The following is a 57,671-nucleotide window of genomic DNA, read 5'->3' on the forward strand; positions in this document are numbered from 1 at the left end:
AAACCGGGCGAGGCTTGGTATGTACCCGTTCCAGCCACTGAGCAGGAAGCAAAAGCCATAGCAGCCGAATTTAAAGAGGTTTTGGAAGATGAAAACATTGGCAAAACGGGTCAAAACCTGAAGTTCGATATTTTGATGCTGAAATGGTACGATATTGAAGTAAAGGGCAACCTGTTTGATACCATGCTGGCGCATTACGTGATCGACCCGGATACCCGCCATAATATGGATATCCTGTCGGAAAATTATTTGAACTATTCTCCTGTTTCTATCACCACACTTATTGGTCCTAAAGGCAAAAACCAGGGCAATATGCGCGATGTGGAGATAGAAAAGATAAAAGACTACGCCGCCGAAGATGCCGACGTTACACTACAACTGCGCGGTGTTTTTGAACCGCAGATAAAGCAGGTAGAAAGCGAAAAGCTGATCAACGAAATTGAGCACCCGCTGGTGTATGTACTGGCTGATATGGAATACGAAGGTGTACGCATAGATCATGATACCCTGCGCGATTTCTCCAAACTACTGGAAACCGATATTGCCCAATTGGAAAAAACCGTATTTGAAAAAGCCGGTGTAAAGTTCAACATCGCGTCGCCAAAGCAATTGGGCGAGGTGCTGTTTGAGAAACTATTGCTGGACCCTAAAGCTAAAAAAACAAAAACGGGCCAATACCAAACCGGTGAGGATGTACTGCTTGCACTTGCCGCCAAAAGCGATATTGTAAGGGATATACTGGATTTTCGCCAGCTGCAAAAGCTGAAATCAACTTATGTGGATGCGTTGCCGCAAATGGTGAATCCTAAAACGGGTCGTGTACATACATCGTACAACCAGGCCATTGCGGCTACCGGGCGCTTAAGCTCCAATAACCCCAACCTGCAAAATATCCCTATCCGTACCGAACGTGGCCGCGAGGTGCGTAAGGCCTTTATTCCGAGGGATAGCGGGCATACCATTATCTCTGCCGATTATTCGCAGATAGAACTGCGCATTATAGCCGAGATCAGCAAGGATGCCAATATGATGGACGCTTTCATCAAGAACATCGATATCCACACCGCTACCGCGGCCAATGTTTATGGCGTAGCGGTTGAAGAAGTTACAAGCACGCAAAGGCGCAATGCTAAGGCGGTTAACTTCGGTATTATTTATGGCCAGTCGGCATTTGGTTTATCACAAAACCTGGGTATTCCGCGTAAAGAGGCTGCCGATATTATCGAGCAATACTTCGCGCAGTTTCCGGGTATAAAAACCTACATGAGCGATACCATGAACTTTGCCCGCGAAAACGGCTTTGTAACCACGCTGATGGGCCGCAGGCGTTACCTGCGCGATATTAATTCGGCCAATGCTACCGTACGTGGCTTTGCCGAACGAAATGCCATTAACGCCCCCATACAAGGTTCGGCGGCAGATATGATCAAGATAGCCATGATCAACATTCACCGCGAGCTGAAAGCGCAAAAGCTGGATGCCCGCATGACCATGCAGGTACATGATGAGTTAGTGTTTGATGTACCGCACCACGAAATTGAAATTGTAAAACCGATCATCATGCACAACATGAAAACCGCCATTAAAACCGAAGTCCCTATTATGGTAGAGATAGGCTCGGGCAATAACTGGCTGGAAGCGCATTGATAAAATAACTTTCAGAGGAAAGAGATTCTCCTCTCTTTCCTCTCCAGCCTTACGAAGTTTTCAAAACTTCGTAAGGCTTTCTTATCAAACTATCGTCATTGCGAGGCACGAAGCAATCTCTAAGCTATAAAGAGCGGCTCTGCAAATCGGTGATTGCTTCGTTCCTCGCAATGACGCGAGTTTTTGAGCGCCTGTTTTTGAACAATCTTATCATTATTACATCAACCCTTGTAGATAAAGATTTCGCAATTATACGCTCGTTATCTTGAGCTTTTATTTACGATGCAGCCCTTCTTTTACCATTCCAATATTTACTTTATTTTAAACCCCGGTTACCAAATCGCACCCTAAATTATTTTACAAAAATCAACACATTTTATTATTCGGGTGGTTGTTAATTAAGGCTAAATGTTACTAACTTATGCCGAATTATAACCTGAAATGAGAATATTCCATTTAAGTGCCGAGTGTTATCCTGTCGCCAAGGTTGGCGGCCTTGCCGATGTTGTAGGCGCCTTACCTAAATACCAGGTACTGGCCGGCTTACAGGCTGCTGTTGTTTTACCGTACTACGATCGTAAGTTTACACAGCAACACGAATTTGATATTGTTTTTCAGGGGCTTACCTTATTGGGCGATCGTCGCCTGTATTTTGAGATACTGAAAGAGAAAACCAATGTACTGGGTTTCGAACTGTTTTTGGTACGTATACCCGGCTTGCTCGACAGGCAGGAGGTGTACTGCTACCCTGATGAAACAGATCAGTTCATCGCCTACCAAATTGCCTTTCTCGATTGGATAAACTGGAGCGGCCAAACGCCCGACATCATCCATTGCCATGATCACCACTCGGGTTTGGTGCCGTTTTTAATGCAAAACTCCAATTCGTATAAACGATTGGCCAATATCCCTACCGTATTCACCATTCATAACGGGCAATACCATGGTTCGTTCAGCTGGGAAAAATTGAATTACCTGCCCGAACTCGACCTAACCAAAACAGGCTTGCTTGATTGGGCGGGCGGACTTAACCCTTTAGCCGCAGCTGTTAAATGCTGCGCACGCTACACCACGGTATCGCCGAGTTATTTGAACGAGCTTACCATACAATCGAACGGGCTCGAATACCTGTTTTATATAGAAGGGCACAAAGGCCAGGGCATACTCAACGGTATTGATACCGAAGTATGGAACCCCGCTGCCGACGCCATGATAGCCGGAAAGTATAACGCAACACGTGTTGCCGCCGGTAAAAAGAAAAACAAAGAAGCGCTTTGCACACGCTTCGGCCTGTCGCCCGAGTTGCCGCTGATCACCTTTATTGGTAGGCTGGTAGGAGAAAAAGGTGCCGATCTGCTGGCTGCCGCTTTTGAGCGCAGCCTGTACGAACACCCCGGCAAGGTTAACTTTTTAATGCTGGGCGCGGGCGATAAGGATATGGAACTTGCACTGGCCGCGCTTAAAGATAAATTCCCGGATAATTACGCGGTGTTTATTGGTTACGATGAAGCATTGGCGCATTTAATATATGCCGGGGCCAATTTCCTGCTGATGCCATCGCGCGTGGAGCCTTGCGGCCTTAACCAAATGTACTCGTTACGATACGGCACATTGCCAATGGTACGCAGCACCGGCGGTTTAAAAGATACCGTGATAGATTTTGGCGACGAAGGCGGTTATGGCATTCGCTTTAATAATGCCAGTGTTGATGATATTTGCTATTCGATAGGCCGTGCGCTCGAACTGTACCAAAATACACCTCACTTATTACAATTGCGTAAAAGAATGATGTCACTCGATTTTTCGTGGGACCGATCAGCTAAAGAATATAAAAACCTGTATGACCAATTAACAGCTTCTGTATGACATCAAGAGTAATTTCCATTGTACTTGGCGGCGGCCAGGGCAGCCGATTATCACCACTAACCGCTACGCGTTCAAAACCGGCTGTACCTATTGCTGGTAAATACCGGTTGGTTGACATCCCTATTTCAAACTGCCTGCACTCGGGTATCAACCGTATCTACGTGCTTACGCAGTTTAACTCGGCATCGCTCAACAAACACATCAAAAACACCTACCACTTCAGTAGCTTTGATGAGGCCTTTGTTGACATTTTAGCGGCCGAGCAAACGCCGTCCAGCGTATCGTGGTTCCAGGGAACTGCTGATGCGGTGAGGCAGAGCCTGCACCATTTGGCCGTGCATGAGTTTGATTATGTGCTCATCCTCTCCGGCGATCAGCTGTACCAGATGGATTTTCAGGCGATGATAGATCAGCACATTGAAAAAGAGGCTGATATTTCTATCGCTACCATCCCCGTACATGCCAATGATGTACCGGGCTTCGGTATCCTGAAAACCAATGAGGACAACCTCATCACTTCCTTTATCGAAAAACCTAAGAAGGATTTTGAAAGCTGGGCATCAGAGGTAAGCGATGAGATGGCCGCGCAAGGCCGTTATTATCTGGCATCGATGGGTATCTACATCTTCAGCCGCAAGCTGTTGTTTGATATCCTGCAAAATACTGATCACCCCGATTTTGGTAAAGAGATCATCCCGCAATCAATTACCGACCATAAAGTAGTAAGCTACCAGTACGAAGGCTATTGGACAGATATCGGTACCATCCCATCGTTCTTTGATGCCAACCTGGGCTTAACCGACGATATTCCGCAGTTTAACCTGTTTGATAAGAACAGCATATTTACCCGCGCGCGCATGTTGCCGCCGTCGAAAATATCAGGTACGCTGATGGAGAAAGCCATTGTGGCCGATGGTTGTATTATTAACGCCAAGCATATCAAGCGCTCTATCATCGGTATCCGTACCCGCATAGGTTTCGATACCGAAGTTGAGAATTGCTATGTTATGGGTAGCGATAACTACCAAACCCTGGAGCAAATCGAGGCTTCGCGCATTGCCGATTCACCTATTATGGGTATCGGCGACGGATGCTGCATCAAAAACTCCATCATCGATAAAAATGCCTACATAGGCAACAATGTAACCATTAACTGCGCCGGCATACTACCCGACGGCGACTTTGGCACCTACACTGTGCAAGATGGTATTGTAGTAGTTAAAAAGAATGCTATTATACCTAATGGCACTGTGATATAAGGCCATCCATTTAAATAATTAAAACGGTGAGGTATTTAATACTTCGCCGTTTTTTGTTTCAAAACTCTACTACAATAGGGTTGTATGTTTTAAGATGGCCGGGTTCGAGGTTTCTGGGTCGAGGTTCGGGGCTTTGAGCTCGGATTATAGGTGAAAATGCACCATAATCAATAAACTGATTCTACGCCCGATTCCGGAACCCCGACCCCGAAACCTCGAACCTCATTATTAGTTCCCCGATTTCACCCTGCTGCTTTCTTCGTCGGCGCCGGTGCTGCGGTTTCTTTGTTTTATTTTGCTGTTGCCAAAGTTGTAGGTTACTGTTATTCGGCCTACTCGGGTATCATTATTCTGCCTTATGGCAAGATCTACCGCGCGGTAGTTGCTGTTAATATTGTTACGGCGGATGTTGAAAATGTCGGTTAAGGCAGCTTTTACATTCAGCTTTTTATCCAGGAATGAACGGCTTATCCCGGCATCAATAGCATACTGCGGTTTTATATCATAAATGCCAAATACCTGTTTAGAACGGTAAAACGCGAAGATCTCGCCCTTAAATCCTTTCAGGAACAGGAATGTTTGCGTTAACCTTAACTGGAAGGCCGCTTGTCCTTTATCTACATTGCCGCCTAAAACCGAGTCGGTTTTAAATGTGTTGTAAAAGCCATTGAAGTTAACATCACCGCTCCACCACTTATTAATAGTGAACGGCGAACTTATATTCAATGAGTATGAGTCTTGCGTTTTAAAGTTCAATGTGGTTTGAAACGTTGCCTTTTTAATGGTGTCGGTAAGTATAATTTCAGTAATAGCGTCGGTAGTGTGGCTATAGCCAATGCCTACGTTGATGGTTTTGTTATAAGTATAGTTTAATTCAAATGAGTTGGTGTATTGCGGTTTCAGGAAGGGGTTACCTTGTGAATAGGTGTACGGATCAAGATAATAAACAAACGGGTTAAGGTTGTCATAGCTTGGCCTGTCAATACGGCGACTATAGCTAAAGCCCAGTTCATTTTTCTCAGATAATTTTTGATTGATAAATAAGGTAGGGAAGAAGTTAAGATAGCTACGCTTTACCACATTGTGGGTGGTAACCAAATCGCCGGTTGATGACGTGTGCTCAGCACGTAAGCCGGCTTGTATCGATAGCTTTTTAAACTCCTGGCTCAGGTTAATATAACCGGCTTTAATCTTTTCGTCGTAAACAAACAGGTTTGACCGTGTGGTATCATTTATAAAGGTATCGCCTTGTTTTATCTCTGCCTGTAGATCGTTGGTGGTTTTTACCGCGCTGAATTTAGCGCCGGTTTCCAGTTTCAGGGTTTTGGTGAGTGGCTTTACATAATCAACCTTTTGGGTATTAATGGTAATGGTTGATGGCGATAGGTTGCGGATAACTAACGAGCCATCGGGTTTGCCGGGTACAAAAAAGCGGGTGTCGTATAAAGCATAAGAATTGTTCTTGAATTTTGAGTATACCACATCAAAGGTTAATTCCTGCCCTAAAGTGTCTATCTGAAACTTATCGTTCAGGTTAAGGGCGATGTTGCGGTAAGTAGGATCAACCTTAGATGAGGTAGTTTGGGTAGAATCGCTGCCGCCGAAAGTGTGGCCAATTTTTACCGCGCTTATATTGTCGCCGTACTCGTTGGTATAGTCGCCGTTTACCAAAAAGCTCAACACGTTTTTGGCCGATGTATTATAGTCGACCCCAAAACGGTAGTTATTATAGTGTACGCTTTCTAAAAAGGTAGTTTCCTGGTCGAAAAAGGTTTGTTCCTGCGAGTTGGTAACCACGCGTTTTATATTCATCAGTTTTTCGCGGGTTTGATCGCCGCGGCTCAGGTTGGTAAAAAAGTTCCAGTCGCCGCTTTTATAATTAAGCGAGAGGCTGGTATTATCCCTGAAATGTTTACCCATGCCTGCGCCGGCTGTAAGGCTACCGTTTGAACCTGATAGCTTATTCTTTTTAAGTTTTATGTTGATAATGCCCGAATTTCCGGCGGCATCATATTTTGATGATGGATTGGTAATGATCTCGATGGATTGTATGGTAGAGCCATCAGTTGATTTAAGCAAGGCTGCCAGCTGGTTTGCCGAGAGGTAGGTAAGTTTATCGTTGATCATTACGGTTACGCCCTGTTTTCCACGCAAGCTGATATTATCATCCTTATCTATAGAAACACCCGGTGCACGTTCCAAAATTTCGAGCGCGTTATTGCCTGCTGCCAGTACGCTGTTCTCCACATTCATTACCGTACGGTCGAGCTTGCGTTCAACAAGCGGCTTGCTGGCCGTTACGTTTACTGCCTTTAGCGTGCGACTGGTTGATTGCATGTTTAGTGCCGGTACCGTAACGTTTGGCGACGCTGCGCTTATGCTAAACGCCTTGCTGGCTGTTTTGCTGTAGCCCACCACGGTTGCTACAATAATATAGTCGCCGGGTTTTACATTATCAAACGTGTATAAACCGGCCTCGTTACTTAGCGTACCCTTAACCACGGCCGAATCCTGGGCTTTTAGCAAGCTCACGGTAGCGTAATCAACAACTTTTCCGGTTTCGTTAAGCACCTTTCCTGATATTTTACCTTGTGTTGCCGCGTTAGGTTGGGCGTATATATTGGTGATGCCGGCAAAAAACACAAGCAGTGCAAAGCAAACTTTACTGATAGTAAGGCGTATGGGCAAGGTGTTTTTAGGGCAATAGGTATCCTGTAAAAGCATTTTCATGTTTTTTAAATCAGTGTATGAAATTTAAGCTTGCCGGCTACAAACCGTATTCAAGGTAGAATGATAGGCAAGGGCAAACGTTTTGTTATCTATATATAAGATGCACAAACACTGCCTTTGGTTACATCTATTTTGAAATTTTTAATGAGGGGATAAGGGTAGATGCTGCTAATTCTATTATCGAGAAGCTTTTTTCGGGCGTTATTTCAGCGTTTTTAGTTCGTTGCACAGCGGCTTTTATCTTTTTTGATACAGGCGCGTTTTTGCCAGGTGTGTGATAATAGTAAAAAGGTATAATAAGCCCGCTGAATAGCAGCAGGCTTATATATTTTATTAATGCGTTCATGGTCTTTTGGTTATAACAGTGTCGTGTTTAATAACAATGGTATCCCTTTTTATAATAGTGTCGGCTACGGCTTCCCTTTTAGGCAGTACCAGTGTATCAACTTTGCATTGTATACCATCGGCCGTCATGATAAAGGTTGCGGCAGGAGCATCGTCTTGTTTGTTCACTGTGTTGCAATCATAAATTCCTACATCGTCAAGGTAGCGGCTGAGATCGGTATCTATAACCAGTTTAGTATTCATCGGCACCCTTAGCGTTAAACGCACACGTTGGTTGCGCCATAACCTGTCTGTCGGTTTTTCCAGGCGTGATGAAAACTTCAACACCGAATCTTGCTGGGTGAACTGATAGGTTACATTACGTGCATTTAGTAAAGCTTCTTCATAATCGCGGCCACGGGCGCTGAATGATTCTACCAGTATAGGCCTGTCAACATCGCTTTTTTCTATTTCTATCCTGATATTGCTGCCCGGTGAATCAAAATCGTCGCCGTTATCGTCGCTGTCGATAATGATCATGCCATTAAAGCGCTCTTTTACCTTGTAGCGGATGCTGTCTTCGCCGCTCAGGTATTTAATGTCGTTCAGCTTTAAATAATAAGTGCCCGATTTTGACGGTACTATATTAATGTTTTTGCGGAAGCTTGCAGATGAGCGGAAATCGGCAGTTGCTTTAGCCGTATAGTATATTACAGTACAAAGCGATACTATCCATATAATTAAAAAGCTGTAGCCTGTAGTGCGGTTAAACGAGTCGCTTTTAAATACTGCTGATATGGTAAGGAGTGTAACGGTTAATAAAGGCATTGCCAGTATCAGGAAACCGCATACCAGGAAAGCTGTATTGGCTTCGTGATTTACGATATTAAACGGAAACAGATTGTATATGCCGCTGTTGCCATAAACCAGGAACGCGATCACCGAAACAATCAAACCAACCAGGCCGGCAAGGGCGCTCAGGATAATGATCATACCGAAAATTTTGGCCAAAAGCATGCCGCTGCCACTAAAAAAGGCACGTAAGTGTTGAAAAAAATCGCTGAAAAAATCCCGTGTTTTATATACGAACGGACGAGCCTCGTGCTGGAAATTCTTTAAATTTTCTTTTACAGAGCCCATTTCTTCCTCGAAATTCTTTTTAAAGCCTTGCAAATTGAGTTTTTCGCCTTTCATGGCCATCCTGTCGGCACGTGAAATCGCCTTTGGCACCACAATCCATAAAATCACATATATAATAAAGCCCGCGCCGCCAAAAAGTGTGGCTATGGCGAACAATAAGCGCACCCAAACCGATTGTATATCGAAATAATTAGCGATTCCGGCGCAAACACCCGCAATTAAGTGGTCATCCGGGTCGCGGAAGAGCTTGCGTGCGGTGTAGTTATTATAGGCATAGTTTTGGCCGGTTGCTGCCTGCTCATCCTCCTCGGCAGTTTCAAAATCCTGCACGGTGCCCATTTGTTCAACCACCAGTTTTACATCCTGCTCAACAATAACGGGCTTGCTTTCGCGGGCCAGTATCTCGCTGAACATTTCGGCAATGCGGTTTTCAATGTCGGTAGTTATCTCCAGGCTATCTGCCGAGTGCATAAAATGACGCTTTACATCCGTCATGTATGCTTTAAGTATTTCGTAGGCATCCTCTTCGATATGAAAGACGGTGCCGTTTATGTTGATGATAATTGTTTTATTCATGATAATAATTTTGAGGATGTGGTTATTTGTTTCTGTCGCCCACGGCAGTATGTACCGCATATTCCAATTCTTTCCAGGTTTTATCCAGTTGTTCAAGCACTGCTTTGCCTTCGGGAGCCAGCACATAATACTTTCGCGGCGGGCCCGAGGTTGACTCTACCCAGTTGTAGGTAAGCAGTCCGTTGTTCTTTAACCGGGTAAGTAAAGGGTATAAAGTACCCTCAACTACAAGCAGTTGGGCTTTTTTCAACTCAGCAATAATATCAGATGCATAAGTTTCGCCCTTAGCTATGATGGAAAGTATACAGTACTCCAGTATACCTTTCCGCATTTGGGTTTGGGTGTTTTCTACAATCATAATACAAAGATATATGTTTAAGAATGTATTATGCAATACATAGTACTAAGAATTATCATATTTTTTTTATTTGGGCTTTTTTTTAAAAAAAATGCACGTTTTTGCAGATTTTATTTGACTTTTTGCCAGCGTAACATTACTTTTATGTTTAATTAACTATTAACTGATCTTATTTATTAACGAAATGAAAAAACTTCTACTAGTAAGTTTGTGTTTTCTGATGTTATGCGTAACTCAGACATTCGCACAAAATCGTACTGTAACGGGTACGGTTACGGCCAAAGAGGATGGTTTACCTGTCCCGGGAGTGTCAGTAAAGGTAAAAGGTACTAATGTGGGTACCCAAACCGGAGCAAACGGAAAATTTACGCTGAGCGTGCCTGCTTCAGCAAAAACCCTTCAAATTTCTTTTATCGGTTTTAACACTGCGGAGAGTGATATCTCTACAAGTAGTGATGTATCGGTAGTTTTAACAACCAACACCCAGCAATTGAACGAGGTGGTGGTAGCTGCAGCTGGTTTGCAGGTTAAAAAGAGTACACAAGGTTATGCCACAACTCAATTAAAAAACCAGGCTATCACCCAGGGTAAAACCCCGAGTGTTGCCGCTGCATTATCTGGTAAAGTTGCCGGTTTGCAGGTAAACGTTGTAAGTAGCGGTGTTAACCCTCAGGTTCGTTTGGTATTACGCGGTAACCGTTCGTTACTTGGTAATAACCAGGCACTGGTTGTTTTGGATAACATTATTGTACCGAATGCTGTGCTTTCAAACTTAAACCCTGAAGATGTTGACGACATTCAGGTATTGAACGGTGCTGCCGGTGCTGCTCTTTATGGTTCTGATGCATCAAACGGTGCGTTATTGATCACTACCAAAAAAGGTAAAAACGGTGTAACTTCGGTTCGTTTCTCAAATACAACCAGCTTAGAGCAGGTTAGCTTTTTCCCTAAAGTGCAAAACCTGTTTGGTTCGGGTTCAACTTCTGGTATTCAGGAGTACATCCCTTATGAGAATCAACAATACGGTCCTGCATTTGACGGCGTGATCAGGCCTGTAGGTCGTGTGCTTGAAGATGGTTCTCAGCAATTGTTGCCTTATGCTGCAACTGATTCAAAAAATGATTTCTGGAAAACCGGTGTTATGAACCAGTCAGATTTCAGCTTGCAAACAGGTAATGAAAAATCAACAGTTTATTTGTCAGGTCAGTACGTAACACAAAATGGTACTACACCGGGCGATAAGTATAACAGGGTTTCATTACGTTTGAACGGTACACGCGAAGTACTTAATACTGTTAGTTTAGATTACACCGCCAACTACGTTCAAAATCGTTTTGATGTTACATCGGCAACTGGTACTATCTATGATAACCTGCTTAACCAGCCGGATAACATCAGGATTACTGATTACAAAGACTGGCAGAACAATAAATTTGCTAACCCTAATGGTTTTTATAATGATTATTATGATAACCCTTACTACGCGGCAGCAAATAACCGTTCTAACGTAAGAAACGATTACTTTATCGGTAAGGTAGAGTTGAAATGGAAACCGATTGATGTATTAACATTCACCGGTCGTGTGGGTGTGTCAACGTATAACACTTCTTACAAAAATACCTCGAATAAATTCGTGTTTACCCCATATACTTTAGGTAGCGGTAAATTTAACGGTAGCAGTAACAAAGCTGGTAGCGTTGAAGACGGAAGTTCATACACTACTCAGTTATTAACAGAGTTGCAAGGTACTTTCGCTAAAAAATATGGTGATATAAACGTTTCATTTACAGCGGGCTCTCAAATACGCGGTAACAATGATAACGCGCAAACAGTAAACGCAAACGGTCTTGTTGTTCAGGATTTGTTTAACGTTGCGCAACGTTACACACCAAACGTTGGTGGCGGTCAAAGCTCAGGTGTTAGAAGGCAAGTAGGTGTATACGGAGATTTAAGGTTAACTTATAAAGATTATTTAACTTTAGAAGGTACTGCCCGTAACGACTGGACCTCAGTTTTAGCGAAAGATAACCGTTCTTTCTTCTACCCTTCATTAAGTGCTGCTTTCATCCCAACTTCAGCGTTTGAAGCTTTGAAAGATAATTCAGTTATCAACAGCTTAAAGATCCGTGCTTCGGTTTCTAAAGTTGGTCAGGCTAATATCGGTGCATATGCAACCCTTCCTACTTACGGCCAGGCTGCAGGATATCCTTTCAGCACCGGTCCTGGTTACAGAATCAGCGGTCAGTTAGTATCGCCAAGCTTACGTCCGGAGATCACTAAAGGCTTCGAAGGTGGTTTTGATATCAGTTTATTAAATGATCGTATAAGTTCAAGTGTAACTTATTACAGAACTAATACTACCGACCAAACTGTACCTACAGGCGTATCTAACGCTACTGGTTATACTTCATTCTTAACCAACACCGGTAACATGAAGAACGAAGGTATAGAAACTCAGTTAAGCGTTACTGCATACAAAGCAAACAGCTGGGAGTTAACAGTAGGTGGTAACTACACTTATAACGATAACAAAGTAGTATCAATAAGCAGTGACCTTACCCAACTGGCGTTAAGCTCAGGTGCAAGCGCGCAGGCTTATGCTATTACCGGTTTGCCTTACCCTGTATTACGCGGTACTGATTATCTGCGTGACCCACAAGGCCGTGTTGTAATTGACAAAACTACAGGTTACCCAATTGCTAACTCAAACCCAACCCTTTTAGGTAATACCAACCCTAAACATCGTTTAGGTCTTAACTTTGAGGTTAAATACAAAAGCTTAAGATTATTTGCTTTAGCTGAGTATCGTGGTGGGTTCGTAGTGTATAACAGTGGTGCAGGTACTTATGATTTCTCAGGTTCTGCTTTGAGAACTGTATTCTACAACCGTGAGCGTTTCGTATACCCTAACTCATCATACTTTGATGATGCTACAAACAGCTACGTAGCAAATACAAACATTACAGTTGCTGATGGTGGCGCCGGTTTCTTTGCCGATGCTAATAACAACCTGAATATTGCTTCAAATTATATTTACAGTGGTGCATCATGGAAATTGCGTGAGGTATCTTTATCTTATGACTTGCCTAAATCTTTATTATCAGGCCAGAAATACATTAAAGGTGCTTCTATCAGTTTACAAGGTCGTAACCTGTTCTTATGGGTTCCGAAATCTAACTTGTACACCGACCCAGAGTACAACTTTACTGATGGAAACGCTATTGGTATCCAATCATTAAGCCAAACTCCTCCAACACGTTACTTCGGTGCAACCCTATCTGTAACCTTATAATATTTAAAAGAAAAACGATGAAAAGGATAAAAATATTAAGTACTATACTTTTGGGGGGCCTTTTAATAGCGGCAACCTCATGTAATAAGTATCTGGACGTTAACACTAACCCGAACGCGCCTACTGATGTTACACCCGATCTTATTTTACCGGCAGCTTTAGCTCAAACAGCAGCCAACAACGTAACATTTAACAGTTACGGCGCATGGACCGGTGGTTACCAAACAAGTGCCGGTGGTTACGGTGGTTTCGGTTCTGTTTTAACTTATAACTATGCAACCAGTGATAATACCGGTTTATGGTCATCAAGTTTCAACAACCTTAACGATTACCAAACTATTATTAACAAAACTGAAACAACAGGCCCGTACAAAAACTACAACGCTATAGCTAAGATTATGAAAGCTTATTGCTACCTGCGTTTAATTGATGTATACAATGATGTGCCTTATACCGATGCTTTAAAAGGCTTAGCTAATTTAAGCCCTAAATATGATAAAGCTGAGGATGTTTATCGTGGTTTATTTACTGAGCTTAACGAAGCTATCGCTTCTTTAGCTATTGCAAATGATGCTAACTCAACTATTAAAACATCTACCAGTGCAAACAGTTCAAGGATTGATATCGTAGAAGCAGCCGGTTATGATGAAGCCGGTACAACTAAATTCTTCAGCTCTGGTGGTTATCCGGACAGCAGATGGACTGAGTTTGCCAATACTTTAAAATTAAAAATGCTTGTACGCACAAGGTTAGTATCTTCTTTCGCTGCTACCTTTAACGCAGAAAAAGCTAAAATACAAGCAGCTACATTTGCTAATTATGATGTAAAAGTACAACCGGGTTACGCGGCGCAAGATGGTAAACAAAACCCATCATGGAATGCATACGCATTTAATGCTACCGGTGGTAACTCACAGCTTACTACTATCCCAACCTGGTTTGCAGTAGGTTTTTACGACGGTGCCAAAATTGGCGACGACGTAAGGGGCCAGGGTAACCACGATCCTTTTGTAGTATACAAAAGCTATACTGTAGCCAGCCAACTGGGTGTTACTGATGCATTCGTGCCAAAAGCAAGCACAACTGGCGGTCAGTGGTTTACTGGTAGCGGTTCAGGTACAGCAGGTGATGGTTTAGGCACTTTAAAAGGCCCAACTATGGCGCAACCATTAGAAACAGGTGCTGAAGCATACTTCCTTGAGGCAGAAGCCGCATTGTTCGGTATAATCCCGGGTAATGTTGAGAATCTTTACAATCTTGGTATCCAGGCATCACAACGTTACTTGTATACACAACAAAACGAGCAAATCAGCTCATTCCGTGTACCGGGTACTGACGCTGATTCGGATTTCCAATACTACATTGATCAAAATGAAGGTAATCCACTTGTTGATTTTACGGCTGCAGGTACTACAGCTCAAAAACTGGAAGCAATTATCACTCAAAAATGGATAGCTTTGAATTATATTCACAGCAACGAAGGTTGGTCTGACTACAGAAGAACAGGTTACCCTGTTACCAACTCAGGCGGTGATAAATACCATAATTTCGCCTCTGTTACATCTGTGTCAACCCGTGTTGATAAATTACCTGTAAGGGTTCTTTATCCGGCATCAGAGTATGCATTGAATACAGCTAATGTGCCTCAAAATATAAATGCATTTACATCTCGTGTGTTTTACGATTTAGATTAATTTTTAATTGATAGGAAAGATGAAAAAGTTTTTTAACATTATTTTATTTACGGCAACTGTAACAAGTCTTACAGCGTGCCTAAAAGATGATAAATCCAATTTACAGCCGAACAATTCGCCTGCTGTTGTTGAGTTCTCATCTTCGGAAATAGAACTTCCGACTTCTCCTTCAGGCAGTACGTATGCTTTATATACACGTGCTTATGAAGTAGGTACAGCTATTGATGTAGCGTATGATATTAACTATACCGGTGGTACTACTCCATCAAAAGATGTTAAGTTGACCATAGGTATAAAAGCAGATGCTATTGCCCAATATATCAAGGAAAGACTGGACAGAGACCGCCAAACGGTTAACCTGGTAATTATGCCGAGCAATTTCTATACATTGCCTACGGATGTAGTTTTGCCTGCAGGTCAAAGAAAAGTACGTATCCACGTTAAATTTAACTCAAGCCTGGTTACTGATTTTACCGCTCCTTATGTATTACCTATCAGCATTACTGCTGCTGATGGTGCTACAGTAAGCGGAAACTATGGTACAGTATTAACTAAAATAAGCGTTAAAAACTCTTATGACGGTAACTACAAAGTATCAGGTACAATTACCAGGAATAGCGCAAGCGGCCCGGATCTTAGCTTAGGTGGTACCTACAAAGATGGTATCATTACTAAACTGATCACTAATAGCCCAACCAATAACTCTTTCCTTACTTATTGGAAAGATGGTAGCGGTGTTGCCGGTATCGATGGTTTGAACTTAACAGTTGACCCTGTAACTAACAAGGTGACTGTTACATCAACAGCTAATCCTTTGTTGAAGAATACGCCAGGAAAAGATAACTCTTACGACCCGGCTACCAAAACCTTCCACTTAGCATTTGATTGGGGTAGTGGTGCAAGTACTCGTTTAACAGAGCAAACATTAGTTTACGATAGCCCAAGATAATTGGCAATCGTATAAATAGAAAAGCCGCCTCAATTTTGAGGCGGCTTTTTTTGTAAAATAACTTTTCCCTATTGGGGCTTACACTAAAAGGTGATAAATAACTATCGCTTGTCAACGCTATACTTACCCGGGCCAATAAATATCATACCGGCAAATACAAATGCCAGCTCAATAGCGTGTGCCGCGCCTTGCAAGCCATCACCTTTGCCCAGGTGGGTTGCAGAGGCGAATATCATGTTGATGAGCAGCAAAATAGATACGGGCCTGAACGCGAAACCGATCAGGAAAAGCAAGCCGCCAACTGTTTCGGTTAAAGCGGCCAATAAGCCCCATACCACCGGTAAAAAGCTAAAGCCCATGTATTTGGTTGATGTGCCTATCTGCGCCCACATTTCGGGGCCGCCAATTAGTTTAGGGTAGCCATGGTAGATCATGAGTGCGCCCAAGCCTGCACGAAGCACCAATAAGCCGAAATTTTTGTAATTGCCTAAGCCGCTTAATAAAGCCATAATTGTTTTATTTAAGATGGATGAATATGAGAGGTTGACTAATTACCTATTAACGTATTTGGCGCTAACTTGTTGGCCATCTACCGAAAGGTTTACTTCGGCACCTAATATAATGCTGTAATTGTTGGCGATGTGTCCCGCCGGAAAATCAAAACAAACAGGGTAATTGTATTCCGCTACAACCTCCATTACAATTTCGGCTATGGTAAAACCAAAGGGGATATCATTATCCTTAATATCAGTAAAGCCGCCTACGATAAGCCCGGCCAGGCTTTTAAGTTTACCGGCACGTTTAAGCGCGCGGATGAGGCGGTCGACAGAGTAAAAATATTCGCCTACATCTTCAATAAAGAGGATTTTGCCACTATAATCAAAATCGGAAGGGGAATTTAATATAGCTACCAGCAAACTCAAATTGCCGCCGATCAGTTCGCCGGAGGCATTGCCGCTACGGTTGATGCCATGCGAGGTGAACTCGTAGCTTAACTCTTCGCCAAATAAAGCCTTATGGAGCGTTATAATGGAGGCAGAAGAAGCGTCGGGTATATTGATGGGCATTTGCCCGTGGATGCTTTTAAGCCGGTAATTGCTGTACAGGTGCGCGTGCAAAATGGTAATATCGCTAAAGCCTACTATCCATTTCGGGTTATCAATAAGGTTATCAAAATTAATATCGTCGATAATACGGATGGTGCCGTACCCTCCGCGGGCCGCTATAATGGCCTTAACGCTGTCGTCGTTAACAAAGCGCTGCAAATCTTGCGCGCGCAGTTTATCGTCGCCCGCAAACTGGTGAAATGAGGCCTCAACGGTATCGCCCAAAACTACCTCTAAGCCCCATGATTGCAGCAGGTTGATGGCATCCGTCATGGGGATGGGTAACTTTTTTGCAGGGCAGGTGATCGCTATCTTGTCACCTTTTTTAAGATATGGAGGAGTTATGCTCATATTGAATTATCTTTGCAAATTATTAATAACGCCGCAAATTAATGTCACAACTTAACAATTTTAAAAGATATACTATTACATCGGCTTTGCCGTATGCTAACGGGCCGCTTCATATTGGCCATTTGGCGGGCGCTTATATCCCGGCCGATATATTTGTGCGTTACCTGCGCCTCAAGAAAAAAGACGTGGTGTACATCTGCGGATCTGACGAGCACGGCGCCGCTATCACTATAAAGGCGAAAAAAGAAGGCACTACGCCGCAGGCCATCATTGATAAATACCACAACCAAATAAAAGACAGTTTTGAGCAATTCGGCATATCGTTCGATATATATCACCGTACTTCATCGGCCATACATCACGATCTTTCGCAGGAATTCTTTTTGAACCTGTATGAAAAAGGTGAATTTGTAGAGAAATACTCGGAACAATATTTCGACGAAGATTATCAGCAGTTTTTGGCCGACCGCTACATTATTGGTACCTGCCCTAATTGCCATAACGAAAACGCTTACGGCGATCAGTGCGAAAAATGTGGAACTTCGTTGAGTCCTACGGATCTGATCAACCCGGTATCAACTCTGAGCGGCAAAACGCCCATATTGAAGCCAACCAAACACTGGTACCTGCCATTAGATAAGTATCAGCCGTGGCTGGAGCAGTGGATCGACGAAAAGGAGGGAAGCTGGAAGGTGAATGTATTCGGCCAGTGTAAATCGTGGCTGAAATCGGGCCTTCAGCCGCGCTCTATGACACGCGACCTTGATTGGGGCATAGATGTGCCATTGGCCGAAGCTAAGGGCAAGAAGCTGTACGTATGGCTCGATGCGCCGATAGGTTATATATCTGCCACCAAACAATGGGCAATTGATAAGGGTAAAGACTGGCAATTGTACTGGAAGAAACAGGCCAATGCCGAGGATGATACCTGTCTGCTGCACTTCATCGGTAAGGATAATATCGTTTTCCATTGCATTATTTTTCCATCGGTATTGCATGCCCATGGCGAATATGTGCTGCCGCAGAACGTACCGGCAAACGAGTTTTTAAATTTAGAGGGAGATAAACTATCAACCTCACGTAACCATGCCGTTTGGCTGCACGAATACCTTGAAGAGTTTCCGGGGAAACAGGATGAATTGCGCTACGTACTTACCTCTATACTGCCCGAAACCAGCGACAGTGAGTTCACCTGGAAAGATTACCAGGCACGCGTTAACAACGAGCTGGTGGCCATTTTAGGCAACTACGTGAACCGCGTGATGATACTGATGCATAAATTTTATGGCGGTGTTATTGAAACGGATAAGCCACATCTTACCCTTACCGACGATAAGTTACATAACGAAATTGGCGGGTATTATGATGAATTAGAGCGCAGCCTCGAAACCTACAAGTTTAGGCAGGGACTGGCGGCTGTAATGGATATTGCCCGATTGGGTAACCGTTACCTTACCGAAAAGGAGCCGTGGAAAACCATCAAGACCAATCCGGATGATGCTAAGGAAGCCCTGCATAATTCACTGGTGCTGATTGGGCATTTAGCCGCCTGCTTGCAACCGTATTTGCCAACTACAGCTAAAAAGATATTAGCTATGCTGAACTGGCCTGCTGATGTTGTAGCGTTTGATGAAGAGGTTGCATTTGTAAACGGACATCAACTTAACCCGGCGGCATTACTGTTCGAGAAAATTGAGGACGATGTGATTGAAAAACAGTTGCAAAAGCTGCAAGCCAAAAAGCAAGCCGTTGCCGCTGTTGAAGAAGCTACCGTTGCCCCGGCAAAGGAGAACATTACCTTTGAGCAATTTACCGGCTTAGATATACGCACAGGTACCATACTGGCCGCCGAAAAAGTTGCCAAAACAAAGAAACTGCTTAAGCTGACTATCGATACCGGGATTGATCAGCGTACCGTAGTATCGGGCATTGCCGAATATTACGAGCCTGAAGCCATAATTGGTCAGCAGGTGAGCATACTGGTAAACCTGGAGCCAAGGGAAATAAAAGGTATCCTGTCGCAAGGAATGATACTGATGGCCGAGAACGGCGAAGGCAAACTAAGCTTTGTAGCCCCGGTAGATCACATGCACAACGGATCGGTAGTGCGCTAATATGGTAGCATGCAAGTGCGCGAACGTGCAGATGTAAATTCAATTTTATAATTCAGCCTATAATTTGCACATTTGCACATCAAAAATTTGCGTAAAGCAAAATGGTCCCGTAGTTCAACGGATAGAATAGGAGTTTCCTAAACTCTAGATATGAGTTCGATTCTCGTCGGGACCACTAAGAACGCTGTTTTCATACACGAAAACGGCGTTTTTTGCGTAATGGGTAAAACTATAGGTAAAATTTTGATAATGCTTAATGACGCTAAATGGCTTGTTTTGAAGCTAAAAAACGGTTGTTCAACCCCAAAAATCCTTTCATCAAAAACTGCCGACCGAACAACCGAACAATTAAAAAGGAGAATTTGATCATAGGGTAAAAAGATTAAAAAGACAAGTTTTACCCATCATCAAAAAGGGTAAAATTCTTTGTTTGAGCATGGCATTTTGAGCTTTGATGACAGTTTCAAAATTCTTTTGAAAACGATTTTATACCGGGCAAGGCGAATCAAAGTTCATTCCACTTGTCCCATTTGGGATAAGTGAAGTCTTATTCCATTCCAAGAAAGAATAAATCAGATGATGATGGTTGATGAGTGCTTACCTGAGCACTGAGCAAACCCAAAGCTCAAAGAGGTATGCTCAACTGAAGAACACACTTGAGCATAGAACATCTGTTATTTTATGGATAATATATCAAAACAAGCTGACTGACATTCATATCGAAGGCATTCATCAGCGCATATTTGCTGAATTCACTTAAGTCGGACTTAGGATCGATCCGAAGAAACCCCGGAGAAAATAATGCGATTTAAGGCAGTAAATTTGTTGAGAGCGCAACGATCAAATAGGTGCAGGGTTTATAAGGACAGGCACTTCAATACGGGAGCTAAATAAGGATGATTTTGAAAAAATATATTCTGAACGTTTTGCCATTAAAGACCGTAGCGAAGAGATAGAATTTGAAGTAACACTTGGCGGATTTAACTCGTTGGATTTGAGAAGCACAATATATAGACATCTACAAGTTGATGTTATAAATTTATCAAATGCATCTATTGATCTTGATGTTGAGACCAAAGTTTATGATAGCAAAGGACTAAGCGCTAACTGTACACAACACATCGAACGTAAAATAGCTGAAGATAAACGATCTAACAGCATGTTCGCTTACACACAATACTCAGACAGGGTATTACCGCCACATTTGTTCATAGATATGAATGTGGAATTAAAAAAGTATGCCGGCTATACTATATATGAAATTACGCCCAAAAAAGGCACACATACAGCCCTTCGTGTAAAACAAAAAGGTCCAGAAACCAATATCTTTAATGATCAAATTGCTTTAGTTTTTTCAAAACCAGCAGAGGTGAAAATTGAACTTATTGTTCGCAGCAATGAATTCCCAGAGGGGCCAAAAATTCTTTCATTTAATTTTTCGGAAGACCAGAGTAAGCAACTTTTAGACCCTTGGGACTTATAAATACACTATGCTTGATATCTGGAAACCTTGAACTTACTGTCCATAGTTGCCAAGTAAAGGGACGATCAGTTGTCTCGTTTAGTTTAACTTTCAGCAAGATTTCGTTGAGTAAAACTGTTTTCAGACAATCAGTCAGCTTTCGATCAACTTCGTTGCGCTCGCGCATTTAAAAATGGGTTAAATAGTTTATCCGGGGTTAGCGAGCCTCGTTTAAGGCGATAATAGGTTGATTAATTCACCTCGATCAAGTTATCGATGTTATGCAAGACTGGTGCCTTCCTTGACACATAATTTTTACCTATTGTTTTACCGTTGGGAAAAGAGTGTACACGCGTCATGTATAAATAATAAGTCCGGATAGGAATCGAACTTGCTTGTTGGAGTTTTAATGTTTTTTATATATGCAAAAGCCGCCAGAGGAATTTATGTCACTGCCATCAAAATATTTGGTACAGTTTTATTTATTGAGTAATATGTTACTTTTATCCTATTAAAAATAAACAGCTATTTGATTATTTCATCAACATTTCTTCAACAGAACGATTTTAAATTAAGAGTAATTATAAACCACATCAAGCTGAAGAATTTTTCTTAAATACCGCCATTTTATATCAATCAGCCAATTGTACAATTAAAAAAACTTTTTATTTTTTTAATTGAGAAAGCTTTTTATATTCGTACACCAAATCACAAGAAAAGTTACAACCTATACCTGTATTGCAATGATATCTAATAATTATAGGCTTACCAGCCAGCCCATTCAAAAATATAGCTTTGATAAATTAAGCGTCGATAGTGATGTGTGTTTTTACATATATCAAAATCTTGATGTATGTATTATCGGGTGAATAATCTCCTCTCATTAATAATTTTTTATAATAAATTATACTAAAAAGCCTTAAAGGCTACCTCTTTCATGCTTTATATTAAAAAATATGAAAATTAAGAAACTTTTTCTGCTATTCGTATTGTCATTGATGCTGTTTTCAGGCAAAATCCTCGGGCAATCTGTTTATAATAAAAGAGGGCCAAGTACAGTGGGTGTAGCTCCGCAACCGGGTAATTTTTCTAACGGGGCGAGTTTGGATGTTGTAGATAATGGAGGCACTGTGAAAATAGGGATTCCATTGTATGAAATTAAACTAAGAGATATAACCGTGCCAATATCTATTAGCTATAGCGCGCTTGGGCTTAAAGCTGGACAGCGAGGGAGTGTAGTAGGCATGGGTTGGGAATTAAGTGCCGGAGGAAAGATAACAACAATTGTAAACGGCCTTCCGGATACTGATCCTACAAAAGGGCTGCGAAATATTACAAACCCAATGGAGGGCTTAGATGCAGGCGGAAGCTTGAACGTAGAAACTAATACCTCTCATCGGGCTTTTGTTTACAAGGCAATAGATGGCCAGGCAGACGGTGCATGGGATGCGTATAGCTATACGATACCAAATGGCGGCGGAAAGTATATGAGCTTTTATGGTGCAACAGTGCTAACATTTCCCTATAATCCTTTGTTCACTACCATACCAGGAGGCTTTACAACCGGCGACGGACTTAAGTATACATTTGAACCAGGGAATGAGTATCGTACCAGAAAACGCTCATTCAGAAATAAAACAGACTTTCAATATACTGATGAATGGCTGCAAAATATACCCAATTATAGAGATCAGAATTTATCAACAATATCTTCTACAAGGAATAATGATGTAGTTACATTTAATTACGAACAGCGTACTATTAAAACACCATATCCTACGCTTACCAACTCCGTATCGGTTCCGCTGTCGAGGGATGTGAATGTTTCAACCTCTCCATTTGTAGGTTTGCCACGGTTTCGTGTAAAAGAGCCTGTGATAACACAGATGGAGAAAAGTATAGTTACCGCAACACGATTAAACAATATTGCATTTCCTGGCGGACGAGCATTATTTAGCTATTTTCCGCTAAATGGTAGCGGCCCGACCGGACCTAACGCCAAATGCGAAGATATATTGACAAATATTACCATACAGAAGTTAAAAGAGGGTGTATATACTACAATCAAAAATATTGAATTTACATATGATATGCTTGATTCACATTATCTGACTAGTGTTGTAGTTTCGGATGGCGGGCCGGGTACAATTATAAATAGCTGGTCTTTCGCATATAACGGATCTTTACCCGCTACTCCATCAATGTATTCATATTTGGTATCTGAATATAGTTTCCGGGAGCCGTTCGCACAAGATCGCTGGGGGTTTTATAATGGCAAAACAAGTAATAAAACCTTAATTGAGAATCCTGATAATATGCTTTGTTTGCAAACGAAAGATATATACCCTATATGGAACCTTAATGCGGATAATATGCCAAGCTCGTATATCCCTTGTACAAGCCGTGAAGGTATAGATGTGTTTCGGCCTAATCAACCCAACCGCATTACTTATGCCGATCGGGAGTTCGTTTTTTCGGAAGCTATCAAGGGCACATTAAAAAGTATTACCACTCCAACAGGTACCCGCATAGAATATGAATACGAGCCACATAAATTTAGACATTTCAGGAATTATGGAGCAGGGGGGATCTCCTCTTCAATACTTACAGGTGGTGGTATCCGGATAAAAACAATCACACATAAAAATCCTGCAACCGGAAAAACGTTGTTGAAAAAAATTTACAAATATGGCATGGGCGATGATTATCAATCGCCTGATATAGAAAGTGGCTATGGTATGGTTAACTACCCTGCAAACGTTCTGAAAACTAAAGTGAATTATTCTTTTAGCGGGTCGCTTAGTGAACTTAATGTTGAAGATATGGCATTGGTGTCGCACCCGGTAAATGACATGAGTTATTCTAATGGTAGTTATGCTACTTATGGCTCAGTTACTGAATACCAGGTAGAAGACACTATCCCTACAAGATATTCTAATAAAGTATTAAGAACGGCTTATTTTTATAGAAACCCTGCACGTAATGATTTGCAGAGTAATAATGGTAGTAAAGAGTATATGGACATCCAAACAGCTTACCCTAATCCGGGTGTTAGCCAGGATACTACTTATGATAAGCCATTCCGCATTCTTAAATTTGTGGCGCAGCTCAGCACAACTGATTCTACCGTATTTTATGATAAGGTTGAGGAAACTAAATATACTTATAAATCATTCAGCGCTCCATTTGGAAATACCTTTTCTTATTTGGGAGGATTAAACCTTGTTAAGCACCAATATTATGATGCTAATGCAGGCTTTCAGTACTGCCAGGAATATTATGACGCGAACAATGAACAATGGGTTACCGTATCCTGCGGGCCAATGGCGACAGCGCCGGTGCAATTGGATGAATCATTTTTCAGCCAATTAGAAACAGAAACCAATTCTACTTATTATACAGGTAAGTACTATGGCGATGTTACGGCTATGTCTTCCTTTTCAAATTGTTATAAGCTGCTTAATGTAGAACATCAGTTATATGGTACCAGCGCCCAGCCGATGAGGATAAGTGCTACACGCTATCAGTATGGCAACACCAGCCATTTATTACCAACACATATTTATTCATTTAACAGTGCCGGGCAGGAGAATATACAACGAACTACTTACCCGCTCGACTATTCGCCATCAACTACTACAGCCGGTATATCGGTGTTGTGGAGTAACCTGATGTTTGCTGAACCGGTGGAAAAAACATATCTGATAAATGCAAGCAACACCGAATATATATTAGGCAGTTCATATAATAACTACGCAACAGATGCTAATTCTTTTGTTCACCCTATTGCCAGCTATGAATTAAACACCCAGGGTAAGCCGGTGCCAAGCGGCAGTTACAGCGGACTTACCGATTCGCGCTATGAGCAGGTACAACAATCTGAAAAGTTTGATGCCGCGGGTAATACCGAGCAAAGTAATATTCAGGGCGGTGCCAAAACAACTACCCTGTGGGGTTACAACCGTAAATATCCGGTAGCAAATGTTATTAATGCTAAGTATGATGATGTTGCCTATAGTGGGTTTGAAGATGTGGAAACCGGTAATTGGACATATAACCTGGCTAATCGTGTAGCTACAACTACTCCTATTGGTAAATATGCCTATAATCTTTCGGGCGGGGCATTAACCAAAACGTTGCTTACTGCCGCAACCCGCTACATATTGGGTTATTGGTTAAAAAGCGGCGCCACCATAACTGTTACCGGTGGTACTGTAGGTTCGGCGGTAAGTAAGATTACTCGTAATGATTGGACTTATTATGAACGTACAGTAACAGGTACAACATCATTAAATATTTCAGGTACCGGTTATGCCGATGAAGTAAAGCTCCATCCGCTTGAAGCATCTATGAGTACTTTTACCTACGATATGCTTGTTGGTATTACAAGCGCTACTGATGCCAAAGGCGAAACGGTATATTATGAGTATGATCCCTTTCAGCGGTTATCTTATATAAAAGACCTCAATGGTAATATAGTAAAAAAGATAGAGTATAACATTGTGCAATAAAATTGCCTGGGTTTTGCCTTTGGTTTTACTCATTCCTGTTTACATTACAACATAACCTTATCATGAAAAAAATTAGTTATATATTATTGCTTGCGGTAATCATAATAAGCCATACGGCTGTGGGGCAGGTTGTTCTGCAAACATCCGGAGCTACAGGTAGTTTTACGGCGCCACAAAGTATTATCCTGGATAATGGTTTTTCTACCGTGCCGGGGGCCACGTTTATGGCCACTATTGATGCTTCTGCCGCGCAAACAGAAACGAGCCTCAATCATCACTTTATAAAAACCTATGATGTAAGAAAACCGGGTGTTGCCGATCCTACCGACCTTACACCGGCCAGTGATGCAACTGTAACTATACAGTATATTGATGTGATGGGCAGGCCGCTGCAAACCATTAACGTAAAAGGATCACCCACCCAAAATGATATTATACAATCAAATGTTTATGATTTTGCGGGGCGAGAGGCGGTTAAATATAAGCCATATACAAGCCTTTTAAACGGCGGAAAAAATGCGGCCTTCAGAGATTCGGCGATAAACGAAGGGTTATACTTCTACAAAAACATGAGTGGTTTTTCTTATGGCATACAAGCTGACTTTTACCCATTCGCTAAAACACGTTTTGAAAGCTCGCCGCTGAACCGAAACCTGGAACAGGGTTTTATAGGGGAGGAGTGGCAGCTACCCGGCGAAACCTCCAGCGGAGGCCATACCGTAAGAACCTCGTATCGCTCGGGCGATGGAGATATCGCCTTGTACAGGGTAGTGATAGATCAAACTACAGGTGCGCGCACACTTTCCCGCAATGGTAATAATGAGTATTATTCGCCGTATTCAAAAATATGGATTACTACTATTAAAGATGAAAACTGGAAACAGGAATCGGGCGTGCATGTGGATAATGGCGTGGTTAAAGAGTATAGGGATATAAACGACAGGTTAATACTTAAGCGGCAGTTTATAGCTAATGGCATGAGTTTGCAAACCTTTTCAACCTATTATGTATATGACGATTTTGGCAACCTTTGTTTTGTATTGCCACCCAAGGCCGAGCCGGATAACAATGTGCCCGTAACCCAGGCGGTGCTTGATAATTTGTGCTACCAGTATAAATACGATGGAAGGCAGCGGCTTATTGAAAAGAAAATACCCGGAAAAGGCTGGGAATACACCATTTATAATAAGCTAGACCAGGTGATTATGACGCAGGATGCCCGCCAGCGTGCTGTAGCCCCGCAACAATGGGGGATAGTTAAGTACGATGCGCAGGGCCGTGTAATTATTACCGGTTTATATACACATACAGGTAGCGCCGCGGGCACTAATTACCGTGCTGCTTTACAAACCGCGGCTGATGCCGTAGCCGGTTTGTACGAAAAGAGGATTGTGCCTGCTACAGGTAACGGGTATACAGCAACAACCTACCCAACTACCTTGGCAACTACCCTTACGCTTAATTATTATGATGATTACGACCTGCCCGGCGGTAACCCATACCCGTTTGCTGCAGATACCGGGCTAACTCGCGGCCAGTTAACTGCCAGTAAAGTAAATGTACTGGGTACAGCTAACATGCTATGGCGGGTAAATTATTATGATAAAAAGGGCAGGGTAGTAAAAGCGATAAAGCAACACTATAAGGGTGGAACAGTGGTTGCCGGCAATTATGATGAAATTACCAATGCCTATGATTTTACCGGGGCCATGATAAGCACCAATAGGGTACATAAGGTAAACGGAACCCAAACACTAAATGCCCTTTTAGAATACGATTATAACCATACAGGCAAGCTCGAAAAAACATGGGAAACCATTAACGGGGGCACCCGCACCCTTTTATCGCAATTGCGCTATACCGATATGTGGCATTTATGGGAAGAGAAGTTGCACTCTACCAATAACGGTACCAGCTTTTTAGAGAGCATATCAAATTATTATACCGTACGCGATTGGATTTACATGACTTACTCGGGTAAGCACAATGTATATTATGGTTATGGTACATATGAAAACCCTGTATATAACGGTAATATGGTGAGCAAAAGCACCTCAACCCCAACAAGAACAACCGGTAAAACTTTTACTTATGATAAACTGAACCGCTTAACAAGCGCTATTGAGCAATACCCGCAACCCTCTAAACCGGCATTAAACGAAATAATAACTTACGATAAAAATGGCAATATTGTAACCATGGCTCGTAACGGCGTTGGCTACGGTACACTTAACTATACTTATAAATTTGGCGGGTTAAGTAACCAGCTGGAAACAGTTTTCGGCTCCGGTTTTTCGCGGACTTATACTTATGATGAAAACGGCAATGCCCTGAGCGACGGAGCGGGGAGGGATATAGCCTACAACCTGTTAGATTTGCCAAGTACCGTTAAACAAAGCACAACATTAAAAGCCGACTATACTTACACTGCAACCGGCGAAAAACTAAGAAATGTATGGTATAAAACAGGCGGTAATATTACTACAGAATATGTTGACGGTGTTGTATACGAAAACAACGTATTGCAGTTTTTACAAACGCCTAAAGGCAAGGCTGTACCTAACGGGGCTAATTATAAATATGTATATGATTTAGCCGATGAACAAGGTAACGTACTGGCATCTATTGATGATTCGAGCGGTGTGGCCCGGGTAATACAGGAGGATGCTTACTATGCTTTTGGTTTGCGTGAAAAGGTATTAGATAAAAATAACAATAACCGCTACCTTTATAATGGTAAAGAGGAACAAACCGAGTTGGCCAATCAGTACGATTATGGCGCAAGGTTTTATGATCCGGTGATTGCGAGATGGAATGTGGTGGATGTCCTTGCAGAAAAAATGCGAAGACATTCCCCTTATAATTATGGGTTTAACAATCCCATAAGGTTTACAGACCCTGACGGAATGGCGCCTTCGGATATTATTATTAATGGAGTTAATCAAAGTACAGGAGAAATAGCCCCTTTGGTTGTAATAAAGACCGATCAGTATAAAATTGAAAAAAACACCAATTTGCCAGTTCCTTCAAATGATGTTATTATAAATAAACCGGCTAAACCTCTAACTATCGATTTAAGAAAAGTTGACTTAAAGGCCGATATAGATGCTTATATGGTGAGTGCTGGTGGCGATTTTGCGTTTGGTGGTGGCACAGGGGGTAACTTGCAAGCTGTTTTCATTAACAAAGGAAACGATAGAGGAATTTACTTTTATAGGCCGTCACAGCCAGATGCTAATATTGGATTTAATGCTGGTGTTGGCTTCATGGGAGGTGAAATAGATTTTAACGAAAAAAGTGGACAATTTTTAGATAGAAGAACATTCGCAGGTAAATCACAAGGCTGGTCGGGTGGTCTTGGGGCTGCATCTGGAGGTACCGTTACATCTTTTTCAGATGGAAATTGGAGTTTGCCAGGAAAACCTAATAAAAGTCCTGAACTTTATTCTGGTAAATTGGGTGGATTAGGTACAGGGGCTGATTTTGGTTTGCAATATTCTTATTCAGAATCAATATTAATACCACAATTGTCTATATCATTTAAATAATAATGATGAAAAAATTAAGGTTCATTCCAGATAACAGATTATTAGGCATTGGTTTATTAATCTTTATTTATAGTTGCAAGTTTTTTGATCACTCGATAGACGTGAACAAGTTATCCAGTAAACAAATAAATTCTGTAAAAATTTTAGATCGTGGAATTGAGGGTAATAATCAGAGATTGATAGAAAACAAACAAGTCGTGCTGTATCTTGCAGATCTGATAGTTTCGTCAAAGAAGATATCAGATAATAATATTAATCTCAAAGCGAATAAGGGTTTATGTGAAATTGAACTTATGCTGGGAAATGATAAAAGTATAAAGTTAGAATTGGTGAAATCTACATTTTCAGGTGGGATACTAATTTCAGGAACTTATAACTATTATCGCAACGATAGTTTGTTACGGGAAATTATCAAAATACTTAATGCTAAAGATAACTTTAATTTTATTCGTAAATAAAAAAAACTCGGCCCCAACTCCCGCAAGCGTCAAACTTGGTGGCGGCAGGTTGAGTAAGGGATATGGATTAAGCTAATTAAGTTTAAGATAGCCATCATCCACATAGTCCTACAAATAATACCTCACAAGCGAGTAACGGCTTAACAAGGCATTAGAATATTAATGAGCAATAGCTTTTTACTGAAAGCTATTGCTCATTTGAAATAGCGGCAGGTACATAGCTATCAGTATTATGCCCACAATAAGGCCCAAAAAGATAATGATAAGCGGCTCCATCATGCTGCTTAGGGTGGAGGTGCGGTATTCTACCTCATCTATATATTGGTCGGCAATTTTGCTAAAAAAGTAATCGAGCTGGTTGGTTTCTTCACCTACTTTTACCAGTTGCACCATCTTATCGGGGTATACCTTAAACTGTTTTAAGCTTTGATGCAGGCTTTTACCGTTCATAATATCTTCTTCAACCTTAAGCAGCGATGTTTCTATAGGGTAATACAATATCATTTGCCGGCACAGGGCAATGGCACGCAGCAGCGGCAGTTTGGCGTTAATTAATAAACGCATAGAATTGCAAAACCGGGCCAGGTATATTTTTTGCACCAGGTTGCCAACTACAGGTACCCGCAATATAAGGGTTGCTGCTATTTTACGGTACTGCACCGATTTGCGTACGGTAAAAAGAGCTATAGCAATAGCAGCTACCAATATAAAAAAGAAAAAAAAGTTATTCTCAATAGCATCAGAAAAGCTGATGATTTTACCGGTTATCCAGGGCAACTCGCCGCCAAAGCGCTTAAAAATATCGCCAAACATGGGCACTACAAATTTCAGCATAAAAAATACCGCGCCTAATGATGTGCTCAATACAATCACAGGGTAAGTAAGGGCCGATATAATTTTGCGCCGCTGCTTTATTTTGTGCTGATAAAACTTAGCCAGATCCTGCAACACCTCCACCAGTTTACCGGTTTCTTCGCCTATTTGCAAGCTATAAATTTCATAGATCGAAAATTTGCCCGTAAGCTCCAGGGCCTTTGAAAAGGTAGAACCTTTTAGTACCGCCTCTTGTATGCTTTTGAAAAGTAGTTTATCGCTTTCTTTTTTTTGATCGGCATTAATGAGTTCGAAACTGCTCTTCAAATCAATACCTGCAAGCAATAACGAGCTTAGTTCAAGATACAGATATTCTTTTTTCTTATCGTTAAGTTCTTTGCCCCCAAAAGTGATGTCGCGGTTCAGCAAAGCCATTAACCCGGCGTTGGCATCTGCTTTCGCAGGGTGCTTTACAGGCTTTTTATTTTCAAATCTTTTAATGTCAATTGAGGGCATTGCTGTTTTGCTGAAAAAGTGTTACTGCACTGTATTGCTTATGATAATGATACGGAATAATTTTGTTTTGAAACTCGATATCGAAAGTCAGATCGTCAATAATATAAGTGTCAGAATAATTATAATCACTGTTCGCCGCTTTTCCTTCAAATGCTACATTGATTGCATCTGTTTGTACCTTAAAGGTATCAACAACAGCGGCAGCCCTCACAATATAGCTATTATGAAAACGATAGTAAATAATGCTTGCGGTATCTTTAAACAATAAACCGCTATCATCCTTTAACACAATTTCCGATCGCATAAAATCCTTGTTTAACAGCTCATTCAAACGTAAAACAACAGCCATATCATTATGCTTTTGGTAAAAAGAAGCGTGCGACCGTATTACAATTGTGTAAGTAGTATAAGTAATACCAATTACAATAGCGGCAATAAGCATGGTTATAGTAACCTCCATAATGGTAAAGGCTTTAACTTTATGTTTGCTCATTGTTTTACAATTAATATTTTGTTTAGCCTGGCCAATTCTTTTTCATCGTTGTAAGCCGTTAAATGTAGTATTGTAGTAGTATTGCCGGTTGTATCGCTAACGCTTTGTTCTATAGTTATATCATCAACAGTGTAAGTTTGATTTTTAAACAGGTGTTGCTCTTCTACCTGTATAGCAATGTTTGTTAACATAGCATGTGCGCGCAATTTCTGTGCAGACAGCGATTGGCGCGATACATTGGCATATATCATCATGGCAAGGCTAAATACCACCATAATAAGCACCATGGCTACCACTACCTCCAGTATACTTGATGCCCGTACTTTAAAGGTTATTTTTTTTGCAGCCATTGTAATACTTTTTTTTGCTTGCCGGCTGTCGGGAACAACGTGCTGGTTAAATAATAGGACGAAAGAGCCTTACTATCAAGGGTTACATTAACAATATAATTTTCATAACGTGCAATGTTGTTGGCATAAATAAATGCGGGTGTGCAAATACTGCCATGTATAGTTGTTTTTTTATCGGCCATAGAAACATATCCCTGTGAATATACCTGGCCGGATATTGTAACATTGTTGCCCAGGCTAATTACGGGTTTAAGTTTATCCTCTTTAAGCTTGTAGTTAAACACCATGCCGCTTATTTGCGTATTGTCGCCAATGTTTATTTTAACAGGCTTGCTTACTGCCAATGTATCAAAGTTTGTATTGGCAATAACCGATGGATAATTGAAAATGCAATTCTTTTCTATATCGATCACATCAGTGGCAAATAACTGGCACGATCCTTTAAAGCCGCTTTTTACTATTATAGATTTTGCGAATATCAAAACGTTGTTTAGCGTAACAGTACTATCAATAGTTAATGTGGTATCTGAATATAATATAATGTTATTACTAAGTTTTACGTTTTGTACAATTTGTATAGTCCTGCCAAAGCTTGCTATAAGGGTATTATTAAAAAAAGAAATATTTATAGAATCAGCATCCAAAATATCATTATTGGGCTTTTCCTTAATTTCAAATACACCGGCTATGTAACTTAATTTCTCCGGATTAAGTGGAGGTATAGTTTTATTGCTAATGCGTTTAATGCCCTGAACCAGCTCTTTATCACCTTCGTAATCATTATTGTTGATAGAAATAGATCTAATGCCCGACGGCGGAATATAGGCATTCCCTCTTATTAGTGTTTTACCACTGAGGCCCAAAGGCCTGTCGAGGTCAACGAGATAAAGAGCGTACATTTTAGATGAATCAAGTTCATTGCCAATAGAAAAAACTGCCGACAGAGTATCTTTTTGAAGGAAGGCCTTTGCTATGCCTATAGTAAAAATGCCCCACTGCTGTTGTTTTAACGAGACAGAATCAATAGTGCTGTCATATAACCCAATACTCCTGCCTTCGTTATACACTGTATCATTGCCGGTGATAAGCAAATTGATGGCCGAGTTTAAATTGTTTTCGAGCTGTTGGTGCCTGAATGACATTTGATACTGAAGCCTGTAAAAATATGCACCGGCTATTAAAGCCGAACAAAGCACACCAATTACAAGCGCTATGATGATAACTATGTATAAAGCAGATGCTTTAAGCATTTGATGCTATTTCAGTTTGTTTGTGTACTATCTGTACCTATTCTGTTCTTTTTGCGATTCTTTTTGTTAAGGTGGATATTCCTAAAAATATTTACCTTTTTCCAAAAACGCGACTGCGTAGTGTCATTTACCACTATTTTGCCATTTTTATAGGTCGTAACTATAATTGAATCGGCTCCTTTATACTGTTTAATTTTGCCATTATATAAGTTTTTATAATAACTGCCCGATTGGGTTAATTTCCCCTGCTCGTCATATAAACTAAACTCTCCTGATATTAAGCCACTGTTCCAGGTATAGGAGGAGGCTAACGTGCCATTTTCATTCCAGGTTTTCCAGTTGCCATCTTTTAACCCCACCTTAAAATTTCCCTGCTCTTTCAGGTTCTTATTATTATAGTATTCGGTATATAACCCGTTAAGCAGTTTGCCACTAAAACCGCCCTGGGTAGTGTGTATACTATTGGCTGAATACCAATAATAAAGCATGCCCTGCTTAGCATTAGGAGGTGAGGCAACCGGTAATATTTCTGCCTGTATAAGTTTATCTCCCTGTGCAATACGAACTTTGTTAAAACCGCTTGGCGGTAGTTTTTGTGATAGAACTATTACCGGTATCCATAGTAAAGCCATCATAATTTTTGCTTTCATATTGTTTCGGGTTTCATTAAAATGTATTTGGTTTTACCGTCAAAACTTACTTTAACAGAATCGCGCATGTTTTTTATCAACTTTACCTTTTCTACGGTTTCCCCTTCTGCCATCATCACATTTTTATCATTTATGCGTATAATGGCGATTAGTTTTTTTGAGGCAGGGTTACGTATAAAGCCGGAATATTTAATAAACGCCCAGTCAATAGCCGGAACAACAAGCTGGCCTGGTTTAGGGGATATTACAGCTGCAGAATTACCCGGTAATTCCTTTTTTTCAACGGGTAGTATTATTTTACGAGATTTGGCCAGGCCAAACGGGTCGCGATAGTTTAATAGCAATTTTGTGGTATCTTCCGGAACCTCATAATCATAGTATGCCTCTTTCTTTTGAGGCTTTTTCATATAGGCAATAGTGGAAGTGTCATTATTTACCGATTGAAATATCCTGTAAATAATTATCCCCCATACAGTGGCTACAATCAATATTAAAAAATAAGTGATTTTCTTATTGTTCATGCACTTGTGTGTTACTGTAACACAAAACTTCTAACATCACTTGAAGGTCCTTCATTTCCGGCAGCGTCAATGGCGGCAACACGCCAATAAATACGATCGCCGGAAACCCCGGTATTAAAAACGAAAGAGGTTGTTGTTAAGGTCATCGGAAATTTATCGCTGTAGGGCGTATTTGTATTTGTTTTAAAAGCGTATAGTTTGTATTTGGTTGCTGTAGCCACGGCATTCCATATTAAGGTTACATTTAGCGGCAGCTGTGCATTATTATCGGGGGCGGTCAACGTAACCTGCGCCGGAGGCTGGTTATCAAATAATATATTTTTTATCACAGACCATTTTGAATTTTCCGTTTCATTCATAGCCATCACACGCCATTTATATGCTTGGTTTTTAGGAAAGTTGTAGGATATTTCTGACCCGGGTATGATTTGATCAAAAACAACATTGTTTTCGTTGATAAAGTTGTTCGTGTCAATTTGTATACGATACTTAGTTGCACTAAATAAGGTATTCCACTGTAAGTTTAACGCTTTGTTAGTTAATGCATTATCTGCCGGACTAATTAACGTAACCGTTTGCAGTTGCAGCGAACTTTCCACCACAGTGAATTTTCTCGGCAAAGAGTAGGGGGTTGCCGAACTCCCATTTTCGGCTCTAATGTGCCATTGATAAACTCCGGGTTCAAGGGTTACTGTAAATTTATTGCTTTTAATTACAGTGTCAATTACCAAATTGGCTACCGAATCAAAGCGGGGGGCTACAATTTGCAATCTGTAAGTTAGGGCATCTTCAACCTCATCCCACCAAAAACCTACATTGTATTTCGTGCTTTGGTATTCATTGGCCGGGGCTTGTAATTGAACGTTTTTTTTGCTGATGGAAGGCTCAATAAATTCTTTGCATGACACGGCTGTAGTTAAAATAAACAACGAAATAAATAGCTGTATAAAATGAGTTTTCATAGCGATAATAAATTAATAATATTGGTTTAGTTATTAGCCATTTGAATCAGTGTTTCTAATCGCGTGTTTTTTAATTCCCCGGCTTCTTGCCTGTATTTAATCACTTTTAAATTAACCGACCTGATCACACCAATATTAGGCGTGTTTTGCAAGCTGTTTAGTAAGTTGAGTAACGAAAAATAATCACCGTCAAAGCTTAATTTTTGAATACTGAAGCTGTTGGTTTTGTAAAATGCATCTTTGCGTGGCACCTCGCTCAGTTTAACGTTTTCTTTATTTGCTATAAGTGAGATTTTGTTGATAATGGTATTCCGGAACGCAAGCGTATCACACGTATAACGGTCAATTATTTTTTCGAGATTGATATTCTTGCGTTTAAGATAGGCGGGCTGCAGTGCTATGTCACTACTGTTTTGCAGCCTTTTATTTAATTCCTGATTTTGTTGCCATAGGCGTATGGTTTTCTTAAACGCCAGTTGGTAACAAATAATAGCCATGGCCACAAAAAAGGTGAGCAATAAATATCGCAGGTTAATATTCAAGAGCTTATTCATCAGTAATTTATTAAAACAGTAAACTGTCCTTCATTTTTTTCATTGTTGTAAGTGTAGTTCTCCAGTTGAATATTCTTCACCCATTTCTTCATTTTCACAGTGGCTATCCACTCATTCAGCATTATTATCTTATCCGTTGATCCACTTATTCTGATAATTCTGTCAGAAAATTTTAATGTTTTTCTGCCTCCCTCAGCTTCCGGCGCTATAGGGTTAATACTAACAATATCCCAGGCAATGCTTTCCGGTAACAAAGCTGCTAATTGATCTATCATGTAGCTTTTGTTTAAGGCCGAATCCCAACCAAAATCTGCAATTGTTTCTTCCCTGTTTTTTATTTGGGTATAAATATCCCGTGTATTTAACGCGGTTTGGGCTGATATGCTCACCTGCTCAATTAAGCCGGCATTTTGTGAATTTATAGAGGAAAATATTATGGTGTTAATGAGTAACAGTAAAAAGAAAAAACATAGAATTATTGCGCCATAAAACTGAAGCTTCTTTTTTGTAACCACTTGGGTGAAGTGCTCACTTAAAGACATCATCCTTGTTTTAACCGCATCAATATTTTCGTTAAAAATTAGCTGAAATGCAACCGCGTAAGGTAATATCAACTTCTCGTTAATTACTTCGCTCTCCAATTTTACAGGCGATATGGCGGTACTTGATTTATTGTAGTTGTAAGTGATCCATTGTTTTCGTTCATCCCTAATAATGGTGTGCCCGTTGAATATGATATTATTGTCATAAAAATTCAGCTGATCGGCAATGCTGTAAGCCGCAAAGGGACCAATACTTAATGCAAGGCAGGTAAATCCTAATTTTGTTATCTCATCAATATATTTATCCGCATCGGTTTTTCTAATTACTGATACAAAAGAGGCATCATCAGTAACCAGGTTTTGAACATAAAAATCATCATAATTAGCGTTGGGCAATATGCGCGAAAAGTTTTGGTGATCGATATTTAGCGTTTTTTCGATCTTTTTATTTAGTACGCCCTTGCCTGTTATATTAATTGCCAAAAAATATTTCTTTTCGAATTGTATGGCTATGTATTTAGCCTCGGGTTTATCAAATACTTTATTTGTAATAGTTAACTGGCTGTTTTTAACAGCAATACTACAGGCGTCATAAACAATAATATTATCGTTATTGATATGTATGTTAATGCCAATGGCCTCACCCACTCTGTAATACTGATTTAACATAATAGCACTGGGTTTAACGCATAATTGACGACTTGATAAACACTAATGTTACAACACGGGCCGTGGTTTTAGACCGGCTGCTGAACAACCATTTCAGGATTGGTATACGCGATAATAAAGGCACACCCGATGCACTCTCGCTATTCTCATTTCGCTCAATGCCTCCTAAAACAATCATATCTTCGTTGTTAACTCTTAAACTGGTTTCAAATTCGCTGTTTGATATTGGCGGAGGAGAACCGTCTGTAGGGAAAGATAGAAAATCGGCAATGTTAACTTTTATTCCCAGGGTTACCTGATCATCGCCAGATACAATAGGCTTTATTTTTATAGCCAGGTTAGCTTTGGTTTCTTTGTATTCGTTTACAAAAATTGATTGTGTAGTAGTGGTTGAAGGGTACACATTTTGTGTTACGTTTTTATAATATCTGGTACTGCCTATGCTTAGCGTAGCATTATGCCCGTTAAGTGCCGATAGTTTAGGTATTGACCGTACATCAATATTGTTGTTTGCCTCAAGAGCGCTCAGGGTAAGATAAAAGTTAGGTGTTACCCTGCCAAGGTTGGTAGATGTTATCCGGCCTAAATTCTTTAAAAAATCATTAATAGGCCTTGAGCCGAAAGTGTAATTTAACCCCGGAAATACAGTGCCTCCTGTTTTAACACTATCAGATATACCGGCCGAAATACCTGTTGAAACTGTTCGGGTTTTTCTAATATCTATCAGGGTAACCTCAATGAGCACTACCGGTACTAATACATCCAGTTGTTTTATAACTGATTCAACTTCTGAAATTTGCGAGTTTGATCCTGATAGTAATAAAGTGTTTTGCTCCCGGAATTCTTTAATCTCCAGGCTCCTTTTCCACTCATTGGGTATCATGGTCATTATGGTATCGATAGATCTGTTTTGTAATTGTATTACCTTAAATGTACGCAGGCCTTCAAGTTTCCTGTCTCCAATTAAATATATGCCGTTTTCGGGATGGTAAGTGTAATCGGTTCCCTTGAATAAAATATTTAAGAAGTTATCATAAGTAACATCTGTTACATGCATGCTGATGGTGCCTTTGATATCTGAATATAATGAATAATTTTTTTCGAGTTCGTTTGAGGCCTGTTTTACCAGGTCAATGATCGGAATATTAGTTGCGTCAGCAGAAATAAGCTTTTGACCGTTCACCACTCTGCTAAAAAAGCCTGATGAGTTACCTCCGCCACCTGGGTTGATTGGTTTGAATGCTTTTCTTACTGCCGTTTTTTTGTCATTCCCTACATAAAGCTCTTCATTTTCGGCAAGTGGTTGTATAAGATAAAAATTATCGTTGGTTTTTGTTGCTTTTAAATCATTGGTAAATGCCATCTTTTCAATAGCCGTTTCAAAAGGCGCGCTATTTATAAATGCGGTTATTCTTTTGGCTTGCAGTGTAGATGGGATAACTACGTTTTTGCCCGAAACCTGTGTTATTTTTTTTGCTACAGCGGGTAAGCTGTCATTTTCAAGTTCGAGCGAAAGCGTATTGTTTAGCTGGCTGTAGCTGGCTTTAACTTCTTTAATATGAGTAATAAGCAAATCAGGATCCTGGTAGGGGGTAATGTGAATGATAGAGCCAACAATAGATACATTTAGGTTGAACTTTTTAGCCAGAAACAGGATAATATTTGATGCTGTAATATCATTAAAAGTATCTGATACAACTGCGTTTAACCTTACATCGGTACTAATGCTCATGTTGTTAGACCGTGCCAGAGCATTCAGGTAATCATGTAATGATACGCCGGTTATAACTAATTGTACTTTTTGATTTAAACCAGGAACTTTTGCCGAAAGTGCATTGAGATTATTTTGTATAACTTCAAAACGATCAGGCTGCTGGGCGTTTGCTAACACCGGGGAAATGAAAAGGATACAAACAATAAAGATTTTGATAACGGACTTAGGCATGCAGGTAAAATAATCAATAATTAAACAAAAGAGGGTATATTTCTTCTAAAGATGTTGCGCCTTGGCTAAACAGGTTGAATGCATTTTCAGCCAGTGTTTGAATTCCTCTTTCTTTTAGATGATTCTGGACATACATGTTTCCGTTCTTAATTTCTAATGCAAGATCCTGATCAATCGGAATAACCTCATATACAGCTTTACGGCCCTTATAGCCGGTGTAAAAACATTCTTCACAGCCAGTGGCTACATAATGATGACTAATTTCACTATATGGTTTGAATTGTCTTGGGTATAGGCTGTTTTCAAACACTTTAATTGTTTTGCAATGTGGGCATAATAACCTGATAAGCCTTTGCGCTGCCGTTGTGTTTAAAGTGCTTGCAACTAAAAATGGAGGAATGCCCATGTCAATTAATCTTGACGTTGTGCCCCATGCCGAATTGGTATGTATAGTAGATAGAACAAGGTGCCCGGTTAATGCCGCTCTGATGGCCATATTAGCAGTTTCAGGATCCCTAATTTCTCCAACCATTATTACATCAGGATCCTGACGCAAAAAGGTTCTTAATGCAGCTGCGAAATTTAGGCCTATACTATCTTTTAATTGAACCTGGTTAACACCTTCAAGTGTGTATTCCACAGGGTCTTCTATAGTAAGAATATTCCTGGTTTCCTTATTTAGCAGTTTAAGTGTTGCGTATAATGTGGTTGTTTTACCCGAACCGGTTGGCCCGCTCATCAAAATGATGCCATTGGGCCGCTTTACACCTTGCAGGTAATTATCGAGATCGTAAGTTGAAAAGCCCAGGGTATTAAGGTCGATATTGGCAGCGTCATTGTTTAAAAGGCGCAATACCACCTTTTCGCCATATAACGTAGGTAAAACAGATACTCGGATATCAAACTGCTGATCCTGATGCTTAAAATTGATGCGCCCATCTTGAGGCAGACGTTTCTCCGCTATATCAAGATTAGCAATTATTTTTATTTTATTAATCAGTGCCGGGTATTCATCTGTATTTAACAGATAACGTTCTACCATCATGCCGTCAATTCTAATCCGAACACGGCATTTGTGTTCGTAAACCTCGATATGAATGTCACTGCTTTTTAAATTTTTTGCTTCTGCAATAAGGTTTGATAAAAAATCAGTGGCGTTATGTGATGCTTGCAAATGGACGGCGCCTTCAACGGAGTTGTCTTTTATATAATATTGTGATAAAAGTTTTGAAATTTGCTGTTGAGGAATCGGTTCCAGTTCAACAGAACAACCAAACAATATCTCTAATTCTGTTAACAATTCATTTGTATTTGCTGATGCCTCACAAAAAAAAATGACAGGGTCTGAAATTGTTGTTTTAGGTAAGATGCGGTAATGCCATGCCTGATCTTTCGTTATAAAATGCAGGTTATCTCTTAGTAGGGTTATGTCGTTATTTACATTCATTGATATAACCATTTTAAAAGCCATTCATCGGTCGCGAAATTTACTTTTATATAAAACCAGTCTGTAATTAAGGCCAGCGCAAGTAACATTGATTGTAACCCCGCAAGTGGAATATGTAGTTTATGGCTTGCAGAAACAACCTGCCAAAGTAATGCAAATAGCAAAACAGCAAATAAGCTTACCAGGTAAAATAAAATAAAGCTCGCTACAGATAGATAAAAGGCGACTGATATAAGTAATAAAATATCTCCCCAGCCTAAAAGATGGTTAGTGATATTTACCCACTTTTTTTGTTTGGCAGAAAACCAAATGGTAACGAAAATAAGTTGTAATGTAATAAACCCAATATTTATCGCGGCTTGGCTCAAAATATTGTAAAGATTATCTTTTTGTAAAAAATGTAAAATAATAAAAAAAGCAGAGAGTATTGGAAACAGAATCCAGTATACCGCTCTTGATTTGATATCCTGTATAAATACAACTATCAAAACTGAAAGAATTATTATCTCAACAAGTGCCAAATTAATCGGGGGTTATTTCTATCAATCGCTTGTCTTGGTCAATTTCCCAAACATTGTATACGCCATTACCATTAAAGTCAACAACGGCGGTAGCGCGGGCTGTAAAGCCGGTATTTGAGGCATTAATAATTTCTATTCGATAATTGGCCTTGCCGTCTTTAGAGTCTGTAGTTAGTTTTTCCTGAATAAAACTGATCGCCGATAAATCAGAAGAGTACTTTGAGTTTTCATAAAAATAATTCTTTTCTAAGGTTTGTACAAAGCCCAGTTGGGTTTTTGCTTCCATTGATTTTGCCTTGGTAATTAACGGGAGCAGATTGGGCAATGCCAGCAAAACCAATATCCCTATAATTACAAGAACCACCAGTATCTCTGTAAGAGTGTAGGCTTTTACCTTTTGTTTGAGAAAATTATTTGAATGTTTCATAAACTATAAAAGAGTATCCAATTTATTATTAGATACTCTCTTTTAAGAATGTTATTTGCCCTTAATAATTATTTTTTGGATGTTAAAGCTTCAAACTTTTCTTCTAAGGCTTTAAGTCTGCTTTCCTGTTCTTCCAATTTTTTATCTTTTTCAATTAAATAGAGTGTTAGTTCTTCCACTTTTTTTGTTAGTAACTTGTTTATATCACCAAGATTTAGTCCATTGCTCGCAATTTCGTCAGCAGATGGCATTTCGGGCAAATGGTGATTAACATCAATATAATTTTTTATCTCTTTTAAGGAAAGTAATTTATACTCTTTTTTAAATACGTAATCAGGCCAGTTTAACGTTTCTACTTTCACCTGTTTCGACCTTATATTACCGTTAACAGATAATGCTTCTGCCGGTGTTGCTGTTCCGATACCGACGAAACCGCCGTTAGTAACTACAAATTTGCTTGTATGAGTTCCTGCGCCGCTACTGGCGGTGTTAGTGCCGGCATCTATAAGATACTTGTTCCCTGAGCCGCTTCCCTGAAAATATGGAGAAATCCAAATGCCTCTGTATCCGCCGGTTCCTGATTGATTGAGTGTGGTTAAAACTGCGAGGCTGTTTTGAACACCGGTTGAATTTGTTCCGGTACTTATTTCAGAAATATAACTTGTATTGGCCAATGATGTTGACCCTGAAAACCTAAAGGCGCCGGCAAATCCTGGAGTAGCTTGCACAAAAGTTAATGTTTTGTTAAATGTACCAATAGCCATATTTCGGTTTACACCGGTACCTGCGGTTTCGAGTGTTAAAGTAAATACGTTACTATTCCAAAACGTACGCGCACGCTCATAATTAGTGGTTTGATCTGCTGTGTTATAATAAGCAATACCTGTGGCAGTAGAACCAAGGGTTAAAGAGTGTGTTGGCGATGATGTAGCTACACCGGCGTTACCTGTAGCCGGAAAATTGTTTTGTGAAAATGCATGTACTGATAATAACGTAACAGCGATGCATAAAAGTGTTTTTTTCATTTAAATTATAATAATGGTTTAGGATATTATTTAATTGTGCAAAAAGAATAATTAAGCACAAGTATTAAGCATGTGATAAAACTTTGTTCTGAAGGTGTGGGTTGAATTCATGATTTTGATTTGGTTTTGGGTTGATTTTACTGTTACTAAGGTAAAAAAAGAAAAACAAAATGCAATCTTATTTTGTAAAATCTGAGGATAATTTATTAGATAACTATCGCCTTCATTTTGCGAATAATATGCAGTACTCAATCAAGGAAATCGCACGATTATAACTCTTGTTTTTGCGGTACTTGTAACCCCGATAATGATTATTTATATCGTGGGGCAAAATAGTATAGAGTAACAAATGGGTAAAATTACAGCGATATCAAAATTTACCATTCTGCATCGTCTTGACCAACTATGACAGCAAAACGCTGTAAAAGCCATTATACTTTATTCTCGTCGGGACCACTACCAACGCTCTTTTCGTGTACGAGAAGAGCGTTTTTTGTTGAATGGGGCGCGTAATAGGTAAAGTTTGACTGAGCTCAAAAGGGTAAAATTTGAGCTGATTTGAGCCGGAATGAATTTTAAGGCATCAGCAGATTGCTTGTTCAAATCACTTGAATTTGCTCAAGAAAAGCCGGAACCGCACTTTTCTTAATGCTGGTTTACCCATGCGCAAAAAGGGTAAAATTTTTCATTGAATGCCAAGCATCAACTTTTTTTGACAAATCAATATTTAAAAAAGCTTGAACAGTTCATTATACTAAGAAAGTGCCCTTTTTAGCTTGCTCCAAACCAGTGCCGATCTGTTCGACAAAGACCTCGAATTCCTCACCTTCGGTAAGATTTTTTAATGTGCAGCCACCATGTTCATCTAATGCTCCTGAGATTACGTCTCCAGCACTAAGTTCATTGGAGTCTAATAACTCAAAAACCGTAAAACTCCCATCTGAAAGCTGTACAGCATACATTCCCCGATTATGGTTCAAAATTGCAATTCTTCCCTGTGGCATTAACTTTAATATTTTAAGTTCTTAAATCTTAAAGTTAAGTATTTAAAATAACCTGCATGGGTTTCTATTGAAAAAGTAGTTTTTATCTATCGTAATCACTTGAGTTTGCTCAAAACAAACTTGAAATACGCTTTTATTGTTGTTTTCCACCGAACAACTGAACACCTAAAAAGTATTGGTGATGAAAAATGTTCTTTGATTACTTATCATCAAAAAAGGAATGTTTCATCGATGGACAAGATGAGGCTCATTCACTGACGAGGCAATAATTTAGATTTTGTTATTGGCGAGATTAGTAGCTTTGTGTATTACAAACTCATTAATAGCATGACGGGAAAAAACGAAGTTACCACAGGCGCGGAAAGCAATATTCAGAGTACCAATCTAAAACATTTTAAATTAGATCAAGCCGATTTAAGCGTATTAAGTAATTGGACGTATATTGGTATCTTCCTGCATGAAGCGGAAAGGTCGTTAAGCCTGTCAGAATCTTTCAACAAAAAAGATAGGTTTACCGAAATGGATGAATCAATTCTTGCACATGGCATGTTCAGAAATGCTATTTTATCTTATGCAAAATGCTTTTCAAGTTCAGGTAGCGGGAGGATTTCACTTGATGGAAATACCGTATTCAGTGGTGATACAGCACTGAAAGCGATACATGAAAGGATTATGGCAATACGAAATACATTTGCAGCCCACAATGGTCTGAATGATATTGATGTATCGTTGATCCTAACAACTGAGAAGGATAACGAGATTGTATTAGCACAAACCTATACGGTATTATCTCCCCTAAGCGAGTTTGCTGATTTTCATAATGCAATAGCACATTCACAAAATTGGGTGATTGAAACTTTTAATAAAAAGGTGGATAAAATTCAGGAACGATTAGGGAAAACTATCATTTTTAAATAACAAAAAGGCTGGTTGACACCAGATAGTGAGCCAGCCTTTTTGTTACATTAATTATCCTCTAAACCCTCTGCGTTGTACAAATCATCCATAAAAGAGTTCAAGTTTTGTAGTCTAAGGACCACTCTTGAAATTCAAAATTAAAAAGTCAAAAAGCCTTTGGATGAAAATCTGAAGGCTTTTTTGTGCTGATGAATTTTATCCCTTCTGAACAGGCTATTACCGGTCGAATTTGCTAATGGCGTCAGGAGTGACCGGTGTGAAGAAGTTGATTAAATTACCGTCCGGATCGCGAAATAATAGCGAACGATTGCCCCAGGGCATTGTTGTTGGCTTTTGTACGATGATGCCGGCCAGATCTTTTATCCTCTCATAATCATCGTCAACATTCTTAACGCGGAATTCGATGATCACGCTTTTATTACTGGCTGTTTGTGTAATATTTTGGCTAAATAAACCCATCGTTCGCGTGCTCCCTAACGCCAAAGTTCCGCCCGGTGTAACTATTTCCGCAAAGTCCTCAGTATACCAATTAGCAGATAAATCTGTGGCTTTTTCAAAAAAATGGACTAATTGCTTGATATCATCAGTGATGATTCTTAGTGATGTTAAATTCATTATTTTATCGTTTTGGTCGTTAAAAACATTGTTATTACAAATATAAATGAGTCCGTATGACAACAGTATGTCAACAGGCACTGCATTATATTATGTACCGATAAAATAGTTGGATAATCAAAGCACCGTGCCAATTATACTACATGCCCACTGTACAACACAAATCAGCCCTAAAGGAATTCGATTTTGCAAGGATTGCCATTTAAATAAAAAAACCTTTAAATGGTCAATTTAAAGGCTTTTTATTTAAAAACGTTGCGGTGATAACACCAACCGTAGATTGAATTTAGTACTATCCCCGCTATTCCATTATCTCTGCTCAATCTGCTTTAAGCTGTCCATTTTTTTGTAGGCTAAAAATCCCTTGATGTCCTCAAAATGTTCGCGGACGCGTTTGTTGCCAAACTCGAATACTTTTTTTACCAGCCCGTCCAGGAAATCCCGGTCGTGCGATACCAGGATCAGCGTGCCGTCAAAATCTTTCAGGGCATCTTTGATGATATCTTTGGTTTTCATATCCAAATGGTTTGTTGGCTCATCCAGTATCAATACGTTTACAGGTTCCAACAATAGCTTGATCATGGCCAAACGCGTTTTCTCACCGCCGGAAAGCACCTTAACCTTTTTTGTGGTATCATCGCCGCTGAACATGAATGCGCCCAACAGGTCTTTTATCTTTATGGTGTTATCACTTAGGGGAATCTGGTCAATGGTTTCAAATACCGTTAAATTTTCATCCAGCAATGCCGCCTGGTTTTGGGCAAAGTACCCAATCTTGGCGTTGTGACCAACTTTTAAGCTTCCTTCAAAATCTATCTCGCCCATAATGGCCTTGATCATGGTTGATTTACCTTCACCATTTTTACCAACAAAAGCCACTTTTTCACCACGCTCAATCACCATGGCCGCTTTCTCGAACACTACATGATCGCCATAGGTTTTCGTTAGCTCTTCAACCATTACGGGGTATTGGCCGGAACGTGGCGACGGTGGGAATTTCAACCGTAAGGCCGAAGTATCCACCTCATCAATCTCAATCACCTCAAGCTTTTCGAGCATCTTCACGCGCGATTGCACCTGTAAGGTTTTGGAGTACGTACCCCTGAACCTGTCTATAAATTCCTGGTTGTCGGCAATAAAACGCTGTTGTTCCTCGTAGGCCTTTAACTGGTGTACTCTGCGGTCGGCGCGTAATTGCAGATAATGGGTGTATTTGGCTTTATAATCATATATGCGGCCCATGGTAACCTCGATGGTACGGTTGGTAATGTTGTCTACAAAAGTACGGTCGTGCGAGATCACCATTACCGCCTTTGCCGAGTTGATCAGGAAGTCTTCCAGCCATTGTATACTATCGATATCCATGTGGTTGGTAGGCTCATCCAATAATATCAGATCCGGTTTCTTTAACAGGATCTTGGCCAGTTCGATCCGCATGCGCCAGCCGCCCGAAAATTCGGAAGTTTGACGGGTAAAGTCTTTACGCTCGAAACCTAAACCTTTCAGTACCTTTTCTACCTCCGCATCATAATTAACCTCTTCCTGCGAATAAAACTTCTCGCTTAGTTCCGATACCCTTTCGATCAGTTTCATGTAATCATCGCTGTCGTAATCGGTACGGGTATTTAATTGTTCATTAACCTCGTCCAAATCTTTTTTCATCTGGTTGGCCTCGTCGAAAGCTTTCATCGTTTCCTCAAAAACGGTAACGTTATCATGCGTGAGCAAATGCTGTGGCAAATAAGCTATTACGGCATCCTTCGGGCCGGTTACGTTACCGGTGGTAGGTTTGGCCGCACCGGCAATAATCTTGAGGATAGTCGACTTGCCTGCGCCGTTCTTGCCCATCAGAGCTATCTTGTCGTTCTCGTTTATAGAGAAGGTTACGTCACTGAATAAGGTGGTTCCGCCAAATGAAACGGAAATGTTATTGACATTAATCACAGTATGAAATATTGAATTGAGCGCAAAGATAAGTGAAAGACACAGAATTATAGAGGGAATATGAAGAGCCCTTATCGGACGAGCGGGATGCTTGCGGCAGCGGGCTGTCTTGCCCACCTTGCATATCTTCTAAAAACAAGCCTGTGGCTTATCATTATTTCTTGCTCAGCTTCTCTATTATTTTTAAAAGCCCCTTTCTGTTCTTCGCCTCGTGGTAAAACTTGGGCAATTTTTCTAAAAGGGTAAAATGTGTACGATCTTTATGCTCGCGCAATGTGGCCGAAATGTATTTTTCCAGGTATGCCAGGTGCTGCCCGTTGTAGGCGAAGAACACCTCGGCCTTAAAAGGCATCATCAACCAAAGTTCGGCATCAAAATACCTGTTGGCCGGTAATTGCCAGTGCCCTTTACTGCCCAGTATGGTAATTTCTGTGGATATTCTTTTATGCAGACCGCATTGGGTACAATGCAAGCTTGCCGTTTGGGTTTCAAAACTTACTGTAGCTATGGCTTTTTTGTTACAGGCGCTGCAATGCACCCATACTTCACCATAAAAGTCAGACATGAGTTTGTTTTCGTCTGTAAAGCGTTGTTGCATCTGTTTTTTGTTTTTAAATATAGTTATAGAAAGTTCGATTTAAGAAGCATGATAGTTCGAAAAACATCGATACAACAGTAAGCGCCCCAACCAAGCTGGCGCACGCCTGCGGCGTGTGCCAAAATAAGACTTAGATTGACGCAAAAAATCAACCCTGATAACCTAACAATCCGCAAACAATCTTATATTAGTTATTATTTCAGCTGCGCTTTGTTTTAGCATTGATTGCCAACTAATTAATGGGATTAAGAAACGTTATCACTATCATTAAGATCCTCCGTAGAGCCATCTCCATGGCCGCTTTGCTTATAGTGGGTTTAATGGCGAACGCGCAGATGCAGGTTGGCTTAAATAAGGACAGCCTGAAGCGTGTGCTCAGCAAAATGCCCAATGACACGCTGAAAGCCCGGATGCTGATTACCCTTGGGCAACAATATGAAAGCAACCGGCCCGATTCGGCCGTTTATTATTATAAACTGTGCGATCAGTTGAGCAGGCAATTACATTATGCCTTCGGTACCCTTCGCTATATCAGTAACTACACGGCGGTATTAAACGTGCAGGGGCGGTTCAACGAATCTTTACAGCTAAACCTGCGCGCGGTTGAAATATCCCGTAAGGAGGGTTTAAAACAAGAACTGGTAAAGGCGTTGATGAATACTGGCGCCGTTTATCAATATAAAGAGGATTATGCCCGGGCCATTAGTTATTACTTGGAGGCACTGCCATTAATTGAAGCCGGAGGGAACGTGCAAAACCTGTCGTTTGCGTATGGTAACCTTTGCGGCTTGTACCGCAGTATCAAGCAAACTGATAAGGCCTTGTTTTACGCGCGCCTCGCCTTAAAATATGCCGAAAAGAACAATGACCCTTATGCCACCACTGCCGCCTGCATTAATATAGGCAACGCGCTTAAGGATGGCGGTAAAATCACCGAATCAATAAATTACCTGCAACGGGCGCATCAGTTAGCACTTAGCATCAATGATAATAACTACCAGGAAACAGCGCTCATTGGCATTGCCGATGCCTATCTTCAGCTGAAGCAGCCGGGGCGTTATATAGGTTTCTTCAGGCAGGCGCTGCCGCTGGCAGAGACTATTGGCGATGTATCGGGACAGGCTTACTCCCTCAGCGGTATTTGTATGGGCTTATTTTGGCAAAAGCAATACCGCGAAGCTGAAACACGATTGATAAGCGGGATCCGTTTTGCAAAGCAGCATGATCAAAAGGAGGTATTGAGCCAAATGCTGCTGCTCATGTCAGACGTGCAGATCGCCTTGGGTAAGGCAGATCATTCGCAGGCTTATCGTAACCAGTACGATTCCGTAAGTAATATATTGCTGAATGCCCCGCTGCTTAAAAACATCCAGGAACTGGAAACAAAATACGGACTGGCAAAGAAGCAAAAAGAGGTACTGGAAAAGAACCTGTTGCTGGCAAAAAAAGAGCGCGAAACCCAGCGCCAGCGTCAGTGGCTAATTGCGGCAACGGCAGGGATAGCATTATTGGTGATGCTGGTTGTGCTGGGCTATCGGTATTACCGGCAAAAACAAAACCTGAGCCTGAAAGCATTACAGGTATTAAAAGCCGAGCAGGAAAGCGAGCGCTTAAAAGCGGTGATAGAAGGCGAACAACAGGAGCGCCGCCGCATAAGTCGCGAAATGCACGATGACATGGGTGCAGGACTTACCCGTATGCTTTTTTTGAGCAGGGCCATGGGCACACAGAATGATATGGCCGGTAAAATAGGTGCAACCGCCGAAGACCTCATCAAAAAAATGAACGAGGTAATATGGACCATGAACGACGAAGAGGACACGCTCGACAGCCTGATCGCCTACATCAGATCTACCAGTGCCGAGATGCTGGAAAACGCCGAGTTAGAATATAACATCACCATAAATGAAACAAAGGGGGCAACGCCATTGAACCGCGAGTTCAGGCGTAATATTTACCTCGCCGTAAAGGAGGCTTTGCATAATGTGATCAAACATGCGGAAGCGTCAAACGTGCAAATAACGCTTTCAAGCAATGGCGATCTCGAAATTATGGTGCGCGATAACGGTAAGGGCTTCAGTACCGAAGCAAAACCACGTGTAGGGAACGGCATGAAAAATATGCGCCGGCGAATGGAACAATTGGGCGGCCGGATAGAGGTTTTACATGAGCAGGGTACCTGTATCCGCTTTGTGGTGCCTTTGCCTGTATAACTTTTGTTATATAATAAGTTTGTACAAAACTTATGAACTTTACAGTATGGAAAAAATTACGGTAAGTATTGTGGAGGACATTCCCGAAATACGGGAGGGTGTAAGGTTTATCATTAATCAAACCCGTAATTTCAGCTGCCTCAGCGTTTATGATAATGCCGGCGATGCCTGCCGCGGCTTACTTGCCGAACCACCGCAATTGGCCATTATGGATATTTCACTGCCCGATGGTACCGGGTTAGATTGTATCCGTAAACTACGGGCGGCAGGCAGCGCTATCCAGTTTATGATATTTACCATATATGAAGATAGCGACCAGGTTTTTGAAGCCCTTGCAGCCGGGGCAAGCGGCTATTTGCTAAAAAACGCGGCACCCGAAAAGATAACTGAAGCGCTTAAAGAACTTTATGACGGCGGCTCGCCCATGAGCGCGTCTATAGCCCGTAAGGTGGTTAACTCATTCAGGGCGTCTGATGAGCAAAATAAACTTTCGGCACGTGAGGTAGAGGTATTGGGCCTGTTGGCCAAAGGTTTTTTGTATAAAGAAATAGCGGCACAGCTGTTCATCAGCACAGGAACTATAAGGCAGCACATCCATCATATCTACGAAAAACTGCATGTACAAAACCGTACCGAAGCCGTTAATAAAGTATTCGGCAAGCAGGGTTAAGCTGGTAAACCAGTTTCGGTAAAATGTAACTTTTGTTCTATTTTGTACCTCCCCGGTGCGGGATAGCTTTGGGTAATTAATCATTCAAAACTATCCGAACATGAAACGCATCAAATCTATTCTGCTATTGGTTGCACTCCCGCTGCTGGGTATAGCCCAAACTAAAGAACAGGCACTGCAAGCCGTAAAAGAACGTAAAGGTTGGTACATAGGCGCAGGTATTTTTCAGTCTATCCAAACCACCCATTGGAAGTACGACCAAACCCCGCCCGCTTTAGGAGTACCCTTTTATAATTCGGCCGATGGCTTTAGTCATGATGTTGGCCGTACGCTGCTGGCCATCGGTATCGAAAAGAAATCGATCTTCGGCACACCCCAGCTGCGCGACGGTATTTTTGTGGGTAACTATGATTACCACGGCAATTATTTGGGCAGCACCTACTCACCTATATATAATTTTGTAGATTTTGATTTTGGTGCCGATGTACTCTTCAATCCATCTGCCAAAACAACTGCCGATTGGTTGAGCGACGATAACAATCAGATCTCTTCGGGAGGGATTACGGTTGGTGCCTCCGCGTACATCAGGGCTCAATGGGTGTTTTTTCTTTCGCCAAAATTGCGGATGACCGTACTCTCAACAGCCGTAGGCGCTCAATACCTGTATATCAGTAACAATGGCAAAGGCGTGGTATCGCAGCCGCTCGTGCCCGATTTTAATTACAGCAAAGGCTGGAACGAAAAGATAGCCACGCTCTATTTCGCCGTAGGTACCTTAGGCTTCGAAACCTCAAAATTCAGTATAACCCCGGAAGTAAGGGTGTTTAGCCTGGGTACATCATCTACCAGCTTAAAACCCGAACGCCTAATTGGTGATGTAAGGATGGACGACAGGCCATCGGTGGTAACCTATGGCATAAAGGTGCTGAAGAAGTTTTGATAGGGTAGAGATGATGTTAATCCGGTGCAAAAAATAATAAAAACGCCTGTAGATGAAAATTTGCAGGCGTTTGATTTTTAGTAAATTAGTGTTATTGTTCAAGCTATTACCGATATTAAAACAGCAAATGGCAACCCAGTTTTATGATATTACCGATAAAAAGTTTAAGCAAATCTTGTTTGAGCTAACCGACGAAGATTTTAAAGCAGCGGAAAATGTATTGCAGGAGTTTAAAAAGCAAACAGGTTTAACTATTGATCAATATGGCACAACCAAGTTACATTATGACCATGCAAAGTTAATTACCAAATTACTTGAGGATTATTTAACCGGGAACAAGAGTATTGGGCATGTTTTAACAACAAGGTTATTAATGATAAAAGATTATTTTATAAAAATAACAAACGATGTTGTTGCAGTAGGGGATTAAAGTTTAAAGGTGATATAGTAATAGTAACCTATTCTTCGTTATACTTTAATTAAAAAAGAATTGTTAGAGGTTATCCTAAACTTATATTGTCATTAAAAAAATCATGCTGCTCCAAAAAATGCTTTTAAAGCGAATTGTCGAAAAATATTTAGGGATAGGTTTACTCATCGTATGTTTTTTGCCATGTAAATCTTTCGGGCAAAATACCGCAGAAAAATTCAATCGCGATTCATCAAAAACCATTACGCTAACTGAATTTGAACATAGGGTAGACAGGGCCATTCTGCTTCTTAAAACCCAAAAACTATCGGCAATTGCGGATAGCGATCATGTTAGTATCATTATGTGCCTTAACACTATTTTGGCTACTCATAATAGCCAAAGCTTTGAAAAAACATTTAAGTCGGCAAGGTATAAGCGGCTAAATCAACTTTACGATAAAGTTGATTACGGACAAGGCCTTACTAAAATTTATACCAAGGTATATCCCAACAAGGGCCTGGGCTACTATTTTCCGGAACTGAAGATGGAGCTTTACGGCATGCCGAGCAGTTATGCTATATTTGATGTAGTAAAATAGCCATTTTCTGCTGGCTGGCGCACGCCTGTGGCATGTGCGATATTGGAAACCCAATTTAGATGGAAGTAAAATCTTAATAAATGAAGATAATCATCTGTTCAATATTAACCCTTTTAGTTATTAGCTGTAGTAATAAAAAAAGGCCGTCTGAAAAGCTTTTAGTAGGGAGATGGAAGGGGGATTTTAAAACGACAGAAGTTGAATTAACGTTTAAATCAAATCATGCATTAACGATTTATTACGTAAAGGGAAATCGTTATTTAAATGAAAGATATTTAGTAAAGGGCGACACCGTTATTTTAACAAATTCAAAGGATACTGCTCTTTTTAACATCAATAACGGTAATGAACTTAAACTGGAGACGATTCATCCAATGAAAGCGCAAATTAATTTAATATTCCTAATCACCTTTGATAGAATAGAAACGGCAAACCAGTAAAAATGTAATGAGATCACCCCCTCGCTAAATTTATTTGATCACAATGCCGCCTTTATTATGAATATACTGCTCATAGTTAAATTCCATGCGGTGCAAAATGAACTTATTACAGTTTGATACATTTTTTTGTATCGTTTTTAAATCGTTATAGTCAAAAAAGTAAATCATTAATTTTTCTTGTGGATGATCTTTCAAATAGTATTTTAAATCGCCCAGGGCATCTAAGTAAAATCTTTCGGAGGTGTGTGGTGGAATAAATGCAGGGATTCTGACTGAATCAAACAAGTCAGTTTCATTACAGATTAAGTCCGTGTCATTTTTCAGATTAACCTGACTGTAAACGACAATCTTTTTTTCAGAATCGTTTTTGATTTCTATTGAGCTGATTCCATCCATCACGCACGATGTGAGTGCAAATAAGATGCAGAGTGGCCACTTTTTCATTTATTAGCACAATATATCATTATTGTAGTATTTCGATTTGACATGCATAGTTCACAAGCCGTACTTACACATGCCCTGTATGATTAAAATTGGCAGGCTTTTAGAAAGGTGCCATAATAAAACCAGACCGCAGGCTAAACTATCGTCGCCCTTAGTTACTTCCTTATTTTATGTCATTATCAAATTTTATAAATTTTTCTCCTAATGAATAATCTAACTCCAAACTGTCAATAATTGAATGCGATAACAATCCTTTTTGCTGTAGTTTATTTTCAAATGAATACTGATTAAGTAACTCCCAAAGTATAGTAAGAGATGTTCTATCCTGTTCAGAAATGTCTATTTTGGTTAAATTATCTTTTATTAGCTTTGTTAAGATTTCTTTTCTTTCATTAAAGATTTCTCTATTCATTTTACTTAATTAAGTTGTTAAAATAGTTAATGCACGTTTTATAGCTTCCCCTCACGCTGGCGCACGCCTGTGGCGTGTGCTAATATATAGCCTCTAATACGGATTAATGCTAACCACCTCAAACTTCGCCGGTTCACCTTGTGCAACTTCCACTATAATATATAGGTCGCCTTTGTTGTTTTCGGCGGGATACTTGGTGGTGTAGATCAGATCGATGCGGTAAGAAGACAAGCCGGGAGTGGTAGGATGCTTTTTGTAGAACGCGCTCCTCAACTCCACGCTTATCACGTTCGGATCGTTATCTCTCGCGTTTAACAGGTCCACCACCTCGGTTTGTTCGCTCAAAAAACGGATAATTTCAAAATTCAGGGTTGCTGTTGGTTTCTGCATGGCTTAAGGTTTATGTTTTTAAATATAAACAATAATCGGTTGATTTACAGAAATGTAGTACGTGCTGTTTTTTGGCGGGCGGATTATGGAAGCCGTAATGCTTTATTTCACCCTGTTAAACACAAACAGATCAACAAATACATACTTGCCATCCTGCAGGTTGCCGCGGGCTATTACGAACTGGTTGGCTGAGCGTTTTTCGTAAAGGATGCGCAGGTCGCCGCCCTCTTTTTGAAAGATAGCCTTGTCCTTACTTGCTTCTACAAAAATGTAACGGTCTTGCTTGTCTTTATCCTCTAGTCCGTTCAACCCCGGTTTAAAGTGTTTCACCATCGATACCAGGCCTTGTTCGGTTTGCTCGTAGGCTAGTATTTCATAAATATCCAGCTTGCCGCCGCGCATCATGCGCATAAAGCCTACAATATTGTCGGTTTCGGGCGGCATCCAGTAACCCTCTATTTGTTGCCCTTCGGCGGTGGTGGCTTTCCAGTGGCCTTGTATAAAGGCGATGTCGGCAAATGAGCCTTTGGCCGGTGTTTGGGCGTAAGCGGCAGTGAACAGGCCGCTGAATAATATCAATAAGAGTAAGGTGCGCAGGTTTTTCATAAAAGGTGATTTATAATGGATAAATATACATAATCATTTAATTTACCAATAAATGATTAGCAAAACACACGGTGTTGCTGCTTATGCAGATGGAAGCAAAATATAGGGCTTTTTATATCATGCCACTATCCGTAACTTCGCTTTTTATTTAACGCTCATTTAAATGTCTAAAAGCGCCACGCCGCCACCTCCGCAAAAAGAGAACCTGCACCCACGTAACCTGCACCGCGGGCAGTACAACTTTGCAAAGCTTATTAAAGCCTTGCCCGAACTGCGGGAGTTTGTAAAGCCGAATCCTGATGGTATAGAATCAATAGATTTTGGCGACGCGGAAGCGGTGGTGATGCTGAACAAGGCCTTGCTTAAAGCACATTACGCTATCGACTTTTGGACGTTGCCTGCCGGTTATCTTTGTCCGCCAATACCGGGCCGGGCAGATTACCTGCATTACGCGGCCGACTTGCTGGCCGATAGCAATGAAGGGCTGATACCTAAAGGCAGCAAGGTAAAGGTGCTTGATATTGGCTCGGGCGCTAACTGCATTTACCCGCTTATTGGCAACAGCGCTTACGGCTGGCAGTTCACCGGATCTGATGTTGATCAGCTGGCGGTTAATTCGGCCAGGAACATTGTTTCGCAAAATCCGCGGATTAAACCGCTGATAGAGCTGCGCGTGCAAGCCAATAAGAACAATATATTTCCCGGCATAATATTACCCGGCGAAACGTTCGACCTTACTATTTGTAACCCGCCATTTCACGCTTCGCTAAAAGAGGCGCAAGCCGGTACCATTAAAAAATGGGAAAACCTTAACCGCGAGCAAAAAACGGCGCTTAACTTTGGCGGTAAAAAGAACGAACTTTGGTACACCGGTGGCGAAGCTGGCTTTATCACCAAAATGATTGAGCAAAGCGCGCAGTTTGCCAAAAGATGTTTTTGGTTTACCACGCTGGTATCAAAAAAGGATAACCTACCGCATATTTACAAAACGCTGGAGTGGCAAAAGGTAGCGGAGGTAAAAACCATTAACATGGCACAAGGCCAAAAAGTAAGCCGTGTGGTAGCATGGACATTTTTATCTCCCGAAGAACAGACCGCATGGCGTAAAGATCACTGGCAGCAAAAATAACCGTATGAAACAGGCAGTGTTTACACTGAACGGCCGGATATGGATAGATGTAGGCGGCGAAAAGATGCTTGGCCATGGCCGTGTTGAGCTGATGGAGCGTATACAGGCTTCGGGTTCGATAAGGCAGGCTGCCTTGCAAATGAAAATGTCGTACAAACAGGCCTGGGACCTGGTAAACCATATCAACTCGCACTTCGAATCACCTGTTATTATATCGCAACGAGGTGGAAAGGGTGGCGGCAGTGCCGTGATTACTGCTGAAGGGCAAAAACTGATCCGGCAATTTCATCATCTGCAACAAAAATTCAATTTATTTCTCCAGGAAAACAGCGGCAGCTTTACTTTTTAGCTTTCTTTTCGGCTGATTTTTAAACACGATTGTCTTTTTTATGTGTTTTTTGGCGCTGTGAAGCATAGCGTTTACAGGTTTTATATATTTTAGCGTTATATTTTTAAAAGTATAACGCTAAAATATCATCTACATGAATAAAAATCTACTCTTAAAATCACTTATTTTATTGTTTGCATTGTTTTTAACCAGCTTAAAAACTTATGCACAGCTGGCAGATACAGGCAAACACGTATTTCAATTAGGGCAGGTAACCATTATTGGTGCTAAGGATAGCCTGCAATCAAACAAACTAAGCGCGGGTACCCTTAATCAGTACAACAGGTATGATGTATCGCACGCGCTCAACCTGCTGTCCGGTATTACGCTGATGGCTGTTGGCGCTCGAAACGAATCGGCCATTAATGTACGCGGGTTTGATATCCGCCAGGTGCCGGTATACCTTGATGGTGTGCCGCTGTATGTGCCTTACGATGGCTATGTAGATTTGGCGAGGTACAATACCTTTAATCTATCCGAGATCAGCGTAGCCAAGGGTTATTCATCGGTACTGTTTGGCCCCAATGCCGAGGGCGGTGCTATCAACCTGGTGAGCCGTAAACCCGTGAAGCCTTTTGAACTGAATGCTGTTGCCGGTTACCTAAATGGTGGCTACAGGTTAAATACCAATATCGGCGGTAGCCAGGGTAAGTTTTATTACCAGGTTTCGGCGTCGCAATTAAAACGTAATTATTTCCCGCTATCATCATCGTTTGTACCGGTTAAAAATGAGGACGGCGGCCATCGCGATAATTCTTACAGCAACGATATCGACCTGAGCGGAAAGGTAGGCTTTACACCAACTGCCTCGCAAGAGTATGCCATTGGCTACAGTTACCACCGTGGCAAGAAAGGTACACCGGTTTATGCCGGCGATAATACCCAAAACTCTTTATTTAAAAATCCGCGTTACTGGAAATGGCCAAACTGGGATACACAAGGTTTATACCTGTTAAGCAACAATAAGCTTAACGCAACCAATACAATAAAAACCCGCTGGTATTACAGTCAGTTTAAAAATGAAATTGATAGTTATGATGATGTTACCTACACCACCATTAGTAAGCCCTATGCTTTTAAAAGCATTTATGACGACTATACTTTAGGCAGCAGCGTAATATTTGAAAACACGGATATCAGGAACAACAGTTTCAGTATTGTGGGCCAGTACAAGCAGGATGTACACCGCGAGCATAACGTAGGCGAACCAACCCGCCGCAATGCCGATAACAACTTTTACATTGGTGCCGAAGATACCTATCAACTAACACAGGCCTTAAAGGTAAACGTAGGTGTAAACTATAACGACAGGCGCAGCACCGCAGCCCAGCAGTTTGTAAGCAACGCCATTGCCGAACTGCCTGCCAATAGTAACAGCGCCTGGAATGTGCAGGGTTTAATACAGTACGATTTCAACAGCAGCAACGCGCTAAGTTTTTCAGTTGCGCGCAAAACCCGTTTCGCTACCATTAAAGACAGGTATTCGTACCGTATGGGTACAGCTATTCCAAACCCTGACCTTAAGGCGGAAGACGCGCTTAATTATGATTTGAGCTATCGTTCCTTAATTGGTGGCAAACTGACCTTACAGGCTTCCGGTTTTTACAGCAAGATCAACAATAGCATACAAACCGTAAACAATGTAGCGGTTGACCCGGTAACTAACAATAACCTGGCGCAGGTGCAAAATGTAGGCAAGGCCGAGTATTACGGTGCTGAATTTGCAGCAGGCTACCCAATAATGAACAATTTAAGCGTTAATGCTAATTACACCCTTATTGTACGCAATAATTTATCGGCGCCGCAGGTATACTTTACCGATGTGCCTAAACATAAGGTGTTCGGTTCGGTACAATACTCGCCTGTTGCCAAATTGTATT

Annotated in this window: 49 protein-coding genes and 1 tRNA gene (2 of these 50 cut by a window edge); 22 read left to right on the plus strand and 28 right to left on the minus strand. The window is 40.9% G+C overall.

Going from position 1 to position 57,671, the window contains the following annotated elements; all coding sequences use genetic code 11:
• The 3 genes from polA to AC07NA_RS12905 all read left to right on the plus strand — a co-directional run.
• A protein-coding gene (gene polA / locus AC07NA_RS12895) for a DNA polymerase I (protein WP_494897959.1) crosses the window boundary here: on the plus strand, positions 1-1,647 show its 3' portion. It extends 1,164 nt beyond the left edge of the window; 1,647 of the gene's 2,811 nt are visible here — the last part of the coding sequence; the start codon falls outside the window, past its left edge; the stop codon is at positions 1,645-1,647.
• A gap of 441 nt (positions 1,648-2,088) precedes the next feature.
• Positions 2,089-3,513: a glycogen synthase gene (locus AC07NA_RS12900; protein ID WP_494897961.1), complete on the plus strand. Its 1,425-nt coding sequence runs from the start codon at positions 2,089-2,091 to the stop codon at positions 3,511-3,513.
• Complete coding sequence (locus AC07NA_RS12905) at positions 3,510-4,772, plus strand: glucose-1-phosphate adenylyltransferase (RefSeq protein WP_345211473.1); 1,263 nt, start codon at positions 3,510-3,512, stop codon at positions 4,770-4,772. Before AC07NA_RS12900 ends, AC07NA_RS12905 begins: the two co-directional genes overlap by 4 nt.
• Before the next feature lie 228 nt (positions 4,773-5,000).
• On the opposite strand, the gene AC07NA_RS12910 is transcribed toward AC07NA_RS12905, so the two are convergent.
• From AC07NA_RS12910 to AC07NA_RS12925, 4 genes are all read right to left on the minus strand, one after another.
• The gene (locus AC07NA_RS12910) at positions 5,001-7,502 is read right to left on the minus strand and encodes an outer membrane beta-barrel protein (protein ID WP_494897963.1); all 2,502 of its coding nucleotides are present in this window, start codon (positions 7,500-7,502) and stop codon (positions 5,001-5,003) included.
• Positions 7,503-7,629: 127 nt separating this feature from the next.
• Positions 7,630-7,848: a hypothetical protein gene (locus AC07NA_RS12915; protein WP_494897965.1), complete on the minus strand. Its 219-nt coding sequence runs from the start codon at positions 7,846-7,848 to the stop codon at positions 7,630-7,632.
• The gene (locus AC07NA_RS12920) at positions 7,845-9,542 is read right to left on the minus strand and encodes a PspC domain-containing protein (protein ID WP_494897966.1); all 1,698 of its coding nucleotides are present in this window, start codon (positions 9,540-9,542) and stop codon (positions 7,845-7,847) included. Before AC07NA_RS12920 ends, AC07NA_RS12915 begins: the two co-directional genes overlap by 4 nt.
• Before the next feature lie 22 nt (positions 9,543-9,564).
• Entirely contained in the window at positions 9,565-9,900 is a 336-nt protein-coding gene (locus AC07NA_RS12925; protein WP_345211502.1) for a PadR family transcriptional regulator, read from the minus strand.
• Between the two features lie 184 nt (positions 9,901-10,084).
• On the opposite strand from AC07NA_RS12925, the gene AC07NA_RS12930 reads away from it, so the two are divergent.
• From AC07NA_RS12930 to AC07NA_RS12940, 3 genes are read left to right on the plus strand one after another with little or no spacing between them, the layout of a single operon-like run.
• Positions 10,085-13,192 carry a SusC/RagA family TonB-linked outer membrane protein gene (locus AC07NA_RS12930; protein WP_494897967.1) on the plus strand — a complete coding sequence of 1,036 codons (3,108 nt, stop codon included), beginning with the start codon at positions 10,085-10,087 and terminating at the stop codon, positions 13,190-13,192.
• Positions 13,193-13,209: 17 nt separating this feature from the next.
• On the plus strand, positions 13,210-14,886 hold the full coding sequence (locus tag AC07NA_RS12935) for a SusD/RagB family nutrient-binding outer membrane lipoprotein (RefSeq protein ID WP_494897968.1): 1,677 nt from the start codon (positions 13,210-13,212) through the stop codon (positions 14,884-14,886).
• Positions 14,887-14,905: 19 nt separating this feature from the next.
• Positions 14,906-15,835 (plus strand): DUF1735 domain-containing protein, encoded by a 930-nt coding sequence (locus AC07NA_RS12940; protein WP_494897970.1) that lies wholly within the window; start codon positions 14,906-14,908, stop codon positions 15,833-15,835.
• Positions 15,836-15,936: 101 nt separating this feature from the next.
• On the opposite strand, the gene AC07NA_RS12945 is transcribed toward AC07NA_RS12940, so the two are convergent.
• On the minus strand, positions 15,937-16,344 hold the full coding sequence (locus AC07NA_RS12945) for a DoxX family protein (protein ID WP_494897971.1): 408 nt from the start codon (positions 16,342-16,344) through the stop codon (positions 15,937-15,939).
• A gap of 42 nt (positions 16,345-16,386) precedes the next feature.
• A complete protein-coding gene (locus AC07NA_RS12950; RefSeq protein WP_494897972.1) occupies positions 16,387-17,292 on the minus strand; it encodes a S66 peptidase family protein in 906 nt (301 codons plus the stop codon).
• A gap of 41 nt (positions 17,293-17,333) precedes the next feature.
• On the opposite strand from AC07NA_RS12950, the gene metG reads away from it, so the two are divergent.
• The 6 genes from metG to AC07NA_RS12980 all read left to right on the plus strand — a co-directional run bounded on the left by metG (position 17,334) and on the right by AC07NA_RS12980 (position 29,385).
• On the plus strand, positions 17,334-19,406 hold the full coding sequence (gene metG, locus AC07NA_RS12955; RefSeq protein ID WP_494897973.1) for a methionine--tRNA ligase: 2,073 nt from the start codon (positions 17,334-17,336) through the stop codon (positions 19,404-19,406).
• A 103-nt stretch (positions 19,407-19,509) separates the two neighbouring features.
• Positions 19,510-19,581 (plus strand) — tRNA-Arg (locus AC07NA_RS12960).
• 819 nt (positions 19,582-20,400) lie between these two features.
• The gene (locus AC07NA_RS12965) at positions 20,401-20,889 is read left to right on the plus strand and encodes a hypothetical protein (protein WP_494897974.1); all 489 of its coding nucleotides are present in this window, start codon (positions 20,401-20,403) and stop codon (positions 20,887-20,889) included.
• Positions 20,890-21,824: 935 nt separating this feature from the next.
• Complete coding sequence (locus tag AC07NA_RS12970) at positions 21,825-25,379, plus strand: RHS repeat domain-containing protein (RefSeq protein WP_494897975.1); 3,555 nt, start codon at positions 21,825-21,827, stop codon at positions 25,377-25,379.
• 62 nt (positions 25,380-25,441) lie between these two features.
• Positions 25,442-28,927, plus strand: a complete 3,486-nt coding sequence (locus AC07NA_RS12975) for a DUF6443 domain-containing protein (protein WP_494897976.1) — start codon at positions 25,442-25,444, stop codon at positions 28,925-28,927.
• Positions 28,928-28,929: 2 nt separating this feature from the next.
• Positions 28,930-29,385, plus strand: coding sequence for a hypothetical protein (locus AC07NA_RS12980; protein ID WP_494897977.1), 456 nt, complete (start codon positions 28,930-28,932; stop codon positions 29,383-29,385).
• Between the two features lie 177 nt (positions 29,386-29,562).
• Here the strand turns inward: AC07NA_RS12980 and AC07NA_RS12985 are convergent, their stop codons facing one another.
• From AC07NA_RS12985 to AC07NA_RS13055, 15 genes are all read right to left on the minus strand, one after another.
• Positions 29,563-30,714: a type II secretion system F family protein gene (locus AC07NA_RS12985; RefSeq protein WP_494897979.1), complete on the minus strand. Its 1,152-nt coding sequence runs from the start codon at positions 30,712-30,714 to the stop codon at positions 29,563-29,565.
• Positions 30,701-31,207 carry a PulJ/GspJ family protein gene (locus AC07NA_RS12990; protein ID WP_494897980.1) on the minus strand — a complete coding sequence of 169 codons (507 nt, stop codon included), beginning with the start codon at positions 31,205-31,207 and terminating at the stop codon, positions 30,701-30,703. Before AC07NA_RS12990 ends, AC07NA_RS12985 begins: the two co-directional genes overlap by 14 nt.
• Positions 31,204-31,557, minus strand: a complete 354-nt coding sequence (locus AC07NA_RS12995; RefSeq protein WP_494897982.1) for a hypothetical protein — start codon at positions 31,555-31,557, stop codon at positions 31,204-31,206. The genes AC07NA_RS12990 and AC07NA_RS12995 overlap by 4 nt, the downstream gene beginning before the upstream one ends.
• Positions 31,539-32,807, minus strand: a complete 1,269-nt coding sequence (locus tag AC07NA_RS13000) for a hypothetical protein (protein ID WP_494897983.1) — start codon at positions 32,805-32,807, stop codon at positions 31,539-31,541. The genes AC07NA_RS12995 and AC07NA_RS13000 overlap by 19 nt, the downstream gene beginning before the upstream one ends.
• Before the next feature lie 11 nt (positions 32,808-32,818).
• The gene (locus AC07NA_RS13005; RefSeq protein ID WP_494897984.1) at positions 32,819-33,457 is read right to left on the minus strand and encodes a toxin-antitoxin system YwqK family antitoxin; all 639 of its coding nucleotides are present in this window, start codon (positions 33,455-33,457) and stop codon (positions 32,819-32,821) included.
• Positions 33,454-33,978: a hypothetical protein gene (locus AC07NA_RS13010; protein WP_494897985.1), complete on the minus strand. Its 525-nt coding sequence runs from the start codon at positions 33,976-33,978 to the stop codon at positions 33,454-33,456. Before AC07NA_RS13010 ends, AC07NA_RS13005 begins: the two co-directional genes overlap by 4 nt.
• An 11-nt stretch (positions 33,979-33,989) precedes the next feature.
• Entirely contained in the window at positions 33,990-34,940 is a 951-nt protein-coding gene (locus tag AC07NA_RS13015) for a fibronectin type III domain-containing protein (protein WP_494897986.1), read from the minus strand.
• A 26-nt stretch (positions 34,941-34,966) separates the two neighbouring features.
• Positions 34,967-35,494, minus strand: a complete 528-nt coding sequence (locus tag AC07NA_RS13020; RefSeq protein WP_494897988.1) for a hypothetical protein — start codon at positions 35,492-35,494, stop codon at positions 34,967-34,969.
• Positions 35,494-36,705, minus strand: coding sequence for a hypothetical protein (locus tag AC07NA_RS13025; protein WP_494897989.1), 1,212 nt, complete (start codon positions 36,703-36,705; stop codon positions 35,494-35,496). Before AC07NA_RS13025 ends, AC07NA_RS13020 begins: the two co-directional genes overlap by 1 nt.
• Positions 36,706-36,718: 13 nt before the next feature.
• A complete protein-coding gene (locus AC07NA_RS13030) occupies positions 36,719-38,650 on the minus strand; it encodes a secretin GspD/PilQ domain-containing protein (RefSeq protein WP_494897990.1) in 1,932 nt (643 codons plus the stop codon).
• 13 nt (positions 38,651-38,663) lie between these two features.
• Positions 38,664-40,097, minus strand: a complete 1,434-nt coding sequence (locus AC07NA_RS13035) for a GspE/PulE family protein (protein ID WP_494897991.1) — start codon at positions 40,095-40,097, stop codon at positions 38,664-38,666.
• Positions 40,094-40,618, minus strand: coding sequence for a hypothetical protein (locus AC07NA_RS13040; RefSeq protein WP_494897992.1), 525 nt, complete (start codon positions 40,616-40,618; stop codon positions 40,094-40,096). The genes AC07NA_RS13035 and AC07NA_RS13040 overlap by 4 nt, the downstream gene beginning before the upstream one ends.
• A gap of 1 nt (position 40,619) precedes the next feature.
• Positions 40,620-41,045 (minus strand): type IV pilin protein, encoded by a 426-nt coding sequence (locus AC07NA_RS13045; RefSeq protein WP_494897994.1) that lies wholly within the window; start codon positions 41,043-41,045, stop codon positions 40,620-40,622.
• A gap of 68 nt (positions 41,046-41,113) precedes the next feature.
• On the minus strand, positions 41,114-42,070 hold the full coding sequence (locus AC07NA_RS13050) for a hypothetical protein (protein ID WP_494897995.1): 957 nt from the start codon (positions 42,068-42,070) through the stop codon (positions 41,114-41,116).
• Positions 42,071-42,819: 749 nt separating this feature from the next.
• A complete protein-coding gene (locus AC07NA_RS13055) occupies positions 42,820-43,074 on the minus strand; it encodes a hypothetical protein (protein ID WP_494897996.1) in 255 nt (84 codons plus the stop codon).
• A gap of 327 nt (positions 43,075-43,401) precedes the next feature.
• Here AC07NA_RS13055 and AC07NA_RS13060 point away from each other — a divergent pair, with 327 nt between their 5' ends.
• Entirely contained in the window at positions 43,402-43,992 is a 591-nt protein-coding gene (locus AC07NA_RS13060) for a hypothetical protein (protein WP_494897997.1), read from the plus strand.
• Between the two features lie 216 nt (positions 43,993-44,208).
• On the opposite strand, the gene AC07NA_RS13065 is transcribed toward AC07NA_RS13060, so the two are convergent.
• From AC07NA_RS13065 to AC07NA_RS13075, 3 genes are all read right to left on the minus strand, one after another.
• Entirely contained in the window at positions 44,209-44,607 is a 399-nt protein-coding gene (locus tag AC07NA_RS13065) for a VOC family protein (RefSeq protein ID WP_494897998.1), read from the minus strand.
• A gap of 309 nt (positions 44,608-44,916) precedes the next feature.
• Positions 44,917-46,551 (minus strand): ABC-F family ATP-binding cassette domain-containing protein, encoded by a 1,635-nt coding sequence (locus AC07NA_RS13070; protein ID WP_494897999.1) that lies wholly within the window; start codon positions 46,549-46,551, stop codon positions 44,917-44,919.
• Between the two features lie 154 nt (positions 46,552-46,705).
• Positions 46,706-47,149 carry a hypothetical protein gene (locus AC07NA_RS13075; protein WP_494898001.1) on the minus strand — a complete coding sequence of 148 codons (444 nt, stop codon included), beginning with the start codon at positions 47,147-47,149 and terminating at the stop codon, positions 46,706-46,708.
• Positions 47,150-47,388: 239 nt separating this feature from the next.
• On the opposite strand from AC07NA_RS13075, the gene AC07NA_RS13080 reads away from it, so the two are divergent.
• The 6 genes from AC07NA_RS13080 (at position 47,389) to AC07NA_RS13105 (ending at position 52,422) form a co-directional block, all read left to right on the plus strand.
• Positions 47,389-49,362, plus strand: a complete 1,974-nt coding sequence (locus AC07NA_RS13080; RefSeq protein WP_494898002.1) for a tetratricopeptide repeat-containing sensor histidine kinase — start codon at positions 47,389-47,391, stop codon at positions 49,360-49,362.
• 46 nt (positions 49,363-49,408) lie between these two features.
• Positions 49,409-50,032, plus strand: a complete 624-nt coding sequence (locus AC07NA_RS13085; RefSeq protein ID WP_494898003.1) for a response regulator — start codon at positions 49,409-49,411, stop codon at positions 50,030-50,032.
• A 100-nt stretch (positions 50,033-50,132) separates the two neighbouring features.
• Positions 50,133-50,972: a hypothetical protein gene (locus tag AC07NA_RS13090; RefSeq protein ID WP_494898004.1), complete on the plus strand. Its 840-nt coding sequence runs from the start codon at positions 50,133-50,135 to the stop codon at positions 50,970-50,972.
• Positions 50,973-51,024: 52 nt separating this feature from the next.
• A complete protein-coding gene (locus AC07NA_RS13095; protein WP_494898005.1) occupies positions 51,025-51,402 on the plus strand; it encodes a hypothetical protein in 378 nt (125 codons plus the stop codon).
• Between the two features lie 103 nt (positions 51,403-51,505).
• Positions 51,506-51,982, plus strand: a complete 477-nt coding sequence (locus tag AC07NA_RS13100) for a hypothetical protein (protein WP_494898006.1) — start codon at positions 51,506-51,508, stop codon at positions 51,980-51,982.
• 80 nt (positions 51,983-52,062) lie between these two features.
• Entirely contained in the window at positions 52,063-52,422 is a 360-nt protein-coding gene (locus tag AC07NA_RS13105; RefSeq protein WP_494898007.1) for a hypothetical protein, read from the plus strand.
• Positions 52,423-52,452: 30 nt separating this feature from the next.
• Here the strand turns inward: AC07NA_RS13105 and AC07NA_RS13110 are convergent, their stop codons facing one another.
• From AC07NA_RS13110 to AC07NA_RS13125, 4 genes are all read right to left on the minus strand, one after another.
• The gene (locus AC07NA_RS13110; protein ID WP_494898008.1) at positions 52,453-52,818 is read right to left on the minus strand and encodes a hypothetical protein; all 366 of its coding nucleotides are present in this window, start codon (positions 52,816-52,818) and stop codon (positions 52,453-52,455) included.
• Between the two features lie 211 nt (positions 52,819-53,029).
• Entirely contained in the window at positions 53,030-53,278 is a 249-nt protein-coding gene (locus AC07NA_RS13115) for a hypothetical protein (RefSeq protein WP_494898009.1), read from the minus strand.
• Between the two features lie 93 nt (positions 53,279-53,371).
• Entirely contained in the window at positions 53,372-53,668 is a 297-nt protein-coding gene (locus tag AC07NA_RS13120; RefSeq protein WP_494898010.1) for a hypothetical protein, read from the minus strand.
• A gap of 102 nt (positions 53,669-53,770) precedes the next feature.
• Positions 53,771-54,274: a DUF6265 family protein gene (locus AC07NA_RS13125; protein WP_494898011.1), complete on the minus strand. Its 504-nt coding sequence runs from the start codon at positions 54,272-54,274 to the stop codon at positions 53,771-53,773.
• A 163-nt stretch (positions 54,275-54,437) separates the two neighbouring features.
• On the opposite strand from AC07NA_RS13125, the gene rlmF reads away from it, so the two are divergent.
• The 3 genes from rlmF to AC07NA_RS13140 all read left to right on the plus strand — a co-directional run.
• Positions 54,438-55,403 carry a 23S rRNA (adenine(1618)-N(6))-methyltransferase RlmF gene (rlmF, locus tag AC07NA_RS13130; RefSeq protein WP_494898012.1) on the plus strand — a complete coding sequence of 322 codons (966 nt, stop codon included), beginning with the start codon at positions 54,438-54,440 and terminating at the stop codon, positions 55,401-55,403.
• A gap of 4 nt (positions 55,404-55,407) precedes the next feature.
• Complete coding sequence (locus AC07NA_RS13135; RefSeq protein ID WP_494898013.1) at positions 55,408-55,752, plus strand: winged helix-turn-helix domain-containing protein; 345 nt, start codon at positions 55,408-55,410, stop codon at positions 55,750-55,752.
• Positions 55,753-55,885: 133 nt separating this feature from the next.
• A protein-coding gene (locus AC07NA_RS13140) for a TonB-dependent receptor plug domain-containing protein (protein ID WP_494898014.1) crosses the window boundary here: on the plus strand, positions 55,886-57,671 show its 5' portion. 221 nt of this gene lie beyond the right edge of the window; 1,786 of the gene's 2,007 nt are visible here — the first part of the coding sequence; the start codon lies at positions 55,886-55,888; its stop codon lies off the right edge, out of view.

This window comes from Mucilaginibacter sp. GW821-FHT07G05, from assembly GCF_059418565.1.

What these genes read in the sequence shown, in the direction of transcription:
- AC07NA_RS12900 (WP_494897961.1), top strand. Translation starts at nt 2,089, where the DNA reads ATGAGAATATTCCATTTAAGTGCCGAGTGTTATCCTGTCGCCAAGGTT.
- AC07NA_RS12905 (WP_345211473.1), top strand. Translation starts at nt 3,510, where the DNA reads ATGACATCAAGAGTAATTTCCATTGTACTTGGCGGCGGCCAGGGCAGC.
- AC07NA_RS12910 (WP_494897963.1), bottom strand. Translation starts at nt 7,502, where the DNA reads ATGAAAATGCTTTTACAGGATACCTATTGCCCTAAAAACACCTTGCCC.
- AC07NA_RS12915 (WP_494897965.1), bottom strand. Translation starts at nt 7,848, where the DNA reads ATGAACGCATTAATAAAATATATAAGCCTGCTGCTATTCAGCGGGCTT.
- AC07NA_RS12920 (WP_494897966.1), bottom strand. Translation starts at nt 9,542, where the DNA reads ATGAATAAAACAATTATCATCAACATAAACGGCACCGTCTTTCATATC.
- AC07NA_RS12925 (WP_345211502.1), bottom strand. Translation starts at nt 9,900, where the DNA reads ATGATTGTAGAAAACACCCAAACCCAAATGCGGAAAGGTATACTGGAG.
- AC07NA_RS12930 (WP_494897967.1), top strand. Translation starts at nt 10,085, where the DNA reads ATGAAAAAACTTCTACTAGTAAGTTTGTGTTTTCTGATGTTATGCGTA.
- AC07NA_RS12935 (WP_494897968.1), top strand. Translation starts at nt 13,210, where the DNA reads ATGAAAAGGATAAAAATATTAAGTACTATACTTTTGGGGGGCCTTTTA.
- AC07NA_RS12940 (WP_494897970.1), top strand. Translation starts at nt 14,906, where the DNA reads ATGAAAAAGTTTTTTAACATTATTTTATTTACGGCAACTGTAACAAGT.
- AC07NA_RS12945 (WP_494897971.1), bottom strand. Translation starts at nt 16,344, where the DNA reads ATGGCTTTATTAAGCGGCTTAGGCAATTACAAAAATTTCGGCTTATTG.
- AC07NA_RS12950 (WP_494897972.1), bottom strand. Translation starts at nt 17,292, where the DNA reads ATGAGCATAACTCCTCCATATCTTAAAAAAGGTGACAAGATAGCGATC.
- metG (WP_494897973.1), top strand. Translation starts at nt 17,334, where the DNA reads ATGTCACAACTTAACAATTTTAAAAGATATACTATTACATCGGCTTTG.
- AC07NA_RS12970 (WP_494897975.1), top strand. Translation starts at nt 21,825, where the DNA reads ATGAAAATTAAGAAACTTTTTCTGCTATTCGTATTGTCATTGATGCTG.
- AC07NA_RS12975 (WP_494897976.1), top strand. Translation starts at nt 25,442, where the DNA reads ATGAAAAAAATTAGTTATATATTATTGCTTGCGGTAATCATAATAAGC.
- AC07NA_RS12980 (WP_494897977.1), top strand. Translation starts at nt 28,930, where the DNA reads ATGATGAAAAAATTAAGGTTCATTCCAGATAACAGATTATTAGGCATT.
- AC07NA_RS12985 (WP_494897979.1), bottom strand. Translation starts at nt 30,714, where the DNA reads ATGCCCTCAATTGACATTAAAAGATTTGAAAATAAAAAGCCTGTAAAG.
- AC07NA_RS12990 (WP_494897980.1), bottom strand. Translation starts at nt 31,207, where the DNA reads ATGAGCAAACATAAAGTTAAAGCCTTTACCATTATGGAGGTTACTATA.
- AC07NA_RS12995 (WP_494897982.1), bottom strand. Translation starts at nt 31,557, where the DNA reads ATGGCTGCAAAAAAAATAACCTTTAAAGTACGGGCATCAAGTATACTG.
- AC07NA_RS13000 (WP_494897983.1), bottom strand. Translation starts at nt 32,807, where the DNA reads ATGCTTAAAGCATCTGCTTTATACATAGTTATCATCATAGCGCTTGTA.
- AC07NA_RS13005 (WP_494897984.1), bottom strand. Translation starts at nt 33,457, where the DNA reads ATGAAAGCAAAAATTATGATGGCTTTACTATGGATACCGGTAATAGTT.
- AC07NA_RS13010 (WP_494897985.1), bottom strand. Translation starts at nt 33,978, where the DNA reads ATGAACAATAAGAAAATCACTTATTTTTTAATATTGATTGTAGCCACT.
- AC07NA_RS13015 (WP_494897986.1), bottom strand. Translation starts at nt 34,940, where the DNA reads ATGAAAACTCATTTTATACAGCTATTTATTTCGTTGTTTATTTTAACT.
- AC07NA_RS13020 (WP_494897988.1), bottom strand. Translation starts at nt 35,494, where the DNA reads ATGAATAAGCTCTTGAATATTAACCTGCGATATTTATTGCTCACCTTT.
- AC07NA_RS13025 (WP_494897989.1), bottom strand. Translation starts at nt 36,705, where the DNA reads ATGTTAAATCAGTATTACAGAGTGGGTGAGGCCATTGGCATTAACATA.
- AC07NA_RS13030 (WP_494897990.1), bottom strand. Translation starts at nt 38,650, where the DNA reads ATGCCTAAGTCCGTTATCAAAATCTTTATTGTTTGTATCCTTTTCATT.
- AC07NA_RS13035 (WP_494897991.1), bottom strand. Translation starts at nt 40,097, where the DNA reads ATGAATGTAAATAACGACATAACCCTACTAAGAGATAACCTGCATTTT.
- AC07NA_RS13045 (WP_494897994.1), bottom strand. Translation starts at nt 41,045, where the DNA reads ATGAAACATTCAAATAATTTTCTCAAACAAAAGGTAAAAGCCTACACT.
- AC07NA_RS13050 (WP_494897995.1), bottom strand. Translation starts at nt 42,070, where the DNA reads ATGAAAAAAACACTTTTATGCATCGCTGTTACGTTATTATCAGTACAT.
- AC07NA_RS13055 (WP_494897996.1), bottom strand. Translation starts at nt 43,074, where the DNA reads ATGCCACAGGGAAGAATTGCAATTTTGAACCATAATCGGGGAATGTAT.
- AC07NA_RS13060 (WP_494897997.1), top strand. Translation starts at nt 43,402, where the DNA reads ATGACGGGAAAAAACGAAGTTACCACAGGCGCGGAAAGCAATATTCAG.
- AC07NA_RS13065 (WP_494897998.1), bottom strand. Translation starts at nt 44,607, where the DNA reads ATGAATTTAACATCACTAAGAATCATCACTGATGATATCAAGCAATTA.
- AC07NA_RS13075 (WP_494898001.1), bottom strand. Translation starts at nt 47,149, where the DNA reads ATGCAACAACGCTTTACAGACGAAAACAAACTCATGTCTGACTTTTAT.
- AC07NA_RS13080 (WP_494898002.1), top strand. Translation starts at nt 47,389, where the DNA reads ATGGGATTAAGAAACGTTATCACTATCATTAAGATCCTCCGTAGAGCC.
- AC07NA_RS13085 (WP_494898003.1), top strand. Translation starts at nt 49,409, where the DNA reads ATGGAAAAAATTACGGTAAGTATTGTGGAGGACATTCCCGAAATACGG.
- AC07NA_RS13090 (WP_494898004.1), top strand. Translation starts at nt 50,133, where the DNA reads ATGAAACGCATCAAATCTATTCTGCTATTGGTTGCACTCCCGCTGCTG.
- AC07NA_RS13095 (WP_494898005.1), top strand. Translation starts at nt 51,025, where the DNA reads ATGAAAATTTGCAGGCGTTTGATTTTTAGTAAATTAGTGTTATTGTTC.
- AC07NA_RS13100 (WP_494898006.1), top strand. Translation starts at nt 51,506, where the DNA reads ATGCTGCTCCAAAAAATGCTTTTAAAGCGAATTGTCGAAAAATATTTA.
- AC07NA_RS13105 (WP_494898007.1), top strand. Translation starts at nt 52,063, where the DNA reads ATGAAGATAATCATCTGTTCAATATTAACCCTTTTAGTTATTAGCTGT.
- AC07NA_RS13110 (WP_494898008.1), bottom strand. Translation starts at nt 52,818, where the DNA reads ATGGATGGAATCAGCTCAATAGAAATCAAAAACGATTCTGAAAAAAAG.
- AC07NA_RS13115 (WP_494898009.1), bottom strand. Translation starts at nt 53,278, where the DNA reads ATGAATAGAGAAATCTTTAATGAAAGAAAAGAAATCTTAACAAAGCTA.
- AC07NA_RS13120 (WP_494898010.1), bottom strand. Translation starts at nt 53,668, where the DNA reads ATGCAGAAACCAACAGCAACCCTGAATTTTGAAATTATCCGTTTTTTG.
- AC07NA_RS13125 (WP_494898011.1), bottom strand. Translation starts at nt 54,274, where the DNA reads ATGAAAAACCTGCGCACCTTACTCTTATTGATATTATTCAGCGGCCTG.
- rlmF (WP_494898012.1), top strand. Translation starts at nt 54,438, where the DNA reads ATGTCTAAAAGCGCCACGCCGCCACCTCCGCAAAAAGAGAACCTGCAC.
- AC07NA_RS13135 (WP_494898013.1), top strand. Translation starts at nt 55,408, where the DNA reads ATGAAACAGGCAGTGTTTACACTGAACGGCCGGATATGGATAGATGTA.